Genomic DNA, 56488 nt, shown 5'->3' with positions numbered 1-56488 from the left:
ATCCGGTTGATGAAGTGCGACTCGCGGCCATGCGTCCGGGAGTCGCACCGCACCGCCTGTGGCCCGCTCACGAGACCGAGCTCGACGACGTCCTCGAAACCGCCCGCGCCGCCGAGGAGTTGGGCTTCGACTGCCTCATCGCGAACAGTCATCTGCCGACGGGAGCGGTGGGCGTGACCAGGCGGAGGTGACGCGGCTCTTCGCCGGGGCGACGCTGCGGTTCGGCGACGCGTGGCACACGGCTCCGGGCTCGACGCGGCCGGACTCGCCGAGGTGCGGGGCCGGTTGGCGGAGCTCGCCGAGGAGACGGGGCGGGATCCGGCCACGCCGTTGGAGCTGACGGCGGGCCAGATGCTCGTACCCCCGGGCTTCGAGGCGGCCGTACAGCCGCCAGGGCGACGGCCGTTGGGGGGAGCGGAGCCGTCCGCCGGGCGGGTGCGGGAGGAGCTCGGGCAGCTGGCCGACGCCGGGCTCACCGCCTGCTCGCTGTGGCTGCCGGTCGCCACCGAGGCGCCGCCGGACGCGCTCGGCCGGGTCGCGGAGGAGATCCTTTCGCAGTTCTCCAAGGAGTGACGATTCGGCTGACCTTGGTGTAGTGATCACGCCAAACGATCGGTCATCATGCCCGGATGACGTGGGGACTGGCGTTACGACCTTGGCGTTCGGGAAGCGGGAAGGCGGCGGCCGTCGCGGCCGCCCTCGCGCTGATGCTCACGGCCTGCGGCGGTGACGGGGACCCGGCGTCCTCGGACGGCGGGCGCACGACGGTCAGGGTGGCCGCACTGCCCCTGAGCGACTGCGCCATGCTCTACATCGCGCAGAACCGCGGGCTGTTCCAGAAGGAGGGGCTCGACGTCCGCATCCAGCAGATCCAGCAGAGCCTCCAGGCGCTGCCCGCCCTGTCCAAGGGCCAGATCGACATGGTCGCGGGCGCGAACTACGTCACCTACTTCCAGGCCCAGGACCAGGGCACCCTGGACATCCGGATCGTCGCCGAGGCGATCAGGGCCGCGCCGCGCATGATGGACGTCCTGGTGCCGAAGGACTCGGACATCAAGACCCTCGCCGACCTCGCGGGCAAGAAGCTCGCCGTCAACGTCCTCAACAACGTCCAGTCGCTGACCTTCAACGAGATCCTGGCGAAACGAGGCGTCGCCCGGCCCGTCTACCGGCAGATCCCCTTCCCGCAGATGGGCGCCGCCCTGGACAAGGGACAGGTCGACGCCGTGCACGCGGTCGAGCCCTTCGACAGCGCCATCCAGGACGAGTCGGGGGCGAGGGTGCTGGTGGACGGTTCCTCCGCGCCGGTCGGGTCGATCCCGCTCAGCGGGTACATCACGACGGAGAAGTACGCCGGGAAGAACGCCGAGGCGCTCACCCGGTTCCAACGCGCCCTGAAGGCGGCGGTGAAGCTCGCCGACGCGGATCCCTCCCTGGTGCGTGAGGTGCTGCCGACGTACACCAAGGTCACGAAGGAGCAGGCGGAGAAGATCGACCTCCCGGTGTATCCGGCGACGATGGACGGGACGCGGATCGCCCGGCTGACCGCGTTGATGGAGAAGCAGAAGATGTTGAAGAAGCCGATCGACGTCGCGGGGCTGTTGGTGAAGTGAGGGGGGTTGCGGGGGCGGGGCTGAAGGGGCGTTCGCCGTGCGGTGGCTGAGGACGCGTCAGGAGTTCTGGCTCGGTCTCCTCGGCGCGGTGCTCGCGTTCGGTGTGTCCGAGGCGGTGAGCCGGGCCGGGCTGGTCCGGCGCAGCTATCTCCCGCCCGCCTCCGAAGTGCTCGCCCGCGCCTTCGAGTTGGCGGGTGACTCCGTCTTCCTCGACGGGATCGGCGTCACCCTGCGCGCCTGGGCGCTGGGCCTCGGCCTCGCCTGCGCGATCGCCGTACCGCTCGGGCTGCTCCTGGGCAGCGTGCCCCTCGTCGACGCGGCCGCCCGGACGATCGTGGAGTTGCTGCGGCCGCTGCCGTCCGTGGCCCTGATCCCCCTGGTCTCCCTGCTCCTCGGCTCCGGGACCGAGACCGAGGTCGCGCTGATCGCGTACGCCTCGGTGTGGCCGATCCTCTTCAACACCGTCTACGGCCTGGGCGAGGCCGACCCCCTGGCCAAGGACACCCTGCGCGCCTTCGGATTCGGCCGCCTCACGGTCCTGCTGCGCGCCGAACTCCCCGCCACGGCCCCCTTCATCGCCGCCGGCATCCGTATCTCCGCCGCCGTCGCCCTCATCCTCGCCGTCGCCACGGAGATCCTCTCCGGCTTCGGCGAGGGCCTCGGCATCTTCATCGCCCAGGCGGGCCTGGCGACGGACGGCACGAGGGACGTCCTTGCGGGTGTGGTGTGGGCGGGGGCCCTGGGGCTCGTCATCAACGGCGTGCTGGTGTGGGGCGAGCGACGCCTGTTCCCCTGGACACCGGAACACCGGGCGGGCGGCAGCGCCGGGCGCGGGGTGACCCGATGAGCGGGGCGGGCGAGGAGGGGGTGTGGACGCCGTGGTCGGAGGGGGAGACGTGCCGGTCCTGGTCGCTGCCTTCGCCGCTGGAACACCAGTCACCTGATTCTCAGTCACCTCAGTCACCTCAGTCACCTGAGTCCCCTCAGTCCCCTCAGTCGCCGAAGGCACCGGCGCGCCGGCTCCGTACCACCACCCCCCACCCCGCCCTCCTGCGCTGGCTCGTCCTCGTTCTCGCCGTCGGTGTGTGGGAGGTGGCCGCCCGGGCCCGCGACAGCGTCTACTTCCCGGCCCCGGACCGCATCGCGCGGCACATGCACGAGCTGTGGTTCGACGGGCCCGTCCGGCATCTCTTCCTCAGCCCGGCCGCCCTGGACGACATCCTGCCCAGCCTCGGCCGGATGGGCGCCGGGTTCGCGCTGGCGGCCGTCGCCGGGGTCGTGCTGGGTGTCGTGGTGGGGCGGTCGCGGTGGGCGTACGCGCTGGCCAACCCCGTCCTCCAGTTCGCCCGGGCCGTGCCGCCCCCCGCCCTGGTCCCCGTCTTCGTCGTGATCTTCGCCTTCGGCACCCCGATGCAGATCGCCTCGATCGCCTTCAGCGCCGTCTGGCCGGTCCTGATCAACACCGCGGCCGGCGTCCGCAACACCGACCCGCTGCGCCTCGACGTCGCCGCGGTCCTGCGCCTGAACACCGCCGAACGCCTGTGGTTCCTCGTGCTGCCCTCCGCGCTGCCGCGCGTCTTCGCCGGGCTGCGCCTGAGCCTTTCGCTCTCCCTCATCCTCATGGTCTTCTCGGAACTGCTGCCGGGCACCGCCAACGGCATCGGTTTCACGCTCACCGAGGCGCAGACCCGCTCGGACCTGCTCACGGTCTGGGCCGCGCTGGTCCTGCTCGGCGCCCTCGGGCATCTGCTCAACACCGGTCTGCTGGCGGTCGAGAAACGGCTGCTCGGCAGGGGGAGGGCCACGTAAGTCATATGACCCACACGAGCCACGCGACCCGTACCCAGGAACAGGGGACCGACCCCATGCTCCAGCTCTCCGCGGTCGGCCAGCACTACGGCGACCACCGGGTCCTGCACGACATCACCCTCACCGTCCCCGCGGGCCAACTCCTGTGCGTCGTGGGCCCGTCCGGCTGCGGCAAGTCCACCCTGCTGCGGACCATCGCCGGTCTGCTGCCCGCCCGCGAGGGCACGATCACGATCGACGGCGCCCCCGTCAACGGCGTCCCCGACAGTCTGGCCGTCGTCTTCCAGGACTACGGCCGCTCCCTGTTCCCCTGGCTCACGGTCCGCGACAACGTCGCCCTGCCCCTGCGCCGCCGCGGCCTCGCCCGGGCCGAACGGCGTGCCGAGGCCGACCGCATCCTCGACCGCGTCGGCCTGTCCGGCGCCGCCCGCCGTCACCCCTGGCAGCTCTCCGGCGGTATGCAGCAGCGGGTCGCCATCGCCCGCGCCCTCGTCTGCCGCCCCGCCCTCCTCCTCATGGACGAACCCTTCGGATCCCTGGACGCCCAGACCCGCGAGGACCTGGAGGACCTGCTCCTGGAGGTCCACCGCACCGACGGCACGACCATCGTGTTCGTCACCCACGACATCGACGAGAGCGTCTACGTCGGCGACCGCGTTGTTGTTCTCTCCGCGGGCCCCGGCTCCGGGATCGTCCTGGATCTGCCGGTCCCGCTCCCCGGGCGGCGGGACCAGATCACCACCCGGGGGCTGCCGGAGTTCGTCGCCCTGCGGGCGCAAGTGGGGCGGGCGGTCCGCGGCCAGGGTGTTCAGGACAGGGGCCGCAGCGACAGCGGTGCCCAGGACAGCGACAGCAGAGTTCAGGGCACCTGAACGCCCCCACACCCTCCGAACGCCACAAGTGCCGCCTGGAACTCCCCAGTTCGGTCCGGATTCACGCGATGGTGTGATCATGTGTGCCGCGGCGGATGCCGACGGAGAGCCCTGGGTAGGGCCCGGCTCATGACGCAGCAGCCCTTCGAACTCCCGCACTTCTACATGCCGTACCCCGCGCGGCTGAACCCGCACGTCGACGAGGCCCGCGCCCACTCGACCGTGTGGGCGCGCGAGATGGGCATGCTGGAGGGGTCCGGGATCTGGGAGCAGTCCGACCTCGACGCGCATGACTACGGCCTGCTCTGCGCCTACACACACCCCGACTGCGACGGCCCCGCGCTCTCGCTCATCACCGACTGGTACGTGTGGGTGTTCTTCTTCGACGACCACTTCCTGGAGACCTTCAAGCGCACCCAGGACCGCGCCGGCGGCAAGGCCTACCTGGACCGGCTGCCCCTGTTCATGCCGATGGACCTGTCGACCCCGATGCCGGAGCCGGAGAACCCGGTCGAGGCGGGCCTGGCCGACCTGTGGACGCGGACCGTGCCGTCGATGTCCGCCGGCTGGCGCCGCCGCTTCGCCGTCGCCACCGAGCATCTGCTCAACGAGTCCCTGTGGGAGCTGTCGAACATCAACGAGGGGCGGATCGCCAACCCCGTCGAGTACATCGAGATGCGCCGCAAGGTCGGCGGTGCCCCCTGGTCGGCCGGTCTGGTGGAGTACGCGACGGCCGAGGTGCCGGCGTCCGTCGCCGGGACCCGGCCCCTGCGGGTGCTGATGGAAACCTTCTCCGACGGTGTCCACCTGCGCAACGACCTGTTCTCCTACCAGCGCGAGGTCGAGGACGAGGGCGAGCTCAGCAACGGCGTCCTCGTCCTGGAGACCTTCTTCGGCTGCACCACCCAGGAGGCCGCCGACATCGTCAACGACGTCCTCACCTCCCGCCTCCACCAGTTCGAGCACACCGCCCTCACCGAGGTTCCCGCGGTCGCCCTGGAGAACGGTCTCTCCCCGCAGGAGGTGACCGCCGTCGCCCGGTACACCCAGGGCCTCCAGGACTGGCAGTCCGGCGGCCACGAATGGCACATGCGCTCCAGCCGCTACATGAACGCCCGCGCCGACACCACCTCCCCCTGGCAGACCCTGACCGGCCGCGGCACCTCGGCCGCCGACGTCGGCGCCCTGCTCGCCGCGGCCGGCGCCGAGCGGCTGCGCGCCCACACGCATGTGCCGTTCCAGAAGGTCGGTCCCTCCCTGCTGCCCGACCTCTACATGCCCTTCCAGGTCGAGCACAGCCCGCACCTGCCCGGTGCCCGCCCCCGGCTCGCCGAGTGGGCGCACCGCATGGGCATGCTCCAGGAGGGCGTCTGGGACGAGGACAAGCTCGCCGCCGCCGACCTCCCCCTGTGCTCGGCGGGCATCGACCCGGACGCGAGCCCCGAGGCCCTGGACCTGAGCTCGCACTGGCTGGCCTGGGGGACCTACGGCGACGACTACTACCCCCTCGTCTACGGCGGCCGCCGCGACCTCGCCGCCGCCCGGCTCACCACACAGCGCCTGTCGGACTGCATGCCCCTCGACGGCGAGCAGACCCTCGTCCCCGTCAACGCCATGGAGCGCGGCCTGATCGACCTGTGGGCCCGCACCACCGCGGAGATGACCCCCGACCAGCGGCGCACCCTCAAGGACGCCGTGAACGTGATGACCGAGAGCTGGCTCTGGGAGCTGGCCAACCAGATCCAGCACCGCGTCCCCGATCCGGTCGACTACCTGGAGATGCGGCGGGCCACCTTCGGCTCCGACCTCACCATGAGCATGTGCCGGATGGGCCACGGCCCCGCCGTCCCCCCGGAGGTCTACCGCAGCGGCCCCGTGCGCTCCCTGGAGAACGCCGCCGCCGACTACGCGTGCCTGGTCAACGACGTCTTCTCCTACCAGAAGGAGATCGAGTACGAGGGTGAGGTCCACAACGCGATCCTTGTCGTGCAGAACTTCTTCGGCATCGACTACCCGAGCGCGCTGCGGGTCGTCCACGACCTGATGACCCAGCGCATGCAGCAGTTCGAGCATGTCGCCGCGCACGAACTGCCCGTCCTCTACGACGACTTCGGGCTCTCGGAGGAGGCCCGCGAGGTCATGCGGAGCTATGTGGGCGACCTCCAGCACTGGATGGCGGGCATCCTGCACTGGCACCGCACGGTCGACCGCTACAAGGCGGAGCACCTGGCCCGCCGCGCCCACCGCTTCCTCCCGGACCGGCCACCGGCCCTCCCCTTGGCCGGCTGACCACAGGGGCTCCGCGGCCGCTCGGCCCGCACCGGCTCACCGAGCCGCTCGAAGTCGTCGGCGAGGGCACTCGGGTCAGCGGTGTCCAGCCGGGCCTGAAGTTCGGCCACGGCGGGGCGCACGGCGGCCACCGCGAGGGTCACACGGGCTGTCGCTCCCCACCCGCGGCGTACTCCACCGCGGCTCGCGCCAGCGCTCGGACGACCGGGTGCGGGCGCGAGCCGTCGCCGGACAGCTCGGGCTGGAACAGGGTGGCCAGGAAGAAGGGATGACCGGGGAGTTCGGCGATCCTGACGTGGCCGTCCTCGTCGTAGCCGGAGAAGCGCAGGCCGTGCGCGCGCAGGGTGTCCAGGTGGCGTGAGGGCCCGTAGGCGCAGAAGTAGCGCTCCACGGTCCGCTCGGATCCGATCACCGACCGGGCGAGCGAGTCCGGATCGACGTTCACCACACCCTCGTGGTCGACGAGGGAACAGGCCAGCGGCTCGATGAGGAGGTCGTCGGCGTCGGGGTCGTTCTCGGCGTGCGCCACCCGCGTCAGCCCGCAGACATCGCGGGCGTACTCCAGCAGCGCGTGCTGGAACCCCGCGCAGGTGCCGAGGAAGGGGATGCCCGCCTCGCGCGCGGTACGGATCGCCGTGAGGACACCCGCCTCACTGCGATAGGGGCTGCCCGGCACGACCCACACCGCGTCGAACCCCCGTACGGCGTCGGTGTCCCCGGCGTCCTCGGACGGGATCCAGTAGGCGTCGAGCACGATCCGCTCGCGCTCGACGAGGGCGTCCAGCAGGCCAGGGATGCGAACGTGCGAGGCCACGTCGGGGGAGCGGTCGCCCACCAGCGCGATCCGGGCGGTCCGGTCTCTCCGCGCTGTCCGTGCCGCCTGCGCCGCCGGTGTCGTAGGTGCTGTTCTCGTCGTCATGTCCGTCATCCTGAACGCCACGTGAGGATCACGTCCAACGATGATTACTGCATGCTCGATAAGCACACCTGATGCCATGCTGGGCGCATGGACCCGCACCTCCTGCGCACCTACGTCACCGTCGCCCGCCTCGCCTCCTTCTCCGAGGCCGCCCGCGAACTGGGCTACACCCAGTCGGCGGTGTCGCAGCACATCGCGGCGCTCGAACAGGATCTCGGCGCGCCGCTGCTCACCCGGCGCCCCGTGGCCCCCACGGCGGCCGGCGGGCGGCTCCTGGAACACGCCGAGCCGCTGCTGCTGCGCCTGGACGCGGCTCGCGCGGACGTGACCCGGATGGCGGCCGCGCCGACGCACGGACTGACCCTCGCGGCGGCGCCCACCGCCCTCGGGCCGCGGATCCTCGCCGCGCTTCCGGCGGCCGGTGTGACCCTGCGCGTGGTCGGCCGTGACGCCGTCCCCGCGGCCGTGGCGACCGGCACGGCCGACCTGGGCCTGACCGACGGTCTGGTCGCCCCCAGCGACCCGCTGCGGCTGCCCGACGTGGCCCCGCTGGGCACCCGGTCGGTCGGGGAGGAGCCCGTGTGCGTGCTGCTGCCCGACACGCATCCGCTGGCCCGGCGCACCGGGCTGCGCCTCGGCGACCTCGCCGACGCCCGCTGGCTGGACGCCCCCGACACCGCCCTGCCGCTGGCCCGGCTCCGCGCCGCGAACGGCGGTCACGGCTTCCGGGGCGCCCTGCGCTACGAGGGCACCGACGTGGCCGTCCTGACCGCCCTCGCCGCCGCCGGACACGGTCTGGCCCTGCTGCCCCGGTCCGCGGCCACCGACGTGCCGGGTACGGTCGCCGTGCCGATCGCCCACCCGCGGGTGGTGCACCGCACCGAACTGGTGTACGCCGGCGCGCCCAGCGGGGCGGCGGCGGACTTCGTCGACCTGCTGGTTCCAGCCGCTTCCCGCTCCTGACCACCCGTCAGTCTCACTCGTTCGTGGCTCGTCGCGCGCCGGTGCGCCGGGTAGGCACCAGACGGTGGTGATCCAGCCGGAGGCGATCGATGGAACAGACTGCGTTGCGTCCCAAGCCGATGCCCGGCCGGGAGCCCGGCGGCGGCAGGTCCCGGCCCGTCCGGCGCCCGCACGCCGCGCGGCGGCGCGGACGCCGGCTGACGACCCTGCTGTTCGGCCTCTTCGTCGCGGCCCTCCTGGTGCTGTCGGGCGTGGGCCTCGGCACGGTGGGCGCCACGGTGGCAGGCATGAGCAGACTGGCCGACCTCCAACGGCGGACAGGGCCTCACCAGGGCGGCGCGTCCGCCGCGGCGCACCCGGGCCCCGCCCGGTCGTCCGCGGCACCGACGACCGCTCCCCGGCCCGCGGCCGCCGCCGCGACCCTCGGTGTGGAGGCCGTGGACGCGGAGAAGGCGGGCGCGCTGGTGGTCGGTGTCCACGTCCCCGGCCCCGGCTACACGGCGGGCCTGGTCCGCGGCGACGTACTCCTCGCCTTCGGCCGGACCCGCGTCGACACGGCAAGTGACCTCGCGCACGCCGTCGCCGGCGCCCGGCCCGGCCGCGAGGTGGTGCTGACGGTCCGCCACCGCAGCGGCGGCTACCAGCAGCTGACAGCCGTACCGGGAGTCGTCACCTGACCCGCTTCCCACGGCTCGATCCGGTCCCGGCGTCAGACGTACCGGCTGATCAAGCCGCTTCCGCCGACCGGGACGGAAAACCACTGGTCCGGATCCGGCCACCGGCGTCACGATGAGCCCATGCCGACCACGCTCATCGCCTTCCTGGGGGCCTGCACCCTCATCGCCGCGTCCCCCGGGCCGAGCACCGTGCTGATCATCAAGCAGTCCCTGCACAGCCGACGCTCCGGCTTCCTGACCGTGCTCGGCAACGAGACCGGCGTGTTCGTCTGGGGCGTCGTCGCCGCGTTCGGCCTGACCGCCCTGCTGACGGCCTCCGAGATCGCCTACGACGTGATGCGGATCGTCGGTGGCGTCGTGCTCGTCGCCTTCGGCGTCCAGGCGCTGCGGCAGGCGCGCCGCGCCAAGGGGGCCGCCGACGACGGCTGGGAGAGCACCGGCAGGACCGGCTGGGCCGCCTACCGCGCGGGACTGCTGCTCAACCTCGCCAACCCCAAGGCGGCCGTCTTCGCCATGTCCTTCCTCCCGCAGTTCGTGCCCGAGGGCGCTCCGCACCTGCCCACCATGACCGGGCTCGCCGCGCTCTGGGCGGTCTACGAGATCGGCTACTACGGCCTCTACGTGTGGTTCGTCGGCCGGTTGCGGGCCGTGCTGTCCCGCGCGGGCGTGCGCAGGCGCCTGGAACAGGTCTCCGGGGGCGTCCTGCTGCTCCTCGGCGTCCGCATGGTCCTGGAGAGCTGACAGGCACCCCGTCCCGTCCTCTGCGCGCGAAAGACACGCCGACCCGCTCGCGCAGGCTCCGCCGTCCGGGCAGGATGCTGCCCAAAGACCTTCAAAGACCTTCACCCGCCCAGGAGGCCCCCGATGACCGGCACCGCAGCGCCCTTCGTCGCCGACGACTACAGGGCGCGCATGGAACGCGCGGCGCGGTCGGCCGCCGAGGCCGGACTCGCCGGACTCCTCGTGGCCCCGGGCCCGGACCTGGTGTGGCTCACCGGCTACGCGCCCACCGCCGTCACCGAACGGCTCACCCTGCTGGTCCTCACCCCCGGACAGGACCCCGTCCTCGTCGTGCCCACCCTGGAGGCCCCGGACGCCGCCAAGGCCACCGGCGCGAGCGCCCTGACCCTGCGGGACTGGACCGACGGCAAGGACCCCTACGCCGCCACCGCGGCCCTCCTGGACGCCGGCGGCCGGTTCGGCGTCAGCGACAACGCCTGGGCCATGCACCTGCTCGGCCTCCAGAAGGCACTGCCCGGCACGTCGTACGCCTCCCTCACCGAGGCGCTGCCGATGCTCCGCGCCGTCAAGGACACGGCCGAACTGGAACTGCTGGCGGCCGCGGGAGCGGCCGCCGACGCGGCGTTCGAGGAGATCCGCAAGGTTCCCTTCGGCGGCCGCAGGGAGTCCGAGGTGGCCGCCGACCTCGCCGGCCTGCTGCGGCGCTTCGGTCACTCCCAGGTCGACTTCACCATCGTCGCCTCAGGCCCGAACGGCGCCAACCCGCACCACGAGGTGGGCGACCGGCTCATCGAACGCGGCGACATGGTCGTCCTCGACTTCGGCGGCCTCAAGGACGGCTACGGCTCCGACACCTCCCGCACGGTCCACGTCGGCGAACCCACCGACGAGGAACGCCGGGTCCACGACCTCGTGCGCGCGGCACAGGAAGCGGGCTTCCGCGCGGTACGGCCCGGCGTGCCCTGCCAGGAGGTCGACCGGGCCGCCCGCGCGGTCATCGCCGACGCCGGGTACGGCGAGTACTTCATCCACCGCACCGGGCACGGCATCGGTGTCACCACCCACGAACCGCCGTACATGATCGAGGGCGAGGAACAGCCCCTCGTCCCGGGCATGTGCTTCTCCGTGGAACCAGGCGTCTATCTGCCCGGCCGCTTCGGGGTACGCATCGAGGACATCGTCACCGTCACCGAGGACGGCGGCCGCAGGCTCAACGACACCACCCGCGAGATGGTCATAGTGGACTGACCGACCCCCAGGAGCCCCTCCACCCCCGAGCGACTACGGCGCGACCATGACCCAGGCACCGACACCCACCGCGGACACGGTCCGCCGGCTGGTCCGTTCCCTGCTCAAGGACAGCACGCCCGACACCGGCGGGCCCGAGGTCCGGCCCGTCGCCGAGGGCGGCGGCCAGGTCACCTGGTGGGTGGGCACCCGCCATGTCCTGCGCCTGGCCGGCGACCGCGAGGCCTCCACCCGCAGACGCCGCGAGCTGCGGCTGCGCGACCTGGTCCGCCCGCACGTCCCCCTCGCGGTGCCCACCAGCGTGGCGCAGGGCGAGTGGGCGCCCGGGCTGGCCTACACCCTCGACACCAGGCTGCCCGGCGGCTCGGCGGAGGAGCACGACGTGTCCGCCGTCGGCGAGGCCGACCTGGCAGGCCTGCTCACCGGGCTGCGCGAGGTGCCCGTACGGCAGGCCGAGGCGCTCGGAGTCCCCCGCGTCGCCCCGCGCTCCCTGGAGGCGCTGCGCAGGGAGGCCGCCCGGGCCGCCGAACTCCTCGGCAAGGCGGACGAGTTCGACCCGGTCCGGCTCCAGCAGCTCACCTCCGCGGCCGCGGTCCAGCTCGCCGCCCAGCCCGGCGGCGCGGTCCTCGTGCACCACGCCCTGACCGGCGAACACCTCGTGATCAGCCCCGACGGCCGGGTGCGCGGCGTCCTCGACTGGACCGGGGCGGTCGTCGGCGACCCCGCCGAGGACATCGCGGGCCTCGCGCTCGCCGTCGGCTCGCCCGCCGCCGTGCGCGCCGCCACCCTCGCCGGGTACGGCGCCCGGCCCTGCCTGCGCGGACTGTGGCTCGCCCGCTGCGACACCGTGATCCGTCTCGCCGCGGGTTTGCACGGCCGCGCCGCCGAGCCCCTGCCTCTCCTGCGCGTCCGGCTGCGGCGCGCCTGGGAGGCGATCCTGCTGGAACGCGTCACCGAGCTCCGGGACGAGGAGACCGACGACGTGGGGTTGTAGCCGTCTCCACCTGGTCTTTTCCACCCTCGCTCCACCCGTGGGCCGAGGCGCGCGACGGGGCCGGAGCCGGATGCTCGAAGCATGACGATCTCCGACTGGCTCATCGACGCCGCGCTGCACCTCACTCATCGGCTGCACAACTCCAGGAGCCACCCTGACCGCTGCCGCCTGCACCGGAGGACCCCGTGAGGTCACGCCTGCAGCAGCACCACGCACGACTCCCCGGGCACCTGCAGCACCCCGTCCGCGCCCGGTGCCTCCACCGGCTCCCAGGCGGCCAGGACGCGGGCCTCGCGGGGCCCCAGCGGGATCGCCGCCGGCGACTTCGCGAGGTTCACGGCCACCCGGACGTCCCCGCGGCGGAAGGCCAGCCAGCGCTGGGCCTCGTCGTGGGCGACCTTGATGTCGGCGAGGTCGGGGTCGGTGAGGTCCGGCTGCTCGTGCCGCAGCGCGAGGAGCCGGCGGTACCAGGCCAGCACCCGCGCGTGAGGCTCGCGTTCGGGCTCGGACCAGTCGAGGCAGGAGCGGTCGCGGGTCGCCGGGTCCTGCGGGTCGGGCACGTCCTCCTCGGCCCAGCCGTGCGCGGCGAACTCCCGCCGCCTGCCCCGCCGTACGGCGTCGGCGAGCTCGGGGTCGGTGTGGTCGGTGAAGAACTGCCAGGGCGTGCCCGCCGCCCACTCCTCACCCATGAACAGCATCGGCGTGAAGGGCGCGGTCAGGACGAGCGCCGCCGCGCAGGCCGCCAGGCCGGGGGAGAGGGACGCCGCCAGCCGGTCGCCCTGGGCGCGGTTGCCGACCTGGTCGTGGGTCTGGGAGTAGCCCAGCAGCCGGTGCGCCGCCACGCGCGTACGGTCCAGCGGGCGCCCGTGGACACGGCCGCGGAAGCTGGAGTAGGTGCCGTCGTGGAAGTAACCGCCGGTGAGGGTCTTGGCGAGCGAGGCCAGGGGGGCGCGGGCGAAGTCGGCGTAGTAGCCCTGCGACTCGCCGGTCAGCGCGGTGTGCAGGGCGTGATGGAAGTCGTCGTTCCACTGCGCGTGCAGCCCGAGGCCGCCCTGTGCGCGCGCTGTGATGAGCCGTGGGTCGTTGAGGTCCGACTCGGCGATCAGGAACAGCGGCCGCCCCAGCTCGGCGGCGAGGGCGTCGACGGCTGTCGACAGTTCCTCCAGGAAGTGGCACGCGCGCGTGTCGGCGAGCGCGTGCACGGCGTCCAGGCGCAGGCCGTCGATCCGGTAGTCCCGCAGCCAGGACAGCGCGCTGCCCAGCAGATACGCGCGCACCTCGTCGGAGCCGGGGGCGTCCAGGTTGACCGCGGAACCCCAGGGCGTGTGGTGGGTGTCGGTGAAGTACGGGCCGAAGGCGGGCAGGTAGTTGCCCGAGGGACCCAGGTGGTTGTGCACCACGTCCAGGACGACCCCGAGGCCCGCCTCGTGCGCCCGGTCGACGAAGCGCTTCAGGGCCTCAGGACCGCCGTAGGGCTCGTGCACCGCCCACAGGGAGACGCCCTCGTAGCCCCAGCCGTGCCGCCCGGGGAAGGGGCACAGGGGCATCAACTCGACGTGGGTGACGCCGAGTTCGACGAGATGGTCGAGACGGGCGGCGGCCGCGTCCAGGGTGCCCTCGGGCGTGTAGGTGCCCACGTGCAGCTCGTAGAGGACCGCTCCCGGCAGTGCACGGCCCGACCACTGCGTACGCCAGGCGAAGTGCTCGTGCTCGACGACCGCGCTGAGTCCGTCCGGGCCGTCGGGCTGACGGCGCGAGCGCGGGTCGGGCAGGACGGGGCCGTCGTCCAGCGCGAAGCCGTACCGGGTGCCGTCCCCGGCCTCCGCTTCTCCCCACCACCAACCGGGACGTTCCGGATCGCGCTCCAACGCCTGCGTGGCGCCCTCGCGATGGAGCGTCACTCGGCCGGCCTGCGGTGCCCACACCTCGAACTGCACGGACGGTTCCCCTTCGTCTGCTCACCGTGATGTAGCCCGTCCATGGTGCTTCAAACGAGATCAATCCGCCTGAGAATCCTCCCCTTTGCGGCAGGTGTCGTCAGGCACGCGCGCGCGGCGGCCGTTGTCTCGTTTTCTGGACACCCGGGGTTCACTGCCCGACAATCACCAACGTGACGTCGTCCTTCGAGTTCAACACGTACCCCGCGCGGCTGTCCGACGCGGAGCGCGACAAGGTGCTGAAGGTGCTCCGTGACGGCGTCGCCATGGGCCGCCTGTCGCACGACACGTTCGTGCGCCGCATGGAGCTGGCCCTGATCGCGCGCCGGTCCGACGAACTCGCCGTGCTCACCGCGGACCTGCCCCAGGAGAGCCGGGTCTCGCGCCTGGTGTTCGGCACCGTCGAGGCGGTCTCCGGCTTCACGGTGCGGCTGCGCAGGGCGTGGCAGGCCGAGCGCCTGCCCAAGCTGCTGCTGCCGCACCCGGGCAGCGGCCACGCGCTGCGCATCGGCCGCGACCCGGCGAACGGTCTGCGGCTGACCCACGAGACGGTCTCCCGCGTCCACGCCGAACTGAGCCGTCAGGGCGGCATGTGGGTGCTGCGCGATCTCGGCTCCACCAACGGCACCACGGTCAACGGCCGGCGGGTCATCGGCGCCGCCGTCGTCCGCGAGGGTGATCAGGTGGGGTTCGGCCGGATGGCCTTCCGGCTCGCGGTCAACTGAGCCCGACCTCACCTCTGGCCTGGGCTTTACGTGCGGTCGCGGCCCAAAGCCCTTTCCGTCGCGCGGTGTTGACGTACCTCCCAAGTCGTGACTGACTGTGCGTACACCATGCACACCAGGTGAACCGACGGCACCACATTGTGGAGGTGTGCCCTGCCGCCCCTCCTCCGCTACCCGACCGTCGAGGAACTCGGCGCACGGGCCGCGGCCCTCGTCGCCCGCCATCCCGCGGACGCCCGGCTGCGGCGCGCCGGCACCTCCCGGGCGGGCAACCCCCTGTGGCTGCTCTCCGTCGGCCACGGCAGCCGCCAGGCCCTCGTCGTCGCGGGACCGCACGCCAACGAGCCCGTGGGCGGCGGCACCGTCCTCAGACTGGCCGAGCGGGTCCTGGCCGACCCCCGCCTCACCGTCGAGGCCGACGCCACCTGGAACCTGCTGCTCTGCCTCGACCCCGACGGCCTGCGCCGCAACGAGGGCTGGCTGCGCGGCCCGTACTCCCTCGACCGCTACTTCCGGAACTTCTTCCGGCCCGGCTTCGGCGAACAGCCGGAATGGCTGCCCGACGGCGCGGACGCCGCCGCACTGCCGGAGACCCGCACCCTCCTCGCCCTCCAGGACGAACTGCGGCCCTTCCTCCAGTGCTCCCTGCACGGCGTCGACGTCGGCGGCGGCTTCGTCGAACTCACCCGTGACCTGCCCGGCCTCGCCCGGCGCGTCGCCCACACCGCGGCCCGGCTGCGCATCCCGCGCGAACTCGGCCCGTACGACACCCTCTACTGGCCGTGCCTCGGGCCCGCCGTCTACCGGATCCCGCCGCCCCGCCGCGGCGACCTGGTCGCCGCCATCACCGAGGCCGCCGTCGAGTCGACCTGGTACCACCCGCACCGGCACGGCACCGTGACCGCCGTCGTCGAGGCGCCCATGTGGGGCGTGGCCGGCGTCGAGGACGGCAGCACCCCCGCCGACGCGGCCGCCGTGCTGCGTACCGTCAGCCACACGCTGCGCCGCGACGCGAGGCTCCTGGAGGACGTCCTCGCACGGATCCGCCCGCACGTCTCGGCCGCCCCCGACGCGGCCCGGCTGCTAGCCCCGGTCGAGGACTACCTACTGGTCTGCCCGGGAATCGCCGACGCCTGGGACCCCGACGTCACCGACGGCGGCCGCCCGCTGCCCCCGCTCAGCACCGGTCATCTGGCCGCCCTGCGCATCGCCGGACGGCGCCTCGCCCTGCGCACCGCCGGACTCCTGCACCAGCTCGTGACCCGCGCGGGCACCGACCCGGCCGGCGCGCTGCCGGAACTGGACCGGCTCATCGACCTCTGGTGCGCCGACTACCGGGACGGCTGCGGTGCCCGCTGGATCCCGGTCCCGCGCCAGATCGAATACCAGTCCCGGGTCGTGCTCGCCGCCTTCGAACTCGCCGCGCGGCACGCGCCCGCGTGCTCCCGTTCGGGTGAGCCGGGCTGGGGATCCGAGGCCGCCGTGCCGATGCACCTGGAATGACGCACACGATCACAACGGCGGCGGTACGGCGAGCGGCCCACGCGGCCCTGACGGCGGCGGCCGCCCTCCTCCTCGCCGCCGCGGCCCCCGCGACGGCCGGGACCTCCACCGGCGGCCTTCCGGGCGGCGACCACCTCTTCCTCATGGTGACCAAGGGCGACGACCGCTCCAGCGACACCCGCGGCACCCTCCTGCTGTGCGACCCGCCCCAGGGCCACGGCCGCGCCGCCGAGGCCTGCGCCCAACTCGACTCGGTCGGCGGCGACATCGACGCCCTTCCGCCCGCGCACGTCTACTGCCCGATGATCTACGCACCGGTCACCGCCCAGGCCCGCGGAGAGTGGCACGGCCGACCGGTCGAATACCGGCAGACCTTCTCCAACGCCTGCGTGATGGGGGCGCGGACCGGGGCGGTCTTCGCACTGGAGGACTGACGCACGGCTCCGGCGCGCGGTGACGCACGCACGCGCGTGGAGCGGTGTCGGCTCAGTCCGCCCGTCCGCGCGCGTGCCGCGCCACCGCCACGACCGTACGGGCCTGGTGCTCGACCTGGTGCTCCAACGGCACCCAGCGGGCCCGGAAACGCTCCGCGAAGGCGTCGCTCCACACCTTGACGAGCCGTTCGAGACGCGGCGCCGCGCGGTCGTCGGTCTCCCGCAGCACCCGCAGCAGCATGGCCGCCGCCCGCAGCGGCAGCCGACGGGAGAACGCGTCCACACTGCCGATGTACGCCCGCGTGCCGTCGGCGGGCCGCGTGTGGATCCAGTCCGAGGCCAGCCCCGGCACCAGGTCGAGGCCCCAGGTCGCGGCCCGCAGCAGCGGCCCGTCGACGCCCACCAGCCGCGGCCGCGCCTCCGCCAGCACTCCGTCCACCGCCCGCGACTGGCGCAGCAGCCGGTCCGCCAGCCGCCGCATCGCCGCCTCCGGAGCCGGATGCGGAGCCGGATCGTCCACCAGGTCGCTCGCCCACATCGGCACCTCGACCACCGCGGTCAGACCGCCGTACAGGTGCGCGTGGTGCCAGGTGCTGCGCCGCGCGTCGTCCGGCATGCTCGGGTACGCCGCGCCCGCGCCCGGCGCCGGCATCACATGCACCCCGGGCCCGGAGGCCGGCCAGCCGGCCGCGTCCGAGGCCCCCGTCTCCACCGGAATGTGCAGCTCCACGGCGGACTTGAGGAACGGTTCCGCCAGCCCCGGGACGTCCTTCGTCAACTGCACCCAGCTGCCGCCCAGATCGGTGCCGTGCAGAGTCACCTGGAGGTACGGCCGCAGTGCGTCGATCACCCCGGTCAGGGCGCGGGTCTCGGGCGGCAACCGGTCGGGCGGCAGCATCGCCGGCGCCCACTCCGGCTGCTCCTCTCCCGCCGGCCGGAAGAACCCCAGGTGGTAGTCGAACAGACTGCGCGGCGCCGGGGTGACATGGAGACTCGCCCCGTCCGGATCCGCGCACAGCAGGAAGTGCCAGGACGTGTCCGCTCTCAACTCCCGCCCGGCCAGCACCCGTCGGGCCACGGCCAGGGCCGCGGGGCCGCCGGCCGGCTCGTTGGAGTGCGCACCCGCGACCACCAGGACGGCCCGCGGGGCATCACCGACCGACAGCAGATGCAGGGGCCTGCCCGCGCGCGAGACACCCACCTGCCCCAGCCGGCAGACGCCGGGCCACTGTGCGGCCAACGCCCGCGCGGACCGGACCAGTTCGGTCGCCGTGGGGTACCGCAGCTCCGGCAGGAGACTCACCCCCGATAGTCCGACCGGCCTCGCCTTCCGCAGTACCCCACCGTCTCGGTGAGCTGTCAAGCACGCCATGGGGGAGCCTCCGGGGGGCGCCCAGAAGCATTTACCGGTAACCGGAAAGGCGGTGGACGCCGGCGGGGGTGTCCGCCTGCGGTGGCGGCCCGACGCGCGGTCCCCGCCTGCACCTGGTCAGTCCGCGGCGATCCGCTCCAGCAGCGCCACCGGCGACTCGCCCAGAAGCTCCGCCACGCGCGCGTGCCCGGAGAACTCCCGCTCCGGGACGAGTACATCCCGCCAGCGGCCCGGCGGCAGCGGCAGCACCGTCTCCCGCCAGCCGCCCGCCTCCGCCAGCCGCAGCGACAGCCTGGTCACCGCGGTGACCACCTCGCCGGAGCGCACGAACGCCACGCAGTGCGCCGCCGCGGGCCCCTCCGCGGCCAGCGGCGTGTACGTCGCCGCGTCGCCGAAGACGTCCGGCCGGTGTCGGCGCAGCCGCAGCGCCGCGGCCGTGAGCGCGCCCTTGTCGCCGGAGTCCTCGGGCGGGAACGGCGCGGGCCGCCGGTTGTCCGGGTCCACCAGCGCCAGGTACCTGCCTTCCGTGCCCTGGTACACGTCGGGCACCCCGGGCATCGTCAGCTGCACCAGGGCCGTGCCCAGCTCGTTCGCCCGGATGTGCGGCTCGAGACGACTGCGCAACGCGGCCACCCGCTCGCCCTGCGGCCCGCACGGCCCGGCCGTGACGAACTCCGCCACCGCCTCCTCGTACGCCGGCTCCTGCTCCGTCCAGCTCGTGTACAGCCCCGCCTCCCGCACATGCTTCAGCAGCGCCTCCCGTACCCGTTCCGGGGCCGCCGGGCCGAGTCCGAACACCGTCTGCCAGGCCGCCCACGCCAGCTGTGCGTCCGGCACGCCGTCGCCGGCGCGGGTCACCTCGGCCAGCGTGTCCGCCCACCGCTGCGGGCACTCGGTGAGCACGGCCAGGGCCGCGCGCACGTCGGCACTGCGCTTGGTGTCGTGCGTCGACACCACGATCCCCGTCAGCGGCCAGTCGCGCTGCACGCGCGTGCAGAAGGCGTGGAACTCCGCGGGCGACACCGCCGGGGCCCCGGGGTTGCCGCCCACCTCGGTCGCCGACAACAGCGGCACATACCGGTAGAACGCCGTGTCCTCCACGGACTTGGCCCGCAGCGCCGACGCCGTCTGCGCGAACCGGGTCCGGAACTCCACATGATCCGGCCCGTCACCCCGCCCCAGCACCAGATCCCGTACGACGTCCACGGCGCCCGCCTCCTCGGGGACCACGAAGGCGAGCCGGGCCTCGGCCGCGGCCTCCTCGGTGACGACTGAGGCGGCGTCCGAGGAGTTGTAGGGCCGGTAGACCTCCATCCGCACCAGGAGTTCCTGGAGCGCGGTGCGCAGCGCCCAGGGCGCGCGGTCGCGCAGCGCGGGCTCCGGGGACACGGCACACACGCGGGTCGCCACCCGGGTCAGCCGCTCGGTCTCGGCGGCCAGCTCGTGCGTGATCACCTTGTACGCCGCCCGCCGCGCCGTCGCGGCCCAGTCGCCGCCGCGGTCGGTCTGCGGGGCCGCGAACCGCCGGTACTGGCCGAGGAGTTCCCCGAACCCCGCGGGGTCCGTGAACAGCCCGTCGATGTGCCTCAGGGCGTCGTAGCCCGTCGTTCCCGCCACGGGCCAGGCGGCGGGCAGCCGCTCGCCGTCCGAGAGGATCTTCTCCACGACCGTCCAGCGTCCGCCGGTCGCCTCGTGCAGCCGCTGGAGGTACCCGTCGGGGTTCGCGAGGCCGTCCGGGTGGTCGATCCGCAGCCCGTCCACCACCTCCTCGTGCAGCAGCTGAAGGATCTTGGCGTGGGTGGCCTCGAACACCTCGGGGTCCTCGACCCGCACCCCGATCAGCTCCGAGATGCTGAAGAAACGCCGGTAGTTGAGCTCCGTACGGGCCAGCCGCCACCACACGGGCCGGTACCACTGCGCGTCCAGGAGCTGCGGCAACGGGAGTTCCTCGGTTCCCTCGCGCAGCGGGAACACGTGGTCGTAGTAGCGCAGTACGTCGCCGTCCACCGTGAGGTTGGCGAGCTCCTCACCGACCGGATGCCCCAGCACCGGCAGCAGCACCTGGCCGCCCTGCGCCTCCCAGTCGATGTCGAACCATCGCGCGTACGGCGACTTCGGGCCCTCGCGCAGCACCTCCCACAGGGCGCGGTTGTGGCGCGGGGCCATCGCCATGTGGTTCGGCACGATGTCCATCACCAGACCGAGCCCGTGCTCCCGCGCGGTGCGCGACAGCGCCCGCAGCCCGTCCTCGCCGCCCAGTTCCCCGCGCACGCGCCCGTGGTCCACGACGTCGTAGCCGTGCGTCGAACCGGGAACCGCCTCCAGGACGGGGGACAGGTGCAGGTGCGAGACGCCGAGCGACGCCAGATACGGCACGGCCGCAGCCGCGGCCGCGAAAGGGAAGGCGGGCTGCAACTGCAGCCGGTACGTGGCCGTCGGTGCCGAGGGGTCCGGGCGCTCAGGTGTCATGCAGAGCTACGTACCCGCCCTGCGGCCTTTCGTGTCATCGGGGTGCTCCATGTGCCCGGGGACGGGGACGGGGACGGGGACGGGGGCGGGGGCGGGGGCGGGGGCGGGGGCGGGGACGTCGGGACGGAACGGTTTCGTCGTGACGCCGAGGTCGCGACGGGACGGTGCCGTCCGTGACGGCGGCGAGGCGACGGCACGGTTGCGTCGCGACGCAGAACGCCACGACGGCACGGTTCCGTCCCGACGCAACCGTGCCGTCCCCACGTACACCTACACGGGCCGTTGCAACACCGTCATGCTCCGGTCCACCAACGTCAGCCGGTCCCCGGCCTGCACCTTCGCTCCCGTTCCCGGCGGCACCCCCTCCGGGCGGCCGGTGTCGACCACGACCTGCCACTGCCGGCCGTGGTTGACCGGCACCACGAAGTCCAGCGTCTTGGGCGAGGCGTTGAACATCAGCAGGAACGAGTCGTCGGTGATCCGCTCCCCGCGGGCGCCGGGCTCGGAGATCGCGTTGCCGTTGAGGAAGACCGTCAGCGCCGAGGCCTGCGCCCGGTCCCAGTCCCGCTGGGTCATCTCCTTGCCCTCGGGAGTGAACCAGGCGATGTCCGACAGGTCGTCGTGGGTGCCCTCCACGGGCCGCCCGTGGAAGAAGCGGCGGCGCCGGAAGACCGGGTGGTCCTTGCGCAGCCACACCATCGCGCGCGTGAAGGCCAGCAGCTCGGCACCGAGCCCCGCCGCCCCGTCCCCGACGTCCGCCCCGCCCGCGACGTCCTCCGGCCATCCCACCCAGGCCAGCTCGCTGTCCTGGCAGTAGGCGTTGTTGTTGCCGCGCTGGGTGCGCGCGACCTCGTCGCCGTGACTGATCATCGGCACGCCCTGGGACAGCATCAGCGTGGCGATGAAGTTGCGCATCTGCCGGCCGCGCAGCTCCAGCACCGCGGGGTCGTCGGTCTCGCCCTCCGCCCCGCAGTTCCAGGACCGGTTGTGGCTCTCGCCGTCGCGGTTGTCCTCGCCGTTGGCCTCGTTGTGCTTGTCGTTGTACGAGACGAGGTCGTGCAGGGTGAACCCGTCGTGGCAGGTGACGAAGTTGATCGAGGCCAGCGGACGCCGGCCGTCGTCCTGGTAGAGGTCGGAGGAACCGGTCAGCCGGGACGCGAACTCCGCCAGCGCGCGCGGCTCGCCCCGCCACAGGTCCCGTACGGTGTCGCGGTACTTGCCGTTCCACTCGGTCCACAGCGGCGGGAAGTTGCCCACCTGGTAGCCGCCCTCGCCGACGTCCCACGGCTCGGCGATCAGCTTCACCTGGGAGACCACCGGGTCCTGCTGGACCAGGTCGAAGAACGAAGAAAGCCGGTCCACCTCGTGGAACTGCCGGGCCAGGGTCGCCGCGAGGTCGAAGCGGAAGCCGTCGACATGCATCTCGGTCACCCAGTACCTGAGCGAGTCCATGATCAGCTGGAGGACGTGCGGGGACCGCATGAGCAGGGAGTTCCCGGTGCCCGTGGTGTCCATGTAGTACCGCTGGTCGTCGGTGAGGCGGTAGTACTGAGGGTTGTCGAGCCCCTTGAAGGAGAGGGTCGGGCCCAGGTGGTTGCCCTCGGCGGTGTGGTTGTAGACGACGTCCAGGATGACCTCGATCCCGGCCTCGTGCAGCGCCCTGACCGCCGATTTGAACTCCAGGACCTGCTGTCCGCGGTCGCCCCAGGAGGCGTACGCGTTGTGGGGGGCGAAGAAGCCGATGGTGTTGTAGCCCCAGTAATTGTTCAGGCCCATGTCGACCAGGCGGTGGTCGTTCACGAACTGGTGGACCGGCATCAGCTCCAGGGTGGTGACGCCGAGCTCCACCAGGTGCTCGATGATCGCGGGGTGCGCGAGCGCGGCGTAGGTGCCGCGCAGCTCCTCGGGCAGGCCCGGGTGCCGCATGGTGAGGCCCTTGACGTGCGCCTCGTAGATCACCGTCTCGTGGTACCCGATGCGCGGCCGCCGGTCGTCGCCCCAGTCGAAGTAGGGGTTGACCACGACCGACGTCATGGTGTGCGGCGCCGAGTCGAGGTCGTTGCGCTTGTCGGGCGCGTCGAAGTGGTAGCCGTACACCTCCTCGCCCCAGCGGATCGAACCGCTGATCGCGCGCGCGTACGGGTCGAGCAGCAGCTTCGACGAGTTGCAGCGCAGGCCGCGCTCAGGCGCGTACGGGCCGTGCACGCGGAAGCCGTAGCGCTGTCCGGGCATCACGCCTGGCAGGTAGGCGTGCCGTACGAACGCGTCACTCTCGCGGAGTTCCACCGCCGTTTCCGAGCCGTCGTCGTGCAGCAGACACAGCTCTACTCGGTCCGCGGCCTCCGTGAAGACCGCGAAGTTGGTACCGGCGCCGTCGTACGTGGCACCGAGTGGATACGCCTCTCCAGGCCAGACCTGCATGCAACGACTCTTTCAGCTCTCCCGCGCCGCGTGTGGCGGCTTGGCCCCGAGTGTCCCCGAAAGTGATGGAACCCCCTATGACTTACGTCCCTCTTACCGATCGACCAGCGCACAGGGCGATCACAGGATCGTCCTGAGCCGAACCATCAGGGGCAGACACGTACTCCCGGAGTACCCGGGGAGTAGGGGGAAGATGTGCGCAAGATAGTGCACCGCCACCTCGGGAAGGTGGTGGCAGGTGCGGCCATCGCGGTGGCCGGGACCGCCGTGATGATCGGGATCACCCTGCCAGGTACCGCGGGGGCGGACGACACGGGGGGTGGCAGGGCGGCCGCCGGACCGTCCGCGGCGCAGGCGGGACAGGGTGCGGACGGGGCCGTGGCGCCGGGGGTCGTCGAGAAGGCGCAGGCCGCCGAGGGCGACGAGGGCAAGGGCCGCGACCCGCTCACCGACGACGAGATCAAGCGGGTCGAGCAGATCGCCGTCAACCCGCAGATGATGAACTCCAGTGAGGACGTCGAGGGCGACCGCGGCCCCGAGCGGCTCACCGTGGACCTCGCCGACCCCAAGGTCGGCGAACTGGACGACCCGGACGCGCCCCGGCGCGCGAACGTGACGTTCTACGACTACCGGGATGACACCCTCGTCACCAGGACCGTCGACCTCGGCAGCGGCAAGGTCGTCACGACCGGCACCCAGCACGGCGTCCAGCCGCCGCTGAGCAGCGCCGAGTACGCCGAGGCCGCGACCCTTCTGATCGCCGACCCGCTCGGCGCGGACCTGAAGGCGGACTACAAGGACGCCACCGACAAGGACCTCACCGACGCCAACCAGCTGCTCCTCACCGGCGCCGTGTACCGGGCCGTCCCGGGCGGACAGCCCGCCGCGCTCGACAAGTGCGGCGAGCACCGCTGCGTGCGGCTGTTCCCGAAGGTGAAGAACGGCCCCTGGATCGACGCCAGGGCCTTCGTGATCGACCTGAGCGCCCGCAAGGTCGCCAAGCTCGAGAGCTGACCCGCCTCACTCCGTCCACTTTTCCTACCTGCTCCTTCCGCAAGGGAGTCATTTCTTCATGCGTGTCAACAGAATCAGCCGCGCGCGCAGGCACGCGGCCCTCGGCGTGTCCGTGGCCGCGCTGGCCGCGGGCGTCACCGCCGGTGCGGGACCGGCCGTCGCCCAGCCGAAGGCCGCCGCCGCGCCCGCGGCGGAGTGCAGCAGCGCCTACAAGATCGAGCAGAAGCTCTCCAGCGGTACGACCTGGCGGATGTGCTGGCGCTACGACAGCAAGGCCGGAATGGTCCTGGAGGACATCTCCTACCAGCCCAAGGGCGAGCCCAAGCCGATCAAGGTCCTCAACAGCGCCCGGCTCGGCCAGATCCACGTCCCCTACGACGACGGCAGCGTCGAGTACGACGACCTGACGGGCTTCGGTTTCGCGCAGGGCCTGATGAACCTGGACCCGGGCGAGTGCCCCGGCGGCACCATCAAGAGCGTCAAGGTCCCCGACTCCTGGGACCCGGACCGCGAGAACGTCAACGGCCTGTGCACCACGACCCGTTCGCGCGGTCACGCCTACCGCATGCAGGGCGACAGCGCGAACAAGGTCTACCAGGCGCAGGGCAAGGACCTGCTCGTCTACTCGGTCAACCAGGTCGGCTGGTACGAGTACATGACCGAGTGGCGCTTCCAGGACGACGGCACCATCACCATGAACCTCGGCGCCACCGGCAGCCTCTCCTACGAGGACTACGACGCCGGCGACGGCCGCGGCTGGCCCATCGGCAGGGGCCCCCGTGCCCAGGCCACCAGCCACAGCCACAACGCCTTCTGGCGCCTGGACTTCGCCCTCGACGGCTCCTCCAAGAACCGGGTCGAGCAGTACGACTCGACGGTCACCGCGGCCGCCCAGGGCCGGCAGACCGCGACGGTCAAGACCACCCGCACCCCGGTCACCAAGGAACTCGCCGGCGACGCCAAGAGCTACCGCTGGTGGCGCATGGTCAGCGCGGTCGGCAAGAACAAGGACTGGCACCCGCGGTCGTACGAGATCGTCCCGGGCCCGAGCACCAAGTACCCGGCCCGCAGCTTCACCAAGCACGACGTGTACTTCACCGAGTACAACCCCTGCGAGCAGTTCGCGAGCAACAACACCGGCAACTGCGGTGCCGGAGCGGGGAACTCCGTCGACAAGTGGGTCAACGGCCAGACGCTCACCCACCCGGTCGTCTGGATGAACGTGGGCTTCCACCACATAGCCCGCGACGAGGACCAGCAGCCCATGCCGGTCCACTGGCAGGGATTCTCCATCGCCCCCCGGGACGTCACGGCTATGAATCCGCTCACTCCGGCCGAGCTCGCCGGGCAGAACGGCCACTGGGAGTTCGGTAGTTGAGAATCACCCTGTCCATCCGGCTGCACCGCCGACCGCTCCCGGAGTACCCTTCCTTGATCGTTGGGTGGGGGCGGACCCTCGGGAGTCCTCGGGGGAGCGGAAGGCGGTGCGCGGGTGGGCTCGGGAGGGCTGGAGTTGCCCCCTGGTGACGAGGGTCACGAGGGGAACTCCTCAGACGCCCCGCCCGGCACGGTGTCCCTGGCCCGTCCGATGGACGCGGGAGCGACCATCGGGCCGGAGCTGGACTGGGACGCCGACGCCTGGCGCGAGGTGCGTACGCGCGCACAGCGGGCCGGCCGCGCCTACATCTGGCTGAACCTCGTCGAACAGCGGCTGCGGGCTGTCGTGGCCGCTGTTCTGCGTCCCATCTACGAACCCGTCCACGGCGACGACTGGGTGGTGGCCGCCGCCGGGCCCGCCGGACAGGAGTGGGTGCAGCGGGCGGTCGCGGTCCGCGAGGTCAGCCGCCGCAAGGGCTACTTGCTCGACCCCGCCGACGACAATGTCCTCAGCTTCCTGACCCTGCCCCAGCTGCGTGAGCTGATGGTGCAGCACTGGCCGTGCTTCGAGCCCTACTTCGACGACCGCCGGGATGTCGAACTGGCCCTGGACGAGCTGGAGGTGACCCGCAACGTCGTCTCCCGCAACCGGGCCCTGTCCGAGGCCGTCCTCGGCCAGGCCGAGCGCGCCTCCGCCAAGCTCCTCGAGATACTGGGCGCCGGCGGCGACGTACCGTCCGCCCGGCGGCTGCCCGTCGACGCGGTCGAGGACCTGGTCGGCGACCGGTACGCCGACGTGGTGGCCGTCCACTCCGACCGGGTGCGGCTGCTGCGGCAGTTCCCCGCCGAGGACATCTTCGGCGGCGCCCGCCGTCTCGACGCGGTCGGCATCGGCCTGAACCTCCTGGTGCAGAACTTCTCCGGCCGCCGCCTGGTGCGCCTGGCCGAGGCCGGCTGCCGGGTGCGGCTGCTGTTCCTGAACCCGGCCTCCAGCGCGGTCAAGCGGCGCGAGCGGGAACTCGGCATGAAGCGCGGCGAGTTGAGCCGCGCCGTCGAGATGAACATCCTGCACATGCGCCGGGTGCGGTCCAGGCTGCGCGACCCGGGCGCCTTCGAGATCCAGGTCTACGACGACACCCCGCGCTTCACGGCCTACCTCGTGGACGGCGACGGTTCGGACGGCATCGCGGTCGTGCAGTCCTATCTGCGCCGGTCCCGGGGCATGGAGGCACCGGTCCTCGTGCTGCGCAACGGAAACCGGGTCGTGAAGGCGGGCGATGTGGACGACATCGGTCTCTTCCCGACCTACCGCGAGGAGTTCGAGACGAACTGGGCGGATTCGCGTCCGGTGTCCTGAAGTGTCCCAAGTCGCGGCGGGCGCCAAGCGGAACGCGCCCCTCTGATTGTCAGTGGCGCATGGGAAGGTGGAGACCACTGGGGGAAAGCACCACCAAGAAGGGGGACCGCCCATGGGCTGGCACCAAGAGCTGCTGATCGGCTTCGACCTGGAGACCACCGGCACCGATCCGCGCGAGGCGCGCATCGTCACGGGAGCCGTGATCGAGGTCAGGGACGGGCAGCCCCTGGGACGCCGGGAGTGGCTGGCGGACCCGGGCATGGAGATCCCGCCGGACGCCGTGGCGGTGCACGGCATCAGCAACGAACGCGCGGCCGCCGAGGGCCGTCCCGCCGACCAGGTCGCCGACGCCATCGCGGACGTCCTGACGACCTACTGGAGGACGGGCGTCCCGGTCGTCGCCTACAACGCCGCCTTCGACCTGAGCCTGCTCTCCGCCGAACTGCGCCGGTACGGCCTGCCGTCCCTGCGCGAGCGCCTGGGCGGCCTCGACCCGGCCCCGGTCATCGACCCGTACACCATCGACCGCTCGGTGGATCGCTATCGCCGTGGCAAGCGCAACCTCGAAGCGGTCTGCACGGAGTACGGCGTCGCCCTCGACACCGCCCACGACGCGTCCGCCGACGCCCTCGCCGCGGCCCGGCTCGCCTGCGCGATAGCCGTCCGCCACCCGAAGGTCGCCGCGCTCGGCCCGGCGGAGCTGCACCGCCGGCAGATCGAGTGGTACGCGGAATGGGCGGCGGACTTCCAGAGCTTCCTGCGCCGCAAGGGCGACGCGACGGCGGTGGTCGACGGCACCTGGCCGCTGCGCGAGCCGGCCGACGAGACGGTGTGACCGGGCGTCACCCGGGCACGGGAGCCGCGACGGGCTCCACACGGGGCTTCGCCACCCGTTCGTAGTCGCTCCCCGACAGGCACAGCGACCGGTCGAGCCGGGCCGCGTTGAAGTACAGCCGGGGCTGCTTGACAACCTCCGGATCGGCGACGAGCTCCAGCTCGGGGTCGAAGCTGAACGGCAGGACCGTACCGGGGATCGCCCGGGCCAGCCGCTCGGCGGTCTCCGCATCACTGAACCCGACATAGCGCGCGGCGAACAGCGCCCGGATCGCGTCCAGGTCCACGCGCCGGTCCCCGGGGACGACCGCGAGGACGTTCCGGGTGGTCCGGCGGTCCACCTTGACCCGCAGCACGATGCATTTCGCGGCCTCGGAGGCGGGGTGCCCGCGCAGCGCGCACACGGCGTCGGTGGTGCCCTCGGGTTCGTGGTCGATCAGCCTGTAGTCGACGCCGGAGGTGTCGAGCAGGGAGATCAGACGGTCGTAGGTGTCGTGGGCGGCGTCGACGCCGGGCATCGGGTGTCCTCCTCAGCGGGGTGAACTGTCGTGCGGGGCTGGACAGTCGTGCGGTGGGCGCGTTCCACGGACTGCCCCCAGTAGGTGCCGGTGATCATCATGACCGCTCCGAGCCCGGTCAGTGCGGTGAAATGCTCGCCGCCCAGGGCGACTCCCACCGCGGCGGCCCAGATCGGCTCGGTGCCCAGCAGCAGACTGGCCCGGCTCGCCGAGGTGCGCTGCACCGCCCAGGTCTGGGCGAGAAAGGCGAACACACTGCAGAACAGGGCGAGATAGAGCAGCTGTGTCCAGGTGGCCGGGCCGGCGTGGGCCAGCGTCGGAAGGTCGCGCGCGGCCAGGGGGAGGAACAGAGCGGTGCCGACGAGGGTCTGCACGGTGGTGAGGTGCAGTGGCCGTATCGCCCGGCCCGCGGTGAGCCGGCCGACGAGTGCGACATGGCCGGCCCGGACGACGGCGGCGCCGAGCATCAGCAGGTCGCCGAGGCGGGGCGCGTGGAAGCCGTTGCCCGCCATGAGGAGCCCGACGGCCAGGACGCACACACCGGCGGCGGCGTAGAAGACGGGTGGCAGACCGCCCCGGTGACCGGTGCGGTCGAGGAGGGGGGTGAGGACGATGGTCAGGCTGATGATGAGCCCGGCGTTGGCGGCGCTGGTGTGGGCGACGCCGTAGGTCTCCACGACCAGGACGGCCGCCTGGGTGAGACCCAGGGGCACCCCGGCCCGGAGCTCCTCGCGGGTCCACCGGCGCGGCCCCCGCCGCGGGGAGGCCACGACTCCCAGACAGGCGAGCGCGGACAGGGCGTAGCGGGCGAAGAGCACCAGCAGGACAGGGAGGGCGGAGGTCGCCGTCTGGGCGGAGAGATAACTCGAACCCCAGACGATCGCGACCAGCAGGAGTACCGCGTCGGTACGGCGGGCGTCGGACACCTCCCCACGGTCCACCAGGAGCCCGCTGAAGCCCAGAGGCACTTTCTTAAACGATCTTTTAGTTCCGCTACATCGTTCCCTAGACTCAGGAGGTGGACGAACGACAGCTGCGGATCCTGCGGGAACTGGGCGAACTGGGCAGCGTCACCGCCGTCGCCGAGGCGATGCTGGTGACTCCGTCGGCGATCTCGCAGCAGTTGAGGCTGTTGCAGCGTTCGGTCAGGGTGCCGCTGACCGAACGCGACGGCAGACGGCTGGTGCTCACGGACGCCGGGCAGGCACTGGCGGGCGCGGCCATCGAGGTGGAGACGGCGCTGGCCCGTGCGCGGCACACGGTCGAGGAGTTCGTGGACCGGCCCGAGGGCGAGGTCTCGGTGGCCGCCTTCCACAGTGCGGGCGCGGCCTTCTTCCCCCTGCTGCTGCGCGCCCTCGACGATCCCGGCGCCCCGGTGCCGAGGCTGGCCGACGAGGACGTCCCGCAGGAGGACTTCCCCCGCCTGACCCGCGAGTACGACATCGTCCTGGCCCACCGCCTCGACCACGCCCCCGCCTGGCCGCCCACGGTGACGGCCACCACGCTCCTGCGGGAGCCACTGGACGTGGCCATGCCGACCGACCATCCCCTGGCCGCCAAGGCCCGGGTCACTCCGGCGGACGTGGCCGGCGAGCCCTGGATCACCGTCCACGACGGCTTCCCGGTCATGGCCACCATCGAGGCGATCGCGGCGGCAGCGGGCCACCGCCTGAACCTGGCCCACCGCATCAACGAATTCGCGGTCGCGGCGGAGGTGGTGGCGGCGGGGGGAGGCCTGGCGCTGATGCCCCGCTGGACCATGCGCCGGCATCCGGCGCTGGCCTTGAGGCCCTTGAGCGGAGTACGGGCGAGACGCCACATCGACGCCCTGTACCGGCCGGAACGGACAGCGAGAAGGGCGGTCCGCACGGTCTTGACGGAGCTGAGGAGGGCGGCACTTCTCATTCAGGGCGAGGAGACGTCTTAGGGGTGGTCAGAACGGATACCACCGCACCGTCTCGTCGCCGTCCCGCAAAGACGCCACCCTGCGCTCGAACTCCGCCAACGCCTTCGGATTCGACGGCGCGTGCTGCGCGACCCAGGCACAGCTGGCCGTCTCCCGAGCCCCCCGCAGCACCGAACACCCCTCCCACTCCCGTACGTCCCACCCGTACGCGGCGGTGAACGAGTCGTAGGCCTCGGCCGGAAGACCGTAACGGTCGCGGGACAGAGCCATCACCACCAGATCGTGCTCCCGCAGATCCGAGGAGAACGTCTCCAGATCGACGAGAACCGGCCCGTCCGGCCCCACATGGACATTGCGGGGCAGCGCGTCCCCATGAATCGGCCCCGGCTTCAGACGAGGTGTCACCGCGGCCGCAGCCGCCGCGAAACCGTCCCGCCGCTCCCGCAGGTACGCCGCGTCGGCGGAGTCGATCGCGTCCCCCGCAAGCCGCAGCCACCGCTCCACGCCCCCCAGCAGCTCACGCGGCGGCAAAGCAAAGGACGGCACCGGAAGCTCGTGCACGATGCGCAGCAGTTCGGCCAAATCCCGCGCCTCGGCGGGCCGTACGGCCTCGGGAAGCCGGTGCCACAACGTCACCGGGTGCCCCTCCACCAAGCGCGCCTTCGGCTCGGCCGCCCGCACGGCGGGCACCCCGGTCTCCGCCAGCCACACCGCGATGTCCAGTTCACGGCGCGCCCGGTCGAGGAGCTCGGCGTCCCGCCCCACCTTGACGACCAGGTCACCGGCGGCGAACACGGCGTTCTCCCCGAGGGCGAGCAGCTCCGCCGACCCCGTCGGCAGGCCCGCCGCGGCCAGTACGTCCCGCGCCCGTGTCTCGTCCATCCTCCGGCCTCCCGGTCCTGACATGTCCCGCATGCCTGTGCTCCGCCACCGCGCCATCGCGAACGGCGTCGAGTTCGCGCCATCGCCCGGCCAGTCTCGCATTCCCACAGGTGGGCCCCGTGTGCGCGCTGCCTTGACGGCGCATACCCCCTTCACGACCATGACGGAGGCCCAGGCCAGGAGGGCCGGATCGTCCCGAGCCGTGCGAAGGAGCCGATCACGTGACACTGGTGACCGCGACGAAGCGGCCGGCGCGGGACGCACCGCGCGCCGGGGGAGGCCGCCGTTCGTCCGACCGCGGGACCTGGTTCCTGGTGCTGCCCGCGCTGGTCCCGATCCTGGTGCTGAGCGTGGGGCCCCTGCTGTACGGGATCTCGCTGGCCTTCACCGACGCCCAGTCCGGCCGGACCCGGGCCACCCAGTGGATCGGCGGTCTGAACTTCCGGGACCTGCTGCACGACACGCTGTTCTGGGAGTCGTTCCGGATCGGTCTGGTGTGGGCGGTCGGAGTGACCGTCCCGCAGTTCCTGCTCGCGCTGGGCCTCGCCCTGCTGCTGAACCAGGACCTGAAACTGCGCTGGCTCGCCCGCGCCCTCGCGATCATCCCGTGGGCCATGCCCGAGGTCGTCGTCGGTGTCATGTGGCGCCTCGTCTACAACCCCGACGCCGGTGTCCTCAACGAGACCCTCCGCACCCTCGGCCTCGGTGACGGCCGGGACTGGCTCAGTGGCCTGTCCACCGCCCTGCCCGCCGTGATCGTCGTCGGCGTCTGGGCCGGGATGCCCCAGACGACGGTCACCCTGCTCGCCGGCCTCCAGAACACCCCGCGCGAACTCCACGAGGCGGCGGCGATGGACGGCGCGGGCGCCTGGCGCAGATTCCGCACGGTCACCTGGCCCGCCCTCAGACCGGTCGCCCTCGCGATCACCGCGCTCAACTTCGTCTGGAACTTCAACTCCTTCGCGCTGGTGTACGTACTGACCAGCGGCGGACCCGGCGGCCGCACCCGCCTGCCCATGCTCTTCGCCTACGAAGAGGCCTTCCGCTACGGCCAGTTCGGCTACGCGGCCGCCATGGGCTGTGTGATGGTCGCCGTCGTCTCGGTCCTCCTCGCCCTCTTCCTCGTCGGCCGGCTCAAGGGAGGTGACGAGGCATGAGGACCAGCGCCTCCGGCCGCGTCGGCCAGTACGCCGCCCTCCTCGCCTATCTCGTCTTCCTCGCCTTCCCCTTCCTCTGGCTGCTCTCCACCGCCTTCAAGTCCCCCCGAGAGCTGGGCAGTCTGCATCCCACCTGGATCCCCCGGGACCCCACCCTCGACAACTTCCGGCAGGCCTTCGACGAACAGCCCCTGCTGCGCGCAGCCGGGAACTCCCTGCTCGCCGCGCTCACCGCCGCCGTGATCGCCGTACTGATCGCGACCCCGCTCGCCTACGTCATGGCCCGCCGGCGCACCCGGCTCGCGAAGGCGGCCACGGGCTGGGTGGTGGTCAGCCAGGCGTTCCCGCTCGTGCTGGTGATCATCCCGCTGTTCCTGGTGCTGAAGAACCTGCGGCTGGTCAACTCCCTTGCGGGGCTGGTGATGGTGTACGTCGTGTGGGCGCTGCCGTTCGCGCTGTGGATGCTCGTCGGATACGTCCGTGCCGTGCCGACCGAGCTGGAGGAGGCGGCGGCCGTCGACGGGGCCGGGCGCCTGAGGACCCTGGTGTCGGTGACGGCGCCGCTGCTCGCGCCGGGGATCGTGGCGACGGGACTGTTCGCGTTCATCACCGCGTGGAACGAGTTCTTCTTCGCGCTGGTGCTGCTGAAGACCGCGGACAAACAGACCCTGCCGGTCGTCCTCACCCACTTCATCGGCGCGGAGGGCGTCGCCGACCTCGGCCCGCTCGCGGCGGCCGCCTTCCTCGCCACCCTGCCCTCGCTGGTCATCTTCGCGATCATCCAACGCCGTATCACGGGAGGCATGTTGACCGGGGCGGTGAAGAGCTGATGCGCGCGCGGTGGTTCGTGGGGGTCCTCGTCCTGCTGCTGGCGGGCTGCACCGGTACGAGCACGTCCGAGGACGGGGACGGGGACGGCCGCATCACGCTCCGCTTCCAGTCCCTCGCCTGGCAGGAGGAGTCCGTCCAGGTCAACAAGGAACTCGTGAAGGAGTGGAACGCCACCCACCCCGACGTCGAGGTCGAGTACGTGCAGGGGAGTTGGGACAGTGTCCACGACCAGCTGCTCACCTCCTTCGAGGGCGGCGAGGCGCCCGACATCATCCACGACGCCTCCGACGACCTCGCGGACTTCGCCTACGGCGGCTACCTCGCGGACCTCAGGGACCTGCTGCCCACGAGGCTCACATCGGACATCCCGCAGCGGAGTTGGGACACCGCCACCTTCGGCGACGGCGTGTACGGCGTGCCGTTCCTCCAGGAACCCCGCGTCCTCGTCGCCAACGCCAAGTGGCTGAAGGAGTCCGGCGTACGCGTCCCCACTCCTGAACACCCGTGGAGCTGGCCGGAGTTCCGGCGGATCACCGAAGAGCTCAGTGGTGACGGCAGGTACGGCGTGGCCTGGCCGCTCAAGGAACCCGTCTCCGCGACTCTCAACCTGTCGCTGTCGGCGGGCGGACAGCTCTTCCACCGGGGCGCCGACGGAAAGGTCACCCTCCGCTTCGGGAAGGCCGACGAGACCGTGCCGCGCACCATCCACGACCAGGCGAACACCGACCACAGCGCCTCCCCGACCACCCTCGGCAGCGGCGGCTCCGACACGCTGCCCGGCTTCTTCGGCGGCAGGTACGCGATGGTCCCGCTCGGGTTCTCCTACCGTCAGCAGATCGCCCAGCAGGCGCCGAAGGGCTTCACCTGGCAGGTGCTGCCCGCCCCGGCCGGCGCCGACGGGCTCACCCAGGGCGTCAGCCCGCAGACCCTGTCCGTCGCCGAGGACAGCCCGCACAAGAAGCAGGCCGCCGAGTTCGTCGACTTCCTGCTCCAGCCGAAGAACATGGTCAGGCTGGCGCTGGGGGACTGGATGCTGCCCACCGGGACCGAGGCCCTGAAGGACCCCGCCCTGCGCACCGCGAAGGACGGCTGGGCGACGGGAACCGCCCTCGCCCCGTACCTGCGCCCGGCGCCCGCGCAGTCCGTCCGCGGCTACCCGGAGTGGAAGGACAAGGTCGCCACCCCCGCCTTCCAGGAGTACTACAGCGGCGCGATCGGCCTCGGTGAGCTGCGCGAAAGGCTGGAGGACGACGGCAACCGGGTGCTCGCCCGCTACCAGCGGTGAAAAACCCGTTGTCGATGCCGGCCGGACCGCCCTAGCGTTCCGTCCGTGGCAGCGAACAACGCGATCCGTTTCTCCGGTCTCGGCCGGGGCCTCACGCACTCCGTACGGATGCGGCGTGGCCCCGGAGCCCTGACCGGCCCGGGGAGCCGCTTCCGCCGCTGATCACACGCGGCCGGGTTCGTCCCGCTCTCCACTCTCCTGTCTTCCGGTCAGGGCCTTCGTCTGCCCTTTTCCCGCTTCCGGAAGACAAGGACCGCAGGCCATGGCCCGCCCCTCGCGCGTCTCGCGCACCCTCTCCCAGAACTTCCTCACCGACCGTGTGGCCGCAGCGCGCTTCGCCAGGCTGGCGGTACCCGATCCCGGCACGGCCCCCTTGCTGCTCGAAGTCGGGGCCGGCAAAGGTGCGTTGACGGAACTCCTCGCCCCTCGTTGCCGGCGTCTGCTCGCCCATGAGATCGACGAGCGGCTCGTTCCGCTGCTGGACGCCCGTTTCTCCTCGGCGCCCCAAGTCCAGGTGGTGGCAGGGGACTTCCTTGCCGCGAGTCCGCCCCGTACAGCCTTCTCGGTCGCCGGGAACGTGCCCTTCTCGCGGACGGCCGGGATCGTCGACTGGTGTCTGAGGGCTCCGGCACTCACCGACGCGACGCTCCTGACGCAGCTGGAGTACGCCCGTAAGCGCACGGGGGACTACGGGAGTTGGACCCTGCTGACCATGCTGAGCTGGCCCCGGTACGAGTGGCGGTTGGTGGGACGGGTCGGCCGGTCGAGCTTTCGGCCCGTGCCGCGAGTGGATGCCGGGATCCTCCGGATCGAGCGTCGCCGCGTACCGCTCCTCACGTCCGGCGAACAGCACGGCTGGCGGCATCTGGTCGAACTCGGGTTCTCGGGCGTCGGGGGCTCGCTGCACGCCTCCCTGCGCCGGGCCCGCCCCCGGCGCCGGGTCGACGCGGCTTTCCGTCACGCCGGTCTCGACCGGACCGTACTCGTAGGGGCCGTGCCGCCCGAGCGATGGTTGCGGCTTTACGAGGTGCTCGCACCGCGCCCCTGAAACAGGTTGCACGAGACGTATCGTCTCGTCTAGCGTCCTCCCCATGACCCCTCCCTCCCACATCGCCATGTTCTCCATCGCCGCCCACGGCCATGTGAACCCCAGCCTGGAGGTGATCCGCGAGCTCGTGGCGCGGGGCCATCGGGTCACGTACGCCGTCCCGCCGCTGTTCGCCGGGAAGGTCGCCGAGACCGGGGCCGAGCCGAAGCCGTGGAACTCGACCCTGCCCGGACCCGACGACGACCCGGCGGCCTGGGGCACCGAACTCCTCGACCACGTGGAGCTCTTCCTCGGCGACGCGATCCAGGCGTTGCCGCAGCTGGCCGAGGCCTACGACGGCGACCAGCCGGATCTCGTGCTGCACGACATCACCGCCTACCCGGCCCGCGTCCTCGCCCACCGCTGGGGTGTCCCGGCGATCTCCCTCTCGCCGAACCTCGTCGCCTGGGAGGGCTACGAGGAGGAGGTCGCCGAGCCCATGTGGGCCGGGCCGAAGAGCACCGAGCGCGGGCGGGCCTACTACGCCCGCTTCGAGGCATGGCTCACCGAGAGTGGCATCGACCTGCACCCCGACACCTTCGTCGGCCGCCCCGTCCGCTCCCTGGTACTGATCCCGAAGGCGTTGCAGCCCAACGCCGACCGGGTCGACGAGAGTGTGTACACCTTCGTCGGCGCCTGCCAGGGAGACCGCCGTGCCCAGGGGGAGTGGCACAGGCCGGACGCGGCGGAGAGGGTGGCCCTCGTCTCCCTCGGCTCCTCCTTCACCAGGCGGCCCGACTTCTACAAGGAATGCGTCAAGGCCTTCGGTGACCTCCCCGGCTGGCACCTCGTGCTCCAGATCGGCAAGCACGTGGACCCGGCCGAGCTGGGCGCCGTTCCGGAGAACGTCGAAGTGCGGTCGTGGGTACCGCAGTTGGCGATTCTGAGGCAGGCCGACCTGTTCGTCACGCACGCCGGCGCGGGCGGCAGCCAGGAGGGCCTTGCGACCGCCACGCCGATGATCGCCGTACCGCAGGCCGTGGACCAGTTCGGCAACGCCGACATGCTCCAAGGGCTCGGGGTCGCCCGCCGGATCGACACCGAGGAGGCGACCGCCGAGGCGCTGCGCGAGGCCGCCCTCGCGCTCGTCGACGACCCCGAGGTCGCCCGGAGACTGAAGGAGATCCAGGCGGAGATGGCTCAGGAGGGCGGTACCCGCAGGGCGGCCGACCTCATCGAGGCGGAACTGGCCGCGCGCCGGGCATGAGTGAGGGCCCGTTGGCACCCCGGTGACCAACGGGCCCTCAGTACAAGGGGGTTGAGCCTTCGCGGCGGAGGGTTTCCGCAGCGGAAGGCTCAGACCCTCAGCGGCTCACCCTCGTCGTCCCGCGCCGCGGGCGCCGCCACGGCGTCCGCGGCCTCGTCGTGGGTGAGGTCGGGCAGCCGGTTCAGCCACTTCGGCAGGTACCAGTTGCGCTCGCCGAGCAGGGCCATGACCGCGGGGAGCAGCACGCCCCGGATGATCGTCGCGTCGATGAGCACCGCGGCCGCCAGGCCCACACCCATCTGCTTCATGGACTGCATGGACAGCGTCCCGAAGATCGCGAACACGGCGACCATGATGACGGCGGCGCTGGTGACGACCCCGGCCGTGGTGACCACACCGTGCTGGATCGCGTCCCTCGTGGTGCGGCCGCGCAGACGTGCCTCGCGGATCCGCGAGACCACGAACACGTGGTAGTCCATCGACAGCCCGAACAGGATCACGAAGAGGAACAGCGGCAGCCAGGTGATGATGGCCCCGACGCCCTCCGCACCGACCAGCGAGGCGCCCCAGCCGTGCTGGAAGACCGCGACGAGGATGCCGTAGGCGGCACCCACCGACAGCAGGTTGAGCACGATCGAGGTGATCGCGACGGTCAGCGAGCGGAACGACAGCAGCATCAGCACGAAGGCGAAGACCACGACGAACGCGAAGACCGGGACGACCGCTCCGGTCAGCTGGTCGTTGAAGTCCTCGGAACCGGCGACCTGTCCGGTGATCGGCGCCTCGACACCGTCGACCTTGCCGAGTGTGGCCGGACGTACCTCGTCGCGCAGCGTGTCCAGGCTCTGACCGGCCTTGTCGAAGTCGGAGCCGCCCACCAGCGGGACGTACACGAAGGCGAGGTTCTGCGCGTCGTGCAGCTTGATCTCGACCGGGCCGCGCGAGGCGCCCGAGGAGATCGCCTTCGCCTTGAAGGCGGCCAGCGCGCCGGTGACCTCGGGGGCGTTGATGTCGTCCGCCTTGACGACCACCTCGGCCGGCTCGGAGCCGCCCGGGAAGGCGTCGTTGACCCGGTTGTACGTCCCGACGATCGGCAGCGAGTTGCCGAACTCCTGGTCCAGGGTGAGGTTCTGGGTCTTCATGCCGAGCGCGGGCGCCGCGACGGCGAGCAGCGCACCGGCCGCGACCACGACCGAGACGACCGGCTTGGCGAGGACGCCCTTCAGCACGGCGGTCCAGAACCGGCTCTCCCGGTTGCCGGCCCGCTTGCGGCGCAGCTTGCTCTCCGGGTGCAGGAAGGGGATCTTGCCCTTCTCGACCCGCTCGCCCAGCAGGGAGAGCAGCGCGGGCAGCACGGTCACGGAACCGACCATGGCGACGGCCACGACCATCAGCGAGGCCAGGCCCATCGCCTCGAACTCGGCGAGCCCGGTGAACAGCATGCCCGCCATCGCCACGCACACCGTGACACCCGAGACGATGATCGCGCGGCCACTGGTGGCGGCGGCGATCCGCAGGGCGGTCTGCGCGTCACGTCCGGCCTGCCGTTCCTCGCGCTCACGGCGCAGATAGAACAGGCAGTAGTCGACGCCGACGGCCAGACCGACCAGCAGCATCACGGAGTTGGCGGTGTCGCTCATGGGCATCACATGGCTGACGATGCCCATCAGGCCCATGGTCGCCATGATGGCGCTGACGGCCAGCAGCACCGGCAGCAGGGCCGCGACCAGCGCGCCGAAGGCGATGAGCAGGATGCCGAGGGCCACCGGCACCGCGGAGAGCTCGGCCTTCTCGAAGTCGTCGCCGAACGCGTCGTCGAACGTCTTCATCATGCTGGCGCCGCCGATCTCCTCGATCCGCAGCGACCCGTGCTCCTTCTGCACCCCCTCGACGGCCTTCAGCACCGGCTCGACCCGGTCCCCGGCGGTGTCCGCCTCGCCGCGCATGTCGAACTGCACGAGCGCGCTGCGGCCGTCCTTCGAGATCGTCCTCGTGTCGTACGGCGAGGTCACGTCCGTGACCTTGCCGGTGCCCTCGACCGCCTTCATCACCGCGGCGACGGCGGCCCTGAAGTCGGCGTCGGTGGCCTTGCCCCCGGCGTCCTTGGCCTGGATCAGCACCGTCTCACTGGCCGGCTCGTCGATCCCGGCGTCCTCGATGATCTTCGCGGCGGTGTGGGTCTCCCCCTTGAGCTGGTCGCTGTCCTTGACGTCGACCCGGCCCGCCGCCGAGCCGAGTCCCATCGCCAGGACGACGAACAGCACCCAGATGCCGACGGCAGCCCATCGGTGCCGTGCGCTCCAGCCGCCGGCCCGGGCGGCCAGGCCCCGCACCCTTGTGTCTTGGTTCCCCATGACGGGCTTGCCCCCTTGTGAGCGGTGGCAGCCCCCTGCCGCCACCTTTCACTTCGAAGGTATGAGCTGGATAAACCCGTCTCGTCGTGCTGGCCGGTGAAGTGCGGGCGCCGCCGGCTCCTCCCAAGGGACCGCGCGCCCTCCGTACTGGGGAGGACCATGACCCTTACATCTAACGGGCCTTCTGCGGGGCGGTGATCGGGGTTCGGCGGGCCGGGCCGTCCTAGGGTGTGCGCATGACGACCACGTACGCGGCGCTGCTGCGCGGAATCAATGTCGGCGGCAGCAGGAAGGTCCCCATGGCCGACCTGCGCACGCTGATGGAAGACCTCGGACACGACGGGGTACGCAGCTACCTGCAGAGCGGCCAGGCCGTGTTCACCGCCGACCACGGCGACGAGGAGACCCTGGCCGCCGAGCTCACGGAGGCGATCGAGAAACGGTTCGGCTTCCCGGTCGACGTGATCGTCCGCGACCACGCCTATCTGAAGGCCATCGCCGCGGCCTGCCCCTTCCCGGCGGCCGAGCTGGAGGCCAAACAGCTCCACGTCACCTACTTCTCCGCCCCCGTCGACGCGGACCGCTTCGCGGAGATCGACCAGGCCGCCTACCTCCCCGAGGAGTTCCGCCTCGGCGACCGCGCCCTGTACCTGTACGCCCCGAACGGCCTCGGCCGCTCCAAGCTCGCCGAGCACCTCTCCAAGCCGCGCCTGAACAAGGGCGTGATCGCCACCAGCCGCAACTGGAACACGGTCGTCAAGCTCGTGGAGATGACCGGTGAGTGAGCGCGGTCCCGCTGTCGCGGCGGCCATCCAGGGGGAGTTGCGACTCCTCGACCCCGAGGTGCGCGCCTCGCCCGACTCGGTGGGCGCGCTGCTGCACCCCGAGTTCCACGAGTTCGGCGCGTCCGGGCGGCACTGGGACCGCGCGTCGATCATCGCCGCCCTCGCCGGCGCCACGGACCAGGGAGCCGGGCCGATCACCGCGTCCGGCATGAAGGGCGTCGAGCTCGCGCCCGGTCTCGTCCATCTCCTCTTCGACACGGAGCGCAACGGCCGCCGCGCGCACCGCAGTTCGCTGTGGCGGCTCACACCGAGCGGGTGGCTGCTGTACTTCCACCAGGCGACGCCGTTCGCGTAATGACGTGACTGACGTGGCTGACGTGGCTGACCGCGAGGCTGCGGGCGCCGATGCCCGCCGGACGGACGGCCCCACGGACGGCCCCACGGACCGCCCCACGGACGGCTCCACGGACAAGGTCGAGACCGCTGTGCGAGGCTCCTCCCATGCGCTACATCATCATCGGGGCAGGGGCGGTCGGCGGAGCCGTCGGCGGGCGGCTCGCGGGTTCGGGACACGAGGTCGTACTGGTCGCGCGGGGCGCGCAGCACGCGGCGCTCAAGGACGGCGGGCTGCGGCTGAGGGTGCCGGACGGGGAGTTCACGTACCGGCTCCCGGTCGTGGACGGGCCCGCCGGACTCGGCGTGCTGCGCGCCGACGACGTGCTCGTCCTCGCCGTGAAGACCCAGGACACCGAAGGCGCCCTCGACACCTGGGGCCCCGCCCCGGTCGAGGGCGGCGGCACCGCGGCCGAGCGGCTGCCGCTGCTGTGCGCTCAGAACGGCGTGGAGGGCCGGCGCATCGCCCTGCGCCGCTTCCGCCGCGTGTACGGCGTCTGCGTCTGGCTGCCCTCCACCTTCGTCGAGCCCGGAGTCGTCTCCGCCGCGGGCAGCCCGCTCACCGGCATCCTGCACCTGGGCGTGTATCCGCACGGCACGGACGAGACGGCCCGGCGGATCGCCGCCGACCTGGAGAAGTCCCGGTTCGAGGCACCGGTCGTGCCGGACCTCGCCCGCTGGCAGTACGCCAAGCTGCTGTCCAACCTCGCCAACGCCGTCGAGGCGGTCGCCGGGCCCGTCGAGAGCGAGGCGGCCCTGGCGCTCGTCGACCGGGTACGGGCCGAGGGCGTGGCCGTCCTCGACGCGGCCGGGATCGCGTACGCGAGCGTCGAGGAACAGCGCGCGCTGCGCGGCGACAAGGTCACCCTGCGGCCCCTGGAGGACGCCCCGCGCGGCGGCGGCTCCTCCTGGCAGTCCCTCACCCGCGGCACCGGCACCATCGAGGCCGACTACCTCAACGGAGAGATCGTTCTCCTCGGCCGTCTGCACGACGTACCGACCCCTCTGAACGACCTTCTCCAGCGGCTCGCCAACACCTACGCCCGCGAACGCCGACAGGCCGGGTCGATGCCGGTGGCAGAGCTGGTACGGCTGGCCGACGAGGCCGTCACCGCCGTAGGGACGTAGCGTCGGCTCACGCGCTGACCGGCAGCAGCACCCGCGCGGACGCGCGGTCGTACCGCCGCAGCAGCACCCGCGCCACCTCCGGCGCGGGTCCCAGCACCTCGGCCAGGACGTCCGCGTCGGCCGCGCCGCGCGCGATCCGGTCGGGCAGGAACCCCGGGGCGAGCACGTACGGTGCCACTGCCACCTTCGCGCAGCCCAGGGACCGCAGCTCCCGCACCGCGTCCTCCGTGCGGGGCAGAGCAGCGGAGGCGAACGCAGGTCGCACGGCGCACCAACCGGTGTGCCGCCACTCCCGCGCGATGTCTGCGATCACTGCGATCGCCTCCGGGTCGGTGGACCCCGCCGAGGCCAGCACGACCCCCGTCGAGGACTTGTCGGCGGGCGTCAACCCCGCCTCGTACAGCCGTCGTTCGAGCGCGGACAGCAGCAACGGCGACGGGCCGAGCACCTCCGCCTGCCGGATCCGCAGCCGCGGCGGCGCGTCCCGCAGCACCGCGGGGATGTCCGCCTTCGCGTGGAACGCCCGCGTCAGCAGGAGCGGCAGCGCTACGACGTCACGGACGCCCTCGGCCGCCAGCGACTCCAACACCCCTTGCACCGAAGGGACGTTGAAGTCCAGGAAGCCCGTCTCCACTCGTACGTCCGGGCGCAGCGAGCGCACCCGGCGGACGAGAGCGTGCACCGTCGCGGCATGCCGTGGATCACGGCTGCCGTGGGCGATGACCAGGAGAACAGGCTTCATGGGGCTCAGCTCTTCACCAGCAGACCGCGGCTGCGCAGCACCCACCGCTCCAGCGGGCTGAAGATCAGCAGGTCGATCGCTATGCCGACGAACAGGATGAGCAGGATGGCGAGGAACACCGTCGCCATGCTGCTGTTGGTGCGGCCCACCTCCAGGAGCTGGCCGAGGCCCATGCCCATGTCCGGCGACTGGGCGATGATCTCGGCGGCCATCAGCGAACGCCAGGAGAACGCCCAGCCCTGCTTGAGGCCTGCCACATAGCCCGGCAGCGCGGCCGGCATCACGATGTGCCAGGTGCCGCGCAGACCCGTCGCGCCCAGGGTGCGGCCCGCGCGCAGGAACAGCGGGGGTACCTGGTCGACACCCGACACCAGACCGTTGGCGATCGAGGGCACGGCGCCGAGCAGGATCACCGTGAACATCACCGAGTTGTTCAGGCCCAGCCAGATCACCGCGGGCGCCACCCAGGCGACCGAGGGCAGCGACTGGAGGCCGGAGAGGATCGGGCCGAACGCCGCGCGCACGAACTTCACGCGCGCCACCACCAGGCCCAGCGGAGTACCGATGGCCAGCGCGAGCAGGAAGCCGAGCAGACCGCGGGACACGCTGCCCCAGATGTAGGAGAACAACGTCCCCTTGAGCCACTGGTCCTCGACCTCGCCCCAGACATCGGCGGGGGAGGGCAGCTTCGACGGGTTGTCGACGACCGGGTAGAGGAGTGTCCAGGCCAGCAGCACCACGACGACGGCGATGATGGGGGGAAGGATCTTGTTCTTGAAGGTCTGGCTGAAGGGCGGCCGGCCGGTGGCCGTCGTCTCCAGTGCGTCGAGGCCTGCCTCGACGCTTCCGGCATCCTGGGCCGGCGTCGTCTCAGTGCTGGCCATGGCGGCGGATCTCCCCACGCAGTTCTTCGGTGATCTCACGGGCCAGTTCGGCCACGGGTGCGTCCTCGATGCGGCGCGGCTGCGGGATGTCGACCGTCCACTCGCGGGCGATCCGCCCGGGACGGGACGACAGCAGGATCACCCGCTGCGCGAGCCGTACGGCCTCGCGCACGTTGTGTGTGACGAAGAGGACGGACACGCCGGTCTCCGTCCAGATCCGCGTCAGCTCGTCGTGCAGCACGTCCCGCGTGATGGCGTCGAGGGCCGAGAACGGCTCGTCCATGAGCAGCAGGTTGCTCTCCTGGGCGAGCGCCCGGGCCAGGGCCGCACGCTGTCGCATACCGCCGGACAGCTCGTGGACGCGCTTGCCGTACGCGCCCTTCAGACGGACGAGTTCGAGGAGCTCCTCGGTCCGCTCGCGTCGTTCGTTCTTCGGAACTCCCCTGAGCTTGAGGGCGAGTTCGATGTTCTTGCCCGCGGTCAGCCACGGGAAGAGGGCGTGCTCCTGGAACATCAGGGCCGGGCGGCCGTCCGTCGCGATGGATCCGACGGACGGCTCGTCCAGGCCCGCCACCAGGTTCAGCAGGGTGGACTTGCCGCAGCCCGAGGCCCCCAGGAGGGTGACGAACTCGCCGGGTGCGACATCGATGCTGATGTCGTCCAGGACGAGCTGCTGCCCGCCCGGTCCTGCGAAGGACTTCGAGACATGCTCAAGGCGAGCGGCGTACTCCACCGACTCCTCGGCCTTGGCGAAGGTCGTTGCCATGGTCGTCACCTCCTGGGAACTCGTCGGGCGGGGATCAGCTGGCGCCGAGACCGGCGTCGTCGACGGTGCTCTCGCCCTCGGCCTTGAGGACCTTGTTGAGGATCGTGAGGTCGTAGATGCCCTTCAGGTCGGGCTTCTCCAGCAGCCCGGCCTTGACGGCGTGCTCCGCCTCGGTGTTGAGGGTGGCGGCCAGCGGGTCGTCGGTGAACTGGATCGACTTCCAGGCCGGGTCCAGCACCTTCGCCTTGAGCGCCTTGCCGGAGTCCGCCTCCAGCTGCTTGTTCGCCGCGGCCTTCGCCTCGTCGGGGTTGGCGTTGATCCACTTATTGGCCTCGACCGAGGCCTTCAGCACCGCCTCGACGGCCTTCGGGTGCTCCTTGAGGAAGGCCTGCCGCACGATGATGTTCGTGATGACGAACTTCTTGTCCGGCCACAGCGACGCCTCGTCGAGCAGCACCTTGCCGCCCTCCGCGACCAGCTTGGACGCGGTCGGCTCCGGCACCCAGGCGCCGTCGATGGCACCCGACGCGTAGGCGTCCGGGGTGATCTTGTTGTCGGTGCGGACCACCGACACATCGCCCTTGCCGGTGTCCGCGTCGACCTTCCAGCCCTGGTCGGCGATCCAGTTGAGGAACGCCACGTCCTGGGTGTTGCCGAGCTGCGGGGTGGCGATCTTCTTGCCCTTGACGTCCTTCAGGGACTTGATCTTCTTCGGGTTGACGACCAGCTTCACGCCACCGGACGCGGAACCGCCGATGATCCGCAGGTTGGTGCCCTTGGCCTTGGTGTAGCCGTTGATCGCCGGGGACGGGCCGATCCAGCCGATGTCGATCGAGCCCGAGTTGAGGGCCTCGATCTCCGACGGGCCGGCGTTGAAGATCTGGTACGCGGCCTTGGTGGCCCCCAGCTCCTTCTGGAACAGTCCCTGCTGACGGGCGACGAGCGCGGTCCCGTGGGTCAGGTTGCCGAAGTAGCCGATCTTGACGGAGCCCAGACCGTCGATCTTCGACGAACCGGCGGCGACCTTCTCCTTGGCGTTGTCCGCCGTGGAGTCGGACCCGTAACTGCAGGCGGCGAGCGTCAGAAGGGGAAGTGCGGCCGCCACGGCGATGCCGCGGCGAAGGAGCGTTGAGCGGTTGACAGGCACGGGAGGTGTTCCTCTCGGAGGCCCGGCGGTCACGGTCTCTCAGGTCGTGGCCGGGAGGTCGGCAGGTCTGCGTCTACGGCTGTGGGGGGACGGGGCGCGCAAGCGGTGCGCGTACGTCAACGCACACATCGCGCCACTCCGCCCTGCCCGCTGCCGAGCGCGCCGCTGCCTACGCGGCCGCCCTCCTTCGCGAACGTGGAGTAGTAGTCGGTGGAGTTCATGTCAGAAGTCCCACCCGTCGTCCTCGGTCTCGTCCTTGACGGGCTCCGGGGACGCGAACGACTCGCCGACCATGCCCGCGGTGAGCGTGGTGCCGTCGTTCGGGTCGATGAGGATGAACGAACCGGTGCGCCGCGAGTCCGAGTAGGAGTCGACCGGCAGCGGCTCGGCGGTACGGATCTTCACGCGGCCGATGTCGTTGGCGACGAGCTGCCCCGGATGCGGGTGCAGGGACAGGTCGTCGAGCGTGAGCCGGGACGGGATGTCCTTGACGATCGCCTTGACCGTGCGGGTGCCGTGCTTGAGCAGCACCCGGTGGCCGACGGTCAGCGGGGCGTCGGCGACGTGGCAGACGGTCGCCTCGATGTCCTGGGTGGTCGGCGGGGCGTCCTTGCTGGGCACCAGCAGGTCGCCGCGCGAGATGTCGATGTCGTCCTCCAGGAGGATCGTCACCGACTGGGTCGTCCAGGCGACGTCGACCGGCTCACCGAGCAGGTCGATGCCGGCGATCTTCGTGGAGCGGCCCGACGGCAGCACGGTGATCTGCTCACCGACGTGGAAGGAGCCGGCGGCGATCTGACCGGCGTAGCCCCGGTAGTCGGGGTGCTCGGCGGTCTGCGGCCGGATCACGTACTGCACGGGAAGGCGCGCGTGGCAGTGGCTCAGGTCGTGGGCGACCGGGACCGTCTCCAGGTGCTCCAGGACGGTGGGGCCGCCGTACCAGTCCATGTTCGCGGACGGCTCCACCACGTTGTCACCGGCCAGCGCCGAGATCGGGATCGCGGTGACCTCCGGGACGCCCAGTTCGAGCGCGTACGCCGTGAACTCCTCGGCGATCGCGGCGAAGACGGACTCCTTGTACTCGACCAGGTCCATCTTGTTGACGGCGAGCACCACGTGCGGCACCCGCAGCAGCGCCGCGAGGGCGGCGTGCCGGCGGGTCTGCTCCACCACCCCGTTGCGGGCGTCGATCAGGATCACCGTCAGCTCGGCCGTGGAGGCACCCGTCACCATGTTGCGGGTGTACTGCACGTGGCCGGGGGTGTCGGCGAGGATGAACCGGCGCCTGGGCGTGGCGAAGTAGCGGTAGGCCACGTCGATGGTGATGCCCTGCTCCCGCTCGGCGCGCAGGCCGTCGGTGAGCAGCGCCAGGTCGGGGGCCTCCTGGCCGCGCGAGGCCGAGGCACGCTCGACGGCCTCCAGCTGGTCGACGAGGACCGACTTGGAGTCGTGCAGCAGCCGCCCGACGAGGGTGGACTTGCCGTCGTCGACGGAGCCGGCGGTCGCGAACCGCAGAAGGGTCGTCTCGGTGAGGCCGAGTTCCGTGGTGGTGGTGCTCATGGCTAGAAGTACCCCTCGCGCTTACGGTCTTCCATCGCGGCCTCGGACATCTTGTCGTCGGCGCGGGTGGCGCCGCGCTCGGTGAGCCGGGAGGCGGCGATCTCCGTGATGACCTTCTCGATGCTGTCGGCGTCGGAGTCGACGGCACCCGTGCAGGACATGTCACCGACGGTCCGGTACCGGACCAGCCGCTTCTCCACGGTCTCGCCGTCCTTGGGGCCGCCCCACTCACCGGCGGTCAGCCACATACCGCTGCGGGAGAAGACCTCACGCTCGTGGGCGAAGTAGATCTCCGGCAGCTCGATGCCCTCGCGGGCGATGTACTGCCACACGTCCAGCTCGGTCCAGTTGGACAGCGGGAAGACCCGGACGTGCTCACCGGGGGCGTGCCGGCCGTTGTACAGGTTCCACAGCTCGGGGCGCTGGCGGCGCGGGTCCCACTGGGAGAACTCGTCGCGCAGCGAGAACACGCGCTCCTTGGCGCGGGCCTTCTCCTCGTCCCGGCGGCCGCCGCCGAAGACCGCGTCGAACTTCTCCGCCTGGATCTTCTCCGTCAGCGGCAGCGTCTGGAGGGGGTTGCGGGTCCCGTCCGGACGCTCCTTGAGCACACCGCGGTCGATGTAGTCCTGTACGGAAGCCACATGGAGGCGCAGACCGTGCTTCTCGACCACACGGTCCCGGTACTCAAGGACCTCGGGGAAGTTGTGTCCGGTGTCCACATGCAGCAGCGAGAAGGGGATCGCCGCGGGGGCGAACGCCTTCAGCGCCAGGTGCAGCATGACGATGGAGTCCTTGCCGCCGGAGAACAGGATCACCGGCCGCTCGAACTCACCCGCCACCTCACGGAAGATGTGCACGGCCTCGGACTCGAGGGCGTCCAGGTGGGACAGGGCGTACGGGGCTTCCGTGCCCTCCTCCACCGCAGTGACGGTCGTCGTCATGCCAGTCCCCTCTCGGTGAGCAGCGCGTGGACCGCGGCCGCGGACTCCTGGACGGTCTGGTTCTGCGACTCGATCCGCAGATCGGGAGTCTCGGGCTCCTCGTAGGGGTCGTCGACCCCGGTCAGCCCGGACAGCTCGCCCGCCGCCTGCTTGGCGTACAGGCCCTTCACATCGCGTACGGAGCACACCTCGACCGGAGTGGCCACGTGGATCTCCAGGTACGCGGCGCCGCTCTCCTGGTGGCGCTTGCGCACCGCCTCGCGGCTGTCGGCGTAGGGCGCGATGACCGGGACCAGCGCCTTCACGCCGTTGCGGGCGAGCAGTTCGGCGAGGAAACCGATGCGCTGCACGTTGGTGTGCCGGTCCTCGCGGCTGAAGCCGAGGCCCGCGGAGATGAACTCCCGGATCTCGTCGCCGTCGAGGACCTCGACGAGGTGGCCCTCCTCGCGCAGCCGGCCGGCCAGCTCGTACGCGATGGTGGTCTTGCCGGCACTCGGCAGACCCGTGAGCCAGACGGTGGCTCCGGTCGTCACGTGCAACTCCTTGGTAGATGTCGTCATCCGTGCAGCCCGCACTCGGTCTTGGCGCGGCCCGCCCAGCGGCCGGCGCGCGCGTCCTCGCCCTCCAGGACACGGCGGGTGCAGGGGGCGCAGCCGACGGACGCGTAGCCGTCCATGAGGAGCGGGTTGGTGAGGACGCCGTGCTCCTGGACGTACGCGTCCACGTCGTCCTGGGTCCAGCGGGCGATCGGGGAGACCTTGACCTTCTGGCGCTTCTCGTCCCAGCCGACGACCGGGGTGTTCGCCCGGGTCGGGGACTCGTCGCGGCGCAGGCCGGTCGCCCAGGCCAGGTAGTCCTTCAGGCCCCGCTCCAGCGGCTCGACCTTGCGCATCTTGCAGCACAGGTCGGGGTCGCGGTCGTGCAGCTTCGGGCCGAACTCGGCGTCCTGCTCGGCGACCGTCCGCGTCGGTGACAGGGTGATGACGTTGACGTCCATCACCGCCTCGACGGCGTCCCGGGTGCCGATGGTCTCCTCGAAGTGGTAGCCGGTGTCGAGGAAGACGACGTCCACGCCCTTGAGGACCCGGGAGGCGAGGTGCGCGACCACCGCGTCCTCCATCGAGGAGGTCACGCAGAAGCTCTTGCCGAAGGTGTCGACGGCCCACTGGAGGATCTCCAGCGCGGAGGCGTCCTCCAGGTCGCGGCCCGCCTGCTCGGCGAGTGCCTTGAGGTCGTCGGTCGTGCGCTCTTCCTGAATCGCGGTCATATCTGTTCTCCCCCTGCGTCGGTGGGCTGAAGGCCCCGGGCGAGCAGCCCGAGGAACTTCAACTGGAATGCGCGGTTGCACGCCGCGCATTCCCACGCGCCGTGAGACTGCTCGCTCGGACGCAGGTCCTCGTCGCCGCAGTAGGGGCAGTAGAAGGGGGCGGCCCGCTCGCTCACGACAGGGCCTCCTCGGAGGCGCGGGAGGCCCAGGCGGCGAACCGCTCGCCCTCCTCGCGCTCGGCCTGGAACCGCTTCAGGACGCGCTCGACGTAGTCGGGCAGCTCCTCGGCGGTGACCTTCAGGCCACGCACCTTGCGGCCGAACCCGGCCTCCAGGCCGAGTGCGCCGCCGAGGTGCACCTGGTAGCCCTCGACCTGCTCGCCCCGGTCGTTGAGCACCAGCTGGCCCTTGAGACCGATGTCCGCCACCTGGATACGGGCGCAGGCGTTCGGGCAGCCGTTGAGGTTGATGGTGAGCGGCTCGTCGAAGTCCGGGATCCGGCGCTCCAGTTCGTCGATCAGCTGGGAGCCGCGCGCCTTGGTCTCGACGATGGCGAGCTTGCAGTACTCGATGCCGGTGCAGGCCATCGTGCCGCGCCGGAAGGGCGAGGGCTTGGCCGTCAGGTCGAGCGCCTCCAGGGCCTCGACGAGCGGCTGGACCTGCGCCTCCTCGACATCGAGGATGATCATCTTCTGCTCGACGGTGGTCCGGACCCGGCCCGAGCCGTGCGCCTCCGCGACCTCGGCGATCTTCGTCAGCGTGGCGCCGTCGACGCGGCCGACGCGCGGCGCGAAACCGACGTAGAACAGGCCGTCCTTCTGGCGGTGCACGCCGACGTGGTCGCGCCAGCGGCCCGAGGGCTCGGCGGGCGCGGGGCCGTCGGTCAGCTTGCGCTTCAGGTAGTCGTCCTCCAGGACCTGGCGGAACTTCTCCGGGCCCCAGTCGGCGACGAGGAACTTCAGACGGGCGCGCGTCCGCAGGCGCCGGTAGCCCCAGTCGCGGAAGATGCCGACCACGCCGGCCCACACCTCGGGCACCTCGGCCAGCGGTACCCAGGCACCGAGCCGCACGCCGAGCTTGGGGTTGGTGGACAGGCCGCCGCCGACCCACAGGTCGAAGCCGGGGCCGTGCTCGGGGTGCTCGACGCCGACGAAGGCGATGTCGTTGATCTCGTGGACCACGTCCAGGAGCGGGGAGCCGGAGATCGCCGTCTTGAACTTGCGCGGCAGGTTGGAGAACTCCTTGCTGCCGATGTACCGCTCGTGGATCTCCTCGATGGCCCAGGAGCCGTCGATGATCTCGTCCTCGGCGATGCCGGCGACCGGCGAGCCGATGATCACACGCGGGGTGTCACCGCAGGCCTCGGTCGTGGACAGCCCGACCGCCTCCAGGCGGTTCCAGATCTCCGGGACGTCCTCAATGCGGATCCAGTGCAACTGGATGTTCTGCCGGTCGGTGACGTCGGCGCTGCCGCGCGCGAACTCCTCCGAGATCTCGCCGATGACCCGCAGCTGCTGGGTGGTGAGGCGTCCGCCGTCGATCCGCACCCGCAGCATGAAGTACTTGTCGTCCAGCTCCTCCGGCTCCAGGATCGCGGTCTTGCCGCCGTCGATCCCGGGCTTGCGCTGGGTGTACAGGCCCCACCAGCGCATCCGGCCGCGCAGGTCGTTGGGGTCGATCGAGTCGAAGCCGCGCTTCGAGTAGATCGTCTCAATGCGTGTCCGCACATTGAGACCGTCGTCGTCCTTCTTGAACTGCTCGTTGCCGTTCAGCGGGGTGTGGTGCCCCGCGGCCCACTGACCCTCACCGCGGTGACGGCTCACCTTGCGGCGGGGCGCTGCGGCGGCAGGGTTCTGCGGGGTGGCGGCCATGGTTGTTACGTCCTTCGGGACAGGCGGGAAGCGGCTCTTACCTGCGCGTACGGGCGCATGGGTGTACCTGCGCGTCATTGCGCGGGGAGGAGAACGAGAGGATGTACCGGGTGACGCTGCGGCTCGTCAGCGCACCGGACAGATGGCGCTGGACATGCGGCCGAGGTCGACGTGGAGCCGACTCACCAAGGCAATTCCAGTTCCAGACATGACGGAAGCGTGTCACGGCGATCTGGACACAGTCCAGCTTTATCCATCATGTGGACACCCTGGTCTCGACAGGTGAGATCAGGGTGTCGTTGGTCACAAAGATCGCGAGACCTCTTGTTCCCGCAGGTCAGGCCGGGTACGCCCCGGGCCAGGGACCGGGTGCGGGCACCTCCGCCTCCTCCTCGACCTTGGTGTCGAAGAGCTGGAAGCCACGGCGCTGGTAGTTGGCCATCGCGTGCTCGCCGTCCTTGGAGCAGGTGTGCAGCCAGACCCGCTTGGTGTCCGTCAGTCCCGGCCAGCGGTCCGCGAGGTCCCAGGCGCGGGCCGTGCCGTACGACAGGAGGTGGCCGCCGATCCGCCGGCCGCGGAAGGCCGGGACCAGGCCGAAGTATGTGATCTCCACGACCCCGTCGTCCTGGGGCTCCAGCTCGACGTATCCGGCGGGCGTGCCCCGGTCGTAGGCCACCCAGGTCTCCACGCCCGGCCGCTCCAGGTGCTCCCGCCATCGCGCGTACGTCCAGGAGAGCCGGTCGGTCCAGCGGATGTCGCCGCCCACCGAGGCGTAGAGGAAGCGGCTGAACTCGGGGGAGGGGACCTCCGCCCGGTGGATGCGGACGTCGCCCTCCGGGGGCTCGGCCGCAAGGAGGTCGGTGGGGGCGGTCTGTTCCAGGGACCAGGTGGTCACGGCGATGTTCGGCATGCCGGTCAGGGAATCATCTATCCCAGAGATCTGTCGATCGAGGCCAGCGGCAGCGCGAACAGCACCCGGCCCGACTGGGACCAGACCTCGCCCGTCTGTTCCCAGTACGACAGGGACTCCGACTCCGTGCTCCAGCAGCTGCGGGTCTCGTCCGAGCCGCAGCGGGTGGCCTTCGCGGGGTTCGAGGTGTTCTGCCGCCACAGCGTGCCGTGGTCGCCGTCCGTCCCGGCCGCCCGGCCCAGGTACCACTGGGAGTCGTACGACAGGACGGGGCCGGTGCCGGAGGCCTTGGTGACGTAGGCCCCGGCCGGGCGCGCGTAGCCGCCGGTGTCGGTGGCCAGCAGGCCGGCGTGGCCGGGGTCGCCGCTGAAGTCGTAGCGCCACAGGCGGGCGCCCGTGTCCTCGTCCCCGGAGACCCACTCGCTCGCCACCAGGCTGTCCGGCGCGGTGCTGCGGTCCAGGGAGAGGTAGTCGGGGCGGGCGGCGCCGACCCCGTCGGCCAGGCGGTAGGAGCCGACGGCGGGCAGCACCCACTGGGCGCCGTGCGCCGACCAGCCGCCGCGGACCCGGCCGACCGCGGCGCTGTCGACGGTGGCTCGCTGGACGCGGTTCATGTCGTACACGTACAGCGCGTCGCCGTCGTCGCCGCTCGCGGTGACCAGCAGCTTGTTCTGGTACCAGACCATCCCGGAGACCTGGGAGACCAGGCCGCGGAAGTCGCGTCCGCCGTCGACCGGGACGGCGAGCAGGACCCAGGAGTAGGTGAGCCGGTTCAGGTCGTTGGCGTCGACGAAGGCGACCCGGGCCAGGCCCCCGTCGGCCGCGGCGGTGCCGGTGCGGCTCCAGGCGGAGAGGATCACGCGGTTGGCGCCCCACAGGCCGTCGTCGTCGGCGTCCCCGGAGGTGGTGACCGCCCCGGCCCGCCAGCCGCGGGTGTCGGCCGCGTCCCAGCAGTACGCGGCGGTGGCCGTCGGCTCCACGGGCAGCGCCCTGCGCTCGCCGGCCGAGCAGTCGATCGCGTCGCGCAGTGGCCGGTCGGCCGAGTCGAGGACGGCGGAGACCCCGGCCGGACGGCCCATCGCGGAGGAGAGCCGGTCCAGGGCGCCCTGCGGAACCTGGGACTCCCTGAGGCGCATCGGGGCGGTGTCGGCCGCGGAGGTGAGCGGCTTCAGTGTCCCGGGATTGGCGGCGACCGTGGCCTGCGAGGCACTGATCATGGTGGCGGCGGCCGTCAGCGCGAGGGCGGTCCCGGCCAGGAAGGCGCGCAGGGCTTGGCCCCGCTTGCGCCTGCGGTGTCTGCCACGTTGCTTCATACCGTCCTCCCGACGCGGGCCAACTGCGCCTGATGATCCGTACGTTGACCGAGGAGCAGGTGGGGTGGCCCGTAGAGGGATGCTACGGCAGTAAGGGACCGCTGGGGACGAAGACGCTGCAATTATGCGGAAGATGCACCGTGAGCGAGGGTTTTCACCCGGTCTCGGTGGAAGCGCGGGCCCCGAGCACGGCCGGGGCCGTCGAGTGCGGCAGCAGGTCGGCCGGGTCGCCCGGCAGCAGCACCTCGACCTCGGCGTCCTCGCAGAAACGATACGGCCGGTGTTCCAGGAACGCCCCGAGATAACGCCGTACCCGGGACATCTCCGCGCGCACGGTCACCGTGCGGCCCGGATCGCCGAACATGTCCTCGGCCAGGCCCGCCGCACTGCGACCCGAGCGGTGCAGGGCCAGCAGATAGAGCAACTCGGCGTGCCGGGGACTCAGTTCGTGACTCCAGGTGCCCGCGCCGCCCGACACCGTCACCGTCCAGCGGCGCGGCTGCGCGAGATCGAGCACGATCCGGGTGACGCCCTGCGGCTCCGGTTCGTCGGCGGCGCGGATCAACCAGCCGCCCGCCAGCGGCTCCAGCGCGCACAGCCCGAGCGCCGGCAGCCATCGGCGGCCCGGCGAGAGCGACTTGGGCAGCGCGATCCGGTGCGGATACGGCATTCCGGTCACCGCCGCCGTCCAGCCGTCCCGGTCCACCACCAGGGCCCGGCCGGCGAGCCGGGACAGCACCGGCGCCGCCACGGCCCGCAGTTGCTCCAGCGAGGTCAGATGCAGCTCGCGCAGCCGGGACTCGGCGAGCTTGGCCACCGCGTCGACCCAGGCGAGCGTCGCCGGGTGCATGGTGTCCAGGGGGCCGCTCACATCGACCACGCCGATCAGCCGGCCGTCGCGCGGGTCCGTGATGGGGGCGCCGGTGCAGGTCCAGGAGGTCTGGGAGCGCACGAAGTGCTCGGAGGCGAAGACCTGCACGGGGCGGCGGACCACCACCGGGGTGCCGATGCCGTTGGTGCCGACCACGTTCTCCCGCCAGTCGGCGCCGAGTTCGAAGCCGGTGCCGTCGGCCTTGCGCAGCACGGGGGAGCTGCCCTCCCGCCACAGCACGCGGCCGTCCTCGTCGGCGACGACCATGATGTGGTGGGCGACGTCCGCGACCGACAGCAGCCCCTCCCGCAGGACCGGCAGGACATGCCGGAGCGGGGTGCTCTCGCGGCGCCGCTGCACCTCCTCGGGAGGCAGCAGCCCCGCCCGGAAGTCGTGGTCCGGGTCGACACCGCCGCGCAGCATGCGGCTCCAGGACTCCCCGATCACCCGGCGCGGGGCGACCGGCGCGCGCCGGCCGGACAGGGTGGCGGAGCGGACGTCGTTCAGCAGCCGGGCTGCGCGTGCCGTGTCCACGGTGGCCAGGTGGGTCACATGCCTCGGCACGGGTCTGTCCTTCCGGTGCGTCTTGACTGACCGTCCAATAGTGCCGTTCGTCTCCGGGTCAGGCACACAGTCCGTTCATAGACGCCAGGAAGTTGCAACCCCCTGCAACCCTGGTGGTGGGCTCCGACTTGTTTGAAACTTGGGCCAACGCCGTCTCGCAGCGGCGTGTTTCGGCCTCTGACGGCCGCAACGGGGGTGGTGCCGTGTCGGCGCAGCACCACCCCCGTTCACGCGTGGAAAACAGGTCAGCCCACCGGACGGGCCCGCTCCACCACCGAGGCCAGGTCCAGGGTCGGGGGCAGGGTGCCGAAGGCCGTTCCCGCGTCACCGCCGAGCCTCCCGGCGCAGAACGCGTCGGCCACCTCCGGGGGCGCGTGGCGGACCAGCAGGGAACCCTGCAGCACGAGCGCGAGCCGCTCCGTCAGGTGGCGGGCCCGGCCCTCGATGCCCTCCAGGTCGGCCAGTTCGGTGAACAGGTCCTTCGTCGCCGCGTCCAGGCGGTGGTCGGCGCCCCGGGTCTCGCCGATCTCCAGGAGGTAGGCGTTCAGGGCCTGTGGCTCGCGCCGCAGGACACGCAGGACGTCCAGGGCCTGCACATTGCCCGCGCCCTCCCAGATGGAGTTCAGCGGTGATTCGCGGACCAGGCGGGGCAGTCCCGACTCCTCGACGTAGCCGTTGCCGCCCAGGCACTCGGCGGCCTCGACCGTCAGGGGTGCGCAGCGCTTGGTGACCCAGTACTTGGCCACCGGCACCGCGATCCTGAGGAACGCACGCTCCTGCTCGTCGTCCTTGTCGTAGGCGGCCGCCAGGCGCAGGGCCAGGGTGGTCGCGGCCTCGGACTCCAGGGCGAGGTCGGCGAGCACGTTGCGCATCAGCGGCTTGTCGACGAGCTTGCCGCCGAAGGCCTCGCGGTGGGTGCAGTGGTGGATCGCCTGGGCGACGGCCTGGCGCATCAGGCCCGCCGAGCCGAGGACACAGTCGAGCCGGGTCGCCGCGACCATCTCGATGATGGTGTGGATCCCGCGCCCCTCGTCGCCGACGCGGCGGGCCCAGGTCCGGTCGAACTCGACCTCGGCGGAGGCGTTGGAGCGGTTGCCGAGCTTGTCCTTGAGGCGCTGGAGGAGAAACGTGTTGCGGGTGCCGTCATCCAGGACCCGGGGGACGAGGAAGCAGGTCAGTCCGCCCGGCGCCTGGGCGAGGACCAGGAAGCCGTCCGACATGGGGGCCGAGCAGAACCACTTGTGTCCGGTCAGCTCGAAGGTCTCCCCGTCGGGCAGGGCCCGCGCGGACGTCGTGTTCGTCCGGACGTCGCTGCCGCCCTGCTTCTCCGTCATCCCCATCCCGAACAGCGCCCCCGCCTTCAGGTGGGCGGGCCGCAGCTCGCGGTCGTAGACCATCGACGTCAGCCGCGGCTCCCACTCGGCGGCCAGGTCCGGGTCGGTGCGCAGCACGGGGACGGCGGCGTGGGTCATCGACAGGGGGCAGCAGTTGCCCGCGTCGACCTGCGTCCACAGCACGAAGGCCGCCGCGCGCCGTACGTGTCCGCCGGGGCGGGCCCAGGCGGCGGTCAGGCCCGCGGAGACGCCCTTGCCGAGCACCCGGTGCCAGGCCGGATGGAACTCGACCTCGTCGATACGGTGGCCGTGGCGGTCGTGGGTGCGCAGCCGGGGCGGGTTCTCGTTGGCCTGGAGGCCCCACTCCTGCACCTGCGCCGAGCCGCAGGCCCGGCCCAGCGCCGCCAGCTCTCCGTGGACCTCGTCGAGCAGGGCCGGGTCGAGGTGCCGTTCGACACCCTCCTTGAGAGCGCGGTCGGCGCCGTAGACGTCGTAGCCGATCAGAGGTGGGGGCTGGTTGGTCACGGTGTGCGTGGTGCCTGCCATGCCTGCGAAAGTACCCCGGGGCGGGGGGACGGTCACCTCATGGACACGGGGGGGGGTGCGGGTCGCCGAGGGCGGGTTGGCGGGGGTGCGGCTCGGTCGTCGGGTGTACGGGGGCCTGGGGCGCCTCGCCGTCACGTTCCCTGGTCGCCGTGTGCGTACCCCCGCGTCCCCACGGCCACGGCACCCGGCCCCGCGAGGTGGGCGGGCGGACGCCTGGGCTCAGGTGAAGTGGGCCACGCGTCCGCCGCCTGGGGGCGGGTGCGGCTCGCGCAAGCCGTGTGGGCGTGGGCCCGTGGCCAGGTCGGATGGGTCGCCAGCCCCGCTTGCGGGACCGGGTCCCGTCCGGGCCGTGCGGGGGCGTGGGCCTGGGCTCAGGTGAAGGGGGCCACGCGTCCGCCGCCTGGGGGCGGGTGCGGCTCGGGCAGGCCGTGTGGGCGTGGGTCCGTGGCCAGGTCGGATGGGTCGCCGCCCCCGCTTGCGGGACCGGGTCCCGCCGGGGCCGTGCGGGGGCGTGGGCCTGGGCTCAGGTGAAGGGGGCCACGCGTCCGCCGCCTGGGGGCGGGTCCGGCTCGCGCAAGCCGTGTGGGCGTGGGTCCGTGGCCAGGTCGGATGGGTCGCCGCCCCCGCTTGCGGGACCGGGTCCCGCCGGGGCCGTGCGGGGGCGTGGGCCTG

The 56488-nt window shown here is 71.8% G+C and carries 52 protein-coding genes; 28 read left to right on the top strand and 24 right to left on the bottom strand.

All coding sequences use genetic code 11. The features are described from left to right. Positions 1-29 precede the first annotated feature (29 nt). The 7 genes from ACFYZ8_RS22690 (at position 30) to cyc2 (ending at position 6583) form a co-directional block, all read left to right on the top strand. Positions 30-191: a hypothetical protein gene (locus ACFYZ8_RS22690; protein WP_388537041.1), complete on the top strand. Its 162-nt coding sequence runs from the start codon at positions 30-32 to the stop codon at positions 189-191. A gap of 40 nt (positions 192-231) precedes the next feature. Beyond that, positions 232-573, top strand: coding sequence for a hypothetical protein (locus ACFYZ8_RS22685; RefSeq protein WP_388537039.1), 342 nt, complete (start codon positions 232-234; stop codon positions 571-573). Positions 574-629: 56 nt separating this feature from the next. Beyond that, the gene (locus ACFYZ8_RS22680) at positions 630-1613 is read left to right on the top strand and encodes an ABC transporter substrate-binding protein (RefSeq protein WP_388537038.1); all 984 of its coding nucleotides are present in this window, start codon (positions 630-632) and stop codon (positions 1611-1613) included. A gap of 37 nt (positions 1614-1650) precedes the next feature. Continuing rightward, positions 1651-2460, top strand: a complete 810-nt coding sequence (locus ACFYZ8_RS22675; RefSeq protein ID WP_388537037.1) for an ABC transporter permease — start codon at positions 1651-1653, stop codon at positions 2458-2460. Positions 2461-2705: 245 nt separating this feature from the next. After that, complete coding sequence (locus ACFYZ8_RS22670) at positions 2706-3422, top strand: ABC transporter permease (RefSeq protein ID WP_388537036.1); 717 nt, start codon at positions 2706-2708, stop codon at positions 3420-3422. Between the two features lie 56 nt (positions 3423-3478). After that, complete coding sequence (locus tag ACFYZ8_RS22665) at positions 3479-4294, top strand: ABC transporter ATP-binding protein (protein ID WP_388537356.1); 816 nt, start codon at positions 3479-3481, stop codon at positions 4292-4294. A 129-nt stretch (positions 4295-4423) separates the two neighbouring features. After that, positions 4424-6583, top strand: coding sequence for a germacradienol/geosmin synthase Cyc2 (cyc2, locus tag ACFYZ8_RS22660; protein ID WP_359028824.1), 2160 nt, complete (start codon positions 4424-4426; stop codon positions 6581-6583). Positions 6584-6722: 139 nt separating this feature from the next. Here cyc2 and ACFYZ8_RS22655 read toward each other — a convergent pair whose 3' ends face one another. Beyond that, entirely contained in the window at positions 6723-7511 is a 789-nt protein-coding gene (locus tag ACFYZ8_RS22655) for a hypothetical protein (RefSeq protein ID WP_388537034.1), read from the bottom strand. A 78-nt stretch (positions 7512-7589) separates the two neighbouring features. On the opposite strand from ACFYZ8_RS22655, the gene ACFYZ8_RS22650 reads away from it, so the two are divergent. The 5 genes from ACFYZ8_RS22650 to ACFYZ8_RS22630 all read left to right on the top strand — a co-directional run bounded on the left by ACFYZ8_RS22650 (position 7590) and on the right by ACFYZ8_RS22630 (position 12125). Next, positions 7590-8465, top strand: a complete 876-nt coding sequence (locus ACFYZ8_RS22650) for a LysR family transcriptional regulator (RefSeq protein ID WP_359028822.1) — start codon at positions 7590-7592, stop codon at positions 8463-8465. Positions 8466-8554: 89 nt separating this feature from the next. Beyond that, complete coding sequence (locus tag ACFYZ8_RS22645) at positions 8555-9142, top strand: PDZ domain-containing protein (protein WP_388537032.1); 588 nt, start codon at positions 8555-8557, stop codon at positions 9140-9142. A gap of 120 nt (positions 9143-9262) precedes the next feature. Next, on the top strand, positions 9263-9883 hold the full coding sequence (locus ACFYZ8_RS22640) for a LysE family translocator (RefSeq protein WP_359028820.1): 621 nt from the start codon (positions 9263-9265) through the stop codon (positions 9881-9883). A 123-nt stretch (positions 9884-10006) separates the two neighbouring features. Beyond that, positions 10007-11131 carry an aminopeptidase P family protein gene (locus ACFYZ8_RS22635; protein WP_388537030.1) on the top strand — a complete coding sequence of 375 codons (1125 nt, stop codon included), beginning with the start codon at positions 10007-10009 and terminating at the stop codon, positions 11129-11131. Between the two features lie 46 nt (positions 11132-11177). Beyond that, positions 11178-12125 (top strand): aminoglycoside phosphotransferase family protein, encoded by a 948-nt coding sequence (locus ACFYZ8_RS22630; protein ID WP_388537029.1) that lies wholly within the window; start codon positions 11178-11180, stop codon positions 12123-12125. A 191-nt stretch (positions 12126-12316) separates the two neighbouring features. On the opposite strand, the gene treZ is transcribed toward ACFYZ8_RS22630, so the two are convergent. Beyond that, positions 12317-14062 (bottom strand): malto-oligosyltrehalose trehalohydrolase, encoded by a 1746-nt coding sequence (treZ, locus tag ACFYZ8_RS22625; RefSeq protein WP_359028817.1) that lies wholly within the window; start codon positions 14060-14062, stop codon positions 12317-12319. 173 nt (positions 14063-14235) lie between these two features. Between treZ and ACFYZ8_RS22620 the strand changes: the two genes are divergently transcribed. From ACFYZ8_RS22620 to ACFYZ8_RS22610, 3 genes are all read left to right on the top strand, one after another. Next, positions 14236-14787, top strand: coding sequence for a DUF1707 and FHA domain-containing protein (locus tag ACFYZ8_RS22620; protein ID WP_007385491.1), 552 nt, complete (start codon positions 14236-14238; stop codon positions 14785-14787). A gap of 138 nt (positions 14788-14925) precedes the next feature. Further along, positions 14926-16290, top strand: a complete 1365-nt coding sequence (locus tag ACFYZ8_RS22615; RefSeq protein ID WP_388537027.1) for a M14 family zinc carboxypeptidase — start codon at positions 14926-14928, stop codon at positions 16288-16290. Then, complete coding sequence (locus tag ACFYZ8_RS22610) at positions 16287-16724, top strand: SSI family serine proteinase inhibitor (RefSeq protein WP_388537025.1); 438 nt, start codon at positions 16287-16289, stop codon at positions 16722-16724. The genes ACFYZ8_RS22615 and ACFYZ8_RS22610 overlap by 4 nt, the downstream gene beginning before the upstream one ends. 52 nt (positions 16725-16776) lie before the next feature. On the opposite strand, the gene ACFYZ8_RS22605 is transcribed toward ACFYZ8_RS22610, so the two are convergent. From ACFYZ8_RS22605 to glgX, 3 genes are all read right to left on the bottom strand, one after another. Beyond that, positions 16777-18027 carry a M14 family zinc carboxypeptidase gene (locus tag ACFYZ8_RS22605; RefSeq protein ID WP_388537023.1) on the bottom strand — a complete coding sequence of 417 codons (1251 nt, stop codon included), beginning with the start codon at positions 18025-18027 and terminating at the stop codon, positions 16777-16779. Between the two features lie 186 nt (positions 18028-18213). Next, positions 18214-20565, bottom strand: coding sequence for a malto-oligosyltrehalose synthase (gene treY, locus ACFYZ8_RS22600; protein WP_388537021.1), 2352 nt, complete (start codon positions 20563-20565; stop codon positions 18214-18216). Between the two features lie 270 nt (positions 20566-20835). After that, positions 20836-22986 carry a glycogen debranching protein GlgX gene (gene glgX, locus ACFYZ8_RS22595; RefSeq protein WP_388537019.1) on the bottom strand — a complete coding sequence of 717 codons (2151 nt, stop codon included), beginning with the start codon at positions 22984-22986 and terminating at the stop codon, positions 20836-20838. 195 nt (positions 22987-23181) lie between these two features. On the opposite strand from glgX, the gene ACFYZ8_RS22590 reads away from it, so the two are divergent. The 4 genes from ACFYZ8_RS22590 to ACFYZ8_RS22575 all read left to right on the top strand — a co-directional run bounded on the left by ACFYZ8_RS22590 (position 23182) and on the right by ACFYZ8_RS22575 (position 27569). After that, on the top strand, positions 23182-24000 hold the full coding sequence (locus tag ACFYZ8_RS22590; protein WP_388537017.1) for a Tat pathway signal sequence domain protein: 819 nt from the start codon (positions 23182-23184) through the stop codon (positions 23998-24000). A 58-nt stretch (positions 24001-24058) separates the two neighbouring features. Further along, positions 24059-25378, top strand: coding sequence for a copper amine oxidase (locus ACFYZ8_RS22585; protein ID WP_388537015.1), 1320 nt, complete (start codon positions 24059-24061; stop codon positions 25376-25378). A gap of 114 nt (positions 25379-25492) precedes the next feature. After that, on the top strand, positions 25493-26734 hold the full coding sequence (locus ACFYZ8_RS22580) for an SAV2148 family HEPN domain-containing protein (RefSeq protein ID WP_359028809.1): 1242 nt from the start codon (positions 25493-25495) through the stop codon (positions 26732-26734). 112 nt (positions 26735-26846) lie between these two features. After that, positions 26847-27569, top strand: coding sequence for a 3'-5' exonuclease (locus tag ACFYZ8_RS22575; protein ID WP_388537014.1), 723 nt, complete (start codon positions 26847-26849; stop codon positions 27567-27569). A 7-nt stretch (positions 27570-27576) separates the two neighbouring features. Here the strand turns inward: ACFYZ8_RS22575 and ACFYZ8_RS22570 are convergent, their stop codons facing one another. After that, positions 27577-28086: a YbaK/EbsC family protein gene (locus tag ACFYZ8_RS22570; RefSeq protein WP_388537012.1), complete on the bottom strand. Its 510-nt coding sequence runs from the start codon at positions 28084-28086 to the stop codon at positions 27577-27579. After that, positions 28044-29012, bottom strand: a complete 969-nt coding sequence (locus ACFYZ8_RS22565) for a DMT family transporter (RefSeq protein ID WP_388537355.1) — start codon at positions 29010-29012, stop codon at positions 28044-28046. Before ACFYZ8_RS22565 ends, ACFYZ8_RS22570 begins: the two co-directional genes overlap by 43 nt. Before the next feature lie 92 nt (positions 29013-29104). Here ACFYZ8_RS22565 and ACFYZ8_RS22560 point away from each other — a divergent pair, with 92 nt between their 5' ends. Then, positions 29105-30013 (top strand): LysR family transcriptional regulator, encoded by a 909-nt coding sequence (locus ACFYZ8_RS22560; RefSeq protein WP_388537010.1) that lies wholly within the window; start codon positions 29105-29107, stop codon positions 30011-30013. Positions 30014-30019: 6 nt separating this feature from the next. On the opposite strand, the gene ACFYZ8_RS22555 is transcribed toward ACFYZ8_RS22560, so the two are convergent. Continuing rightward, positions 30020-30874 (bottom strand): aminoglycoside phosphotransferase family protein, encoded by an 855-nt coding sequence (locus ACFYZ8_RS22555; protein ID WP_359028804.1) that lies wholly within the window; start codon positions 30872-30874, stop codon positions 30020-30022. 221 nt (positions 30875-31095) lie between these two features. On the opposite strand from ACFYZ8_RS22555, the gene ACFYZ8_RS22550 reads away from it, so the two are divergent. From ACFYZ8_RS22550 to mgt, 5 genes are all read left to right on the top strand, one after another. Beyond that, on the top strand, positions 31096-32031 hold the full coding sequence (locus ACFYZ8_RS22550; RefSeq protein ID WP_388537008.1) for a carbohydrate ABC transporter permease: 936 nt from the start codon (positions 31096-31098) through the stop codon (positions 32029-32031). Beyond that, on the top strand, positions 32028-32861 hold the full coding sequence (locus tag ACFYZ8_RS22545) for a carbohydrate ABC transporter permease (RefSeq protein WP_388537006.1): 834 nt from the start codon (positions 32028-32030) through the stop codon (positions 32859-32861). The genes ACFYZ8_RS22550 and ACFYZ8_RS22545 overlap by 4 nt, the downstream gene beginning before the upstream one ends. Next, positions 32861-34147 carry an ABC transporter substrate-binding protein gene (locus ACFYZ8_RS22540; RefSeq protein WP_388537004.1) on the top strand — a complete coding sequence of 429 codons (1287 nt, stop codon included), beginning with the start codon at positions 32861-32863 and terminating at the stop codon, positions 34145-34147. The genes ACFYZ8_RS22545 and ACFYZ8_RS22540 overlap by 1 nt, the downstream gene beginning before the upstream one ends. A 262-nt stretch (positions 34148-34409) precedes the next feature. Next, positions 34410-35195, top strand: a complete 786-nt coding sequence (gene erm / locus ACFYZ8_RS22535; protein WP_359028800.1) for an ErmE/ErmH/ErmO/ErmR family 23S rRNA (adenine(2058)-N(6))-methyltransferase — start codon at positions 34410-34412, stop codon at positions 35193-35195. 43 nt (positions 35196-35238) lie between these two features. Continuing rightward, positions 35239-36441 (top strand): macrolide-inactivating glycosyltransferase, encoded by a 1203-nt coding sequence (gene mgt / locus ACFYZ8_RS22530; protein WP_388537002.1) that lies wholly within the window; start codon positions 35239-35241, stop codon positions 36439-36441. An 89-nt stretch (positions 36442-36530) separates the two neighbouring features. Here mgt and ACFYZ8_RS22525 read toward each other — a convergent pair whose 3' ends face one another. Further along, positions 36531-38795: an MMPL family transporter gene (locus ACFYZ8_RS22525; protein ID WP_388537000.1), complete on the bottom strand. Its 2265-nt coding sequence runs from the start codon at positions 38793-38795 to the stop codon at positions 36531-36533. Between the two features lie 236 nt (positions 38796-39031). On the opposite strand from ACFYZ8_RS22525, the gene ACFYZ8_RS22520 reads away from it, so the two are divergent. The 3 genes from ACFYZ8_RS22520 (at position 39032) to ACFYZ8_RS22510 (ending at position 41101) form a co-directional block, all read left to right on the top strand. Further along, positions 39032-39580 (top strand): DUF1697 domain-containing protein, encoded by a 549-nt coding sequence (locus ACFYZ8_RS22520; RefSeq protein ID WP_388536998.1) that lies wholly within the window; start codon positions 39032-39034, stop codon positions 39578-39580. Further along, the gene (locus ACFYZ8_RS22515; RefSeq protein WP_388536997.1) at positions 39573-39935 is read left to right on the top strand and encodes a DUF4440 domain-containing protein; all 363 of its coding nucleotides are present in this window, start codon (positions 39573-39575) and stop codon (positions 39933-39935) included. Before ACFYZ8_RS22520 ends, ACFYZ8_RS22515 begins: the two co-directional genes overlap by 8 nt. Before the next feature lie 146 nt (positions 39936-40081). Next, positions 40082-41101, top strand: a complete 1020-nt coding sequence (locus ACFYZ8_RS22510; protein ID WP_388536995.1) for a ketopantoate reductase family protein — start codon at positions 40082-40084, stop codon at positions 41099-41101. Between the two features lie 7 nt (positions 41102-41108). On the opposite strand, the gene ACFYZ8_RS22505 is transcribed toward ACFYZ8_RS22510, so the two are convergent. From ACFYZ8_RS22505 to ACFYZ8_RS22435, 15 genes are all read right to left on the bottom strand, one after another. Next, entirely contained in the window at positions 41109-41843 is a 735-nt protein-coding gene (locus ACFYZ8_RS22505; RefSeq protein ID WP_359028794.1) for a sirohydrochlorin chelatase, read from the bottom strand. A gap of 5 nt (positions 41844-41848) precedes the next feature. Next, entirely contained in the window at positions 41849-42727 is an 879-nt protein-coding gene (locus ACFYZ8_RS22500; protein WP_359028793.1) for an ABC transporter permease subunit, read from the bottom strand. Beyond that, on the bottom strand, positions 42714-43493 hold the full coding sequence (locus ACFYZ8_RS22495) for an ABC transporter ATP-binding protein (protein ID WP_359028792.1): 780 nt from the start codon (positions 43491-43493) through the stop codon (positions 42714-42716). Before ACFYZ8_RS22495 ends, ACFYZ8_RS22500 begins: the two co-directional genes overlap by 14 nt. 34 nt (positions 43494-43527) lie before the next feature. Beyond that, positions 43528-44640 (bottom strand): aliphatic sulfonate ABC transporter substrate-binding protein, encoded by a 1113-nt coding sequence (locus ACFYZ8_RS22490; protein ID WP_359028791.1) that lies wholly within the window; start codon positions 44638-44640, stop codon positions 43528-43530. A gap of 222 nt (positions 44641-44862) precedes the next feature. Further along, positions 44863-46200 (bottom strand): sulfate adenylyltransferase subunit 1, encoded by a 1338-nt coding sequence (locus tag ACFYZ8_RS22485; RefSeq protein WP_388536993.1) that lies wholly within the window; start codon positions 46198-46200, stop codon positions 44863-44865. Positions 46201-46202: 2 nt separating this feature from the next. After that, positions 46203-47141 carry a sulfate adenylyltransferase subunit CysD gene (gene cysD / locus ACFYZ8_RS22480; protein ID WP_359028789.1) on the bottom strand — a complete coding sequence of 313 codons (939 nt, stop codon included), beginning with the start codon at positions 47139-47141 and terminating at the stop codon, positions 46203-46205. After that, entirely contained in the window at positions 47138-47701 is a 564-nt protein-coding gene (gene cysC / locus ACFYZ8_RS22475; RefSeq protein ID WP_356013947.1) for an adenylyl-sulfate kinase, read from the bottom strand. The genes cysD and cysC overlap by 4 nt, the downstream gene beginning before the upstream one ends. Beyond that, positions 47698-48408 (bottom strand): phosphoadenylyl-sulfate reductase, encoded by a 711-nt coding sequence (locus ACFYZ8_RS22470; RefSeq protein ID WP_359028788.1) that lies wholly within the window; start codon positions 48406-48408, stop codon positions 47698-47700. The genes cysC and ACFYZ8_RS22470 overlap by 4 nt, the downstream gene beginning before the upstream one ends. Then, positions 48405-48584 carry a hypothetical protein gene (locus ACFYZ8_RS22465; protein ID WP_359028787.1) on the bottom strand — a complete coding sequence of 60 codons (180 nt, stop codon included), beginning with the start codon at positions 48582-48584 and terminating at the stop codon, positions 48405-48407. Before ACFYZ8_RS22465 ends, ACFYZ8_RS22470 begins: the two co-directional genes overlap by 4 nt. Further along, complete coding sequence (locus ACFYZ8_RS22460) at positions 48581-50278, bottom strand: nitrite/sulfite reductase (protein ID WP_388536990.1); 1698 nt, start codon at positions 50276-50278, stop codon at positions 48581-48583. Before ACFYZ8_RS22460 ends, ACFYZ8_RS22465 begins: the two co-directional genes overlap by 4 nt. A 126-nt stretch (positions 50279-50404) precedes the next feature. Beyond that, on the bottom strand, positions 50405-50488 hold the full coding sequence (locus ACFYZ8_RS22455; RefSeq protein WP_359028992.1) for a putative leader peptide: 84 nt from the start codon (positions 50486-50488) through the stop codon (positions 50405-50407). 127 nt (positions 50489-50615) lie between these two features. Next, entirely contained in the window at positions 50616-51188 is a 573-nt protein-coding gene (locus ACFYZ8_RS22450) for a GNAT family N-acetyltransferase (RefSeq protein WP_359028785.1), read from the bottom strand. A 17-nt stretch (positions 51189-51205) separates the two neighbouring features. Further along, positions 51206-52501, bottom strand: a complete 1296-nt coding sequence (locus tag ACFYZ8_RS22445) for a hypothetical protein (protein WP_388536988.1) — start codon at positions 52499-52501, stop codon at positions 51206-51208. Between the two features lie 154 nt (positions 52502-52655). Further along, entirely contained in the window at positions 52656-53936 is a 1281-nt protein-coding gene (locus ACFYZ8_RS22440) for a GAF domain-containing protein (RefSeq protein WP_359028783.1), read from the bottom strand. 245 nt (positions 53937-54181) lie between these two features. Then, on the bottom strand, positions 54182-55816 hold the full coding sequence (locus tag ACFYZ8_RS22435) for an acyl-CoA dehydrogenase family protein (protein ID WP_388536986.1): 1635 nt from the start codon (positions 55814-55816) through the stop codon (positions 54182-54184). Positions 55817-56488 lie beyond the last annotated feature (672 nt).

This window comes from Streptomyces sp. NPDC001668, assembly GCF_042893155.1.
Taxonomy (GTDB): Bacteria; Actinomycetota; Actinomycetes; order Streptomycetales; family Streptomycetaceae; genus Streptomyces.
This window is presented reverse-complemented; position numbering and strand designations above follow the sequence as displayed.

Coding starts and splice junctions, on each gene's coding strand:
- ACFYZ8_RS22500 (WP_359028793.1), bottom strand. CDS start 42,727: ATGGCCAGCACTGAGACGACGCCGGCCCAGGATGCCGGAAGCGTCGAG.
- cysC (WP_356013947.1), bottom strand. CDS start 47,701: ATGACGACATCTACCAAGGAGTTGCACGTGACGACCGGAGCCACCGTC.
- ACFYZ8_RS22470 (WP_359028788.1), bottom strand. CDS start 48,408: ATGACCGCGATTCAGGAAGAGCGCACGACCGACGACCTCAAGGCACTC.
- ACFYZ8_RS22505 (WP_359028794.1), bottom strand. CDS start 41,843: ATGAAGCCTGTTCTCCTGGTCATCGCCCACGGCAGCCGTGATCCACGG.
- ACFYZ8_RS22485 (WP_388536993.1), bottom strand. CDS start 46,200: ATGAGCACCACCACCACGGAACTCGGCCTCACCGAGACGACCCTTCTG.
- ACFYZ8_RS22575 (WP_388537014.1), top strand. CDS start 26,847: ATGGGCTGGCACCAAGAGCTGCTGATCGGCTTCGACCTGGAGACCACC.
- ACFYZ8_RS22680 (WP_388537038.1), top strand. CDS start 630: ATGACGTGGGGACTGGCGTTACGACCTTGGCGTTCGGGAAGCGGGAAG.
- ACFYZ8_RS22525 (WP_388537000.1), bottom strand. CDS start 38,795: ATGGGGAACCAAGACACAAGGGTGCGGGGCCTGGCCGCCCGGGCCGGC.
- ACFYZ8_RS22655 (WP_388537034.1), bottom strand. CDS start 7,511: ATGACGGACATGACGACGAGAACAGCACCTACGACACCGGCGGCGCAG.
- cysD (WP_359028789.1), bottom strand. CDS start 47,141: ATGACGACGACCGTCACTGCGGTGGAGGAGGGCACGGAAGCCCCGTAC.
- ACFYZ8_RS22520 (WP_388536998.1), top strand. CDS start 39,032: ATGACGACCACGTACGCGGCGCTGCTGCGCGGAATCAATGTCGGCGGC.
- ACFYZ8_RS22665 (WP_388537356.1), top strand. CDS start 3,479: ATGCTCCAGCTCTCCGCGGTCGGCCAGCACTACGGCGACCACCGGGTC.
- ACFYZ8_RS22690 (WP_388537041.1), top strand. CDS start 30: ATGCGTCCGGGAGTCGCACCGCACCGCCTGTGGCCCGCTCACGAGACC.
- ACFYZ8_RS22630 (WP_388537029.1), top strand. CDS start 11,178: ATGACCCAGGCACCGACACCCACCGCGGACACGGTCCGCCGGCTGGTC.
- ACFYZ8_RS22460 (WP_388536990.1), bottom strand. CDS start 50,278: ATGGCCGCCACCCCGCAGAACCCTGCCGCCGCAGCGCCCCGCCGCAAG.
- ACFYZ8_RS22585 (WP_388537015.1), top strand. CDS start 24,059: ATGCGTGTCAACAGAATCAGCCGCGCGCGCAGGCACGCGGCCCTCGGC.
- ACFYZ8_RS22555 (WP_359028804.1), bottom strand. CDS start 30,874: ATGGACGAGACACGGGCGCGGGACGTACTGGCCGCGGCGGGCCTGCCG.
- ACFYZ8_RS22645 (WP_388537032.1), top strand. CDS start 8,555: ATGGAACAGACTGCGTTGCGTCCCAAGCCGATGCCCGGCCGGGAGCCC.
- ACFYZ8_RS22635 (WP_388537030.1), top strand. CDS start 10,007: ATGACCGGCACCGCAGCGCCCTTCGTCGCCGACGACTACAGGGCGCGC.
- ACFYZ8_RS22435 (WP_388536986.1), bottom strand. CDS start 55,816: ATGGCAGGCACCACGCACACCGTGACCAACCAGCCCCCACCTCTGATC.
- ACFYZ8_RS22545 (WP_388537006.1), top strand. CDS start 32,028: ATGAGGACCAGCGCCTCCGGCCGCGTCGGCCAGTACGCCGCCCTCCTC.
- ACFYZ8_RS22445 (WP_388536988.1), bottom strand. CDS start 52,501: ATGAAGCAACGTGGCAGACACCGCAGGCGCAAGCGGGGCCAAGCCCTG.
- glgX (WP_388537019.1), bottom strand. CDS start 22,986: ATGCAGGTCTGGCCTGGAGAGGCGTATCCACTCGGTGCCACGTACGAC.
- ACFYZ8_RS22495 (WP_359028792.1), bottom strand. CDS start 43,493: ATGGCAACGACCTTCGCCAAGGCCGAGGAGTCGGTGGAGTACGCCGCT.
- ACFYZ8_RS22570 (WP_388537012.1), bottom strand. CDS start 28,086: ATGCCCGGCGTCGACGCCGCCCACGACACCTACGACCGTCTGATCTCC.
- ACFYZ8_RS22540 (WP_388537004.1), top strand. CDS start 32,861: ATGCGCGCGCGGTGGTTCGTGGGGGTCCTCGTCCTGCTGCTGGCGGGC.
- ACFYZ8_RS22640 (WP_359028820.1), top strand. CDS start 9,263: ATGCCGACCACGCTCATCGCCTTCCTGGGGGCCTGCACCCTCATCGCC.
- ACFYZ8_RS22450 (WP_359028785.1), bottom strand. CDS start 51,188: ATGCCGAACATCGCCGTGACCACCTGGTCCCTGGAACAGACCGCCCCC.
- treY (WP_388537021.1), bottom strand. CDS start 20,565: ATGACACCTGAGCGCCCGGACCCCTCGGCACCGACGGCCACGTACCGG.
- mgt (WP_388537002.1), top strand. CDS start 35,239: ATGACCCCTCCCTCCCACATCGCCATGTTCTCCATCGCCGCCCACGGC.
- ACFYZ8_RS22610 (WP_388537025.1), top strand. CDS start 16,287: ATGACGCACACGATCACAACGGCGGCGGTACGGCGAGCGGCCCACGCG.
- ACFYZ8_RS22510 (WP_388536995.1), top strand. CDS start 40,082: ATGCGCTACATCATCATCGGGGCAGGGGCGGTCGGCGGAGCCGTCGGC.
- ACFYZ8_RS22650 (WP_359028822.1), top strand. CDS start 7,590: ATGGACCCGCACCTCCTGCGCACCTACGTCACCGTCGCCCGCCTCGCC.
- ACFYZ8_RS22455 (WP_359028992.1), bottom strand. CDS start 50,488: ATGTCTGGAACTGGAATTGCCTTGGTGAGTCGGCTCCACGTCGACCTC.
- cyc2 (WP_359028824.1), top strand. CDS start 4,424: ATGACGCAGCAGCCCTTCGAACTCCCGCACTTCTACATGCCGTACCCC.
- erm (WP_359028800.1), top strand. CDS start 34,410: ATGGCCCGCCCCTCGCGCGTCTCGCGCACCCTCTCCCAGAACTTCCTC.